The 42,280-nt window shown below is 69.7% G+C and carries 35 protein-coding genes; 20 read left to right on the forward strand and 15 right to left on the reverse strand.

Annotated features, from left to right (window positions below; translation table 11 throughout):
* Positions 1-3,975: 3,975 nt before the first annotated feature.
* The 7 genes from MMF94_RS06670 to MMF94_RS06700 form a co-directional block, all read right to left on the reverse strand.
* A complete protein-coding gene (locus MMF94_RS06670; protein WP_241035395.1) occupies positions 3,976-4,128 on the reverse strand; it encodes a hypothetical protein in 153 nt (50 codons plus the stop codon).
* Between the two features lie 770 nt (positions 4,129-4,898).
* The gene (locus tag MMF94_RS06675; protein WP_241035396.1) at positions 4,899-5,045 is read right to left on the reverse strand and encodes a hypothetical protein; all 147 of its coding nucleotides are present in this window, start codon (positions 5,043-5,045) and stop codon (positions 4,899-4,901) included.
* Between the two features lie 300 nt (positions 5,046-5,345).
* The gene (locus MMF94_RS06680; RefSeq protein WP_241035397.1) at positions 5,346-6,455 is read right to left on the reverse strand and encodes a malate/lactate/ureidoglycolate dehydrogenase; all 1,110 of its coding nucleotides are present in this window, start codon (positions 6,453-6,455) and stop codon (positions 5,346-5,348) included.
* A gap of 31 nt (positions 6,456-6,486) precedes the next feature.
* Entirely contained in the window at positions 6,487-7,122 is a 636-nt protein-coding gene (gene eda / locus MMF94_RS06685) for a bifunctional 4-hydroxy-2-oxoglutarate aldolase/2-dehydro-3-deoxy-phosphogluconate aldolase (RefSeq protein ID WP_241035398.1), read from the reverse strand.
* Between the two features lie 36 nt (positions 7,123-7,158).
* Complete coding sequence (locus MMF94_RS06690) at positions 7,159-8,085, reverse strand: PfkB family carbohydrate kinase (RefSeq protein WP_241035399.1); 927 nt, start codon at positions 8,083-8,085, stop codon at positions 7,159-7,161.
* Positions 8,082-9,296, reverse strand: coding sequence for a D-mannonate dehydratase ManD (manD, locus tag MMF94_RS06695; protein ID WP_241035400.1), 1,215 nt, complete (start codon positions 9,294-9,296; stop codon positions 8,082-8,084). Before manD ends, MMF94_RS06690 begins: the two co-directional genes overlap by 4 nt.
* Positions 9,293-10,618 (reverse strand): MFS transporter, encoded by a 1,326-nt coding sequence (locus tag MMF94_RS06700; protein WP_241035401.1) that lies wholly within the window; start codon positions 10,616-10,618, stop codon positions 9,293-9,295. The genes manD and MMF94_RS06700 overlap by 4 nt, the downstream gene beginning before the upstream one ends.
* 139 nt (positions 10,619-10,757) lie before the next feature.
* On the opposite strand from MMF94_RS06700, the gene MMF94_RS06705 reads away from it, so the two are divergent.
* Entirely contained in the window at positions 10,758-11,474 is a 717-nt protein-coding gene (locus MMF94_RS06705; RefSeq protein WP_241035402.1) for a GntR family transcriptional regulator, read from the forward strand.
* Positions 11,475-11,558: 84 nt separating this feature from the next.
* Here the strand turns inward: MMF94_RS06705 and MMF94_RS06710 are convergent, their stop codons facing one another.
* The gene (locus MMF94_RS06710; protein ID WP_241035403.1) at positions 11,559-12,563 is read right to left on the reverse strand and encodes a LacI family DNA-binding transcriptional regulator; all 1,005 of its coding nucleotides are present in this window, start codon (positions 12,561-12,563) and stop codon (positions 11,559-11,561) included.
* A 226-nt stretch (positions 12,564-12,789) separates the two neighbouring features.
* On the opposite strand from MMF94_RS06710, the gene MMF94_RS06715 reads away from it, so the two are divergent.
* From MMF94_RS06715 to MMF94_RS06735, 5 genes are read left to right on the forward strand one after another with little or no spacing between them, the layout of a single operon-like run.
* On the forward strand, positions 12,790-14,103 hold the full coding sequence (locus MMF94_RS06715; RefSeq protein WP_241035404.1) for an extracellular solute-binding protein: 1,314 nt from the start codon (positions 12,790-12,792) through the stop codon (positions 14,101-14,103).
* Positions 14,100-15,047: a carbohydrate ABC transporter permease gene (locus MMF94_RS06720; RefSeq protein ID WP_379660285.1), complete on the forward strand. Its 948-nt coding sequence runs from the start codon at positions 14,100-14,102 to the stop codon at positions 15,045-15,047. Before MMF94_RS06715 ends, MMF94_RS06720 begins: the two co-directional genes overlap by 4 nt.
* A gap of 12 nt (positions 15,048-15,059) precedes the next feature.
* Positions 15,060-15,926: a carbohydrate ABC transporter permease gene (locus MMF94_RS06725; protein WP_241035428.1), complete on the forward strand. Its 867-nt coding sequence runs from the start codon at positions 15,060-15,062 to the stop codon at positions 15,924-15,926.
* A gap of 35 nt (positions 15,927-15,961) precedes the next feature.
* Positions 15,962-17,347 (forward strand): glycoside hydrolase family 5 protein, encoded by a 1,386-nt coding sequence (locus MMF94_RS06730; RefSeq protein WP_241035406.1) that lies wholly within the window; start codon positions 15,962-15,964, stop codon positions 17,345-17,347.
* Positions 17,344-18,435, forward strand: coding sequence for a mandelate racemase/muconate lactonizing enzyme family protein (locus tag MMF94_RS06735; protein ID WP_241035407.1), 1,092 nt, complete (start codon positions 17,344-17,346; stop codon positions 18,433-18,435). Before MMF94_RS06730 ends, MMF94_RS06735 begins: the two co-directional genes overlap by 4 nt.
* Positions 18,436-18,512: 77 nt before the next feature.
* Here the strand turns inward: MMF94_RS06735 and MMF94_RS06740 are convergent, their stop codons facing one another.
* Positions 18,513-19,376: a sigma-70 family RNA polymerase sigma factor gene (locus tag MMF94_RS06740; protein WP_241035408.1), complete on the reverse strand. Its 864-nt coding sequence runs from the start codon at positions 19,374-19,376 to the stop codon at positions 18,513-18,515.
* Between the two features lie 77 nt (positions 19,377-19,453).
* Here MMF94_RS06740 and MMF94_RS06745 point away from each other — a divergent pair, with 77 nt between their 5' ends.
* Complete coding sequence (locus tag MMF94_RS06745) at positions 19,454-19,909, forward strand: carboxymuconolactone decarboxylase family protein (RefSeq protein ID WP_379660286.1); 456 nt, start codon at positions 19,454-19,456, stop codon at positions 19,907-19,909.
* A 55-nt stretch (positions 19,910-19,964) separates the two neighbouring features.
* Here the strand turns inward: MMF94_RS06745 and MMF94_RS06750 are convergent, their stop codons facing one another.
* Positions 19,965-20,846: an alpha/beta fold hydrolase gene (locus MMF94_RS06750; protein ID WP_241035410.1), complete on the reverse strand. Its 882-nt coding sequence runs from the start codon at positions 20,844-20,846 to the stop codon at positions 19,965-19,967.
* Positions 20,847-21,055: 209 nt separating this feature from the next.
* On the opposite strand from MMF94_RS06750, the gene MMF94_RS06755 reads away from it, so the two are divergent.
* The 3 genes from MMF94_RS06755 to MMF94_RS06765 are packed head-to-tail and all read left to right on the forward strand — an operon-like array spanning position 21,056 to position 25,654.
* Positions 21,056-21,775, forward strand: coding sequence for a TetR/AcrR family transcriptional regulator (locus MMF94_RS06755; RefSeq protein WP_241035411.1), 720 nt, complete (start codon positions 21,056-21,058; stop codon positions 21,773-21,775).
* A gap of 43 nt (positions 21,776-21,818) precedes the next feature.
* Positions 21,819-23,642, forward strand: a complete 1,824-nt coding sequence (locus MMF94_RS06760; protein ID WP_241035412.1) for an ABC transporter ATP-binding protein — start codon at positions 21,819-21,821, stop codon at positions 23,640-23,642.
* Complete coding sequence (locus MMF94_RS06765; protein WP_420852422.1) at positions 23,639-25,654, forward strand: ABC transporter ATP-binding protein; 2,016 nt, start codon at positions 23,639-23,641, stop codon at positions 25,652-25,654. The genes MMF94_RS06760 and MMF94_RS06765 overlap by 4 nt, the downstream gene beginning before the upstream one ends.
* Positions 25,655-25,667: 13 nt before the next feature.
* On the opposite strand, the gene MMF94_RS06770 is transcribed toward MMF94_RS06765, so the two are convergent.
* Positions 25,668-26,123 carry a winged helix-turn-helix transcriptional regulator gene (locus MMF94_RS06770; protein WP_241035413.1) on the reverse strand — a complete coding sequence of 152 codons (456 nt, stop codon included), beginning with the start codon at positions 26,121-26,123 and terminating at the stop codon, positions 25,668-25,670.
* Between the two features lie 90 nt (positions 26,124-26,213).
* On the opposite strand from MMF94_RS06770, the gene MMF94_RS06775 reads away from it, so the two are divergent.
* The 6 genes from MMF94_RS06775 to MMF94_RS06800 all read left to right on the forward strand — a co-directional run bounded on the left by MMF94_RS06775 (position 26,214) and on the right by MMF94_RS06800 (position 30,990).
* Positions 26,214-26,924: an SDR family oxidoreductase gene (locus MMF94_RS06775; RefSeq protein ID WP_241035414.1), complete on the forward strand. Its 711-nt coding sequence runs from the start codon at positions 26,214-26,216 to the stop codon at positions 26,922-26,924.
* 288 nt (positions 26,925-27,212) lie between these two features.
* Positions 27,213-27,698 carry an MEKHLA domain-containing protein gene (locus MMF94_RS06780; protein ID WP_241035415.1) on the forward strand — a complete coding sequence of 162 codons (486 nt, stop codon included), beginning with the start codon at positions 27,213-27,215 and terminating at the stop codon, positions 27,696-27,698.
* 16 nt (positions 27,699-27,714) lie between these two features.
* Positions 27,715-28,644, forward strand: coding sequence for a TIGR03619 family F420-dependent LLM class oxidoreductase (locus MMF94_RS06785; protein WP_241035416.1), 930 nt, complete (start codon positions 27,715-27,717; stop codon positions 28,642-28,644).
* A gap of 111 nt (positions 28,645-28,755) precedes the next feature.
* Positions 28,756-29,277, forward strand: coding sequence for a sigma-70 family RNA polymerase sigma factor (locus tag MMF94_RS06790; protein ID WP_241035417.1), 522 nt, complete (start codon positions 28,756-28,758; stop codon positions 29,275-29,277).
* Positions 29,274-29,915, forward strand: coding sequence for an anti-sigma factor family protein (locus MMF94_RS06795; protein ID WP_241035418.1), 642 nt, complete (start codon positions 29,274-29,276; stop codon positions 29,913-29,915). The genes MMF94_RS06790 and MMF94_RS06795 overlap by 4 nt, the downstream gene beginning before the upstream one ends.
* A gap of 67 nt (positions 29,916-29,982) precedes the next feature.
* A complete protein-coding gene (locus MMF94_RS06800) occupies positions 29,983-30,990 on the forward strand; it encodes a YihY/virulence factor BrkB family protein (RefSeq protein WP_241035420.1) in 1,008 nt (335 codons plus the stop codon).
* Positions 30,991-31,043: 53 nt separating this feature from the next.
* Here the strand turns inward: MMF94_RS06800 and MMF94_RS06805 are convergent, their stop codons facing one another.
* On the reverse strand, positions 31,044-32,003 hold the full coding sequence (locus MMF94_RS06805) for an extracellular catalytic domain type 1 short-chain-length polyhydroxyalkanoate depolymerase (protein WP_241035421.1): 960 nt from the start codon (positions 32,001-32,003) through the stop codon (positions 31,044-31,046).
* Between the two features lie 332 nt (positions 32,004-32,335).
* Here MMF94_RS06805 and MMF94_RS06810 point away from each other — a divergent pair, with 332 nt between their 5' ends.
* The 3 genes from MMF94_RS06810 to MMF94_RS06820 all read left to right on the forward strand — a co-directional run bounded on the left by MMF94_RS06810 (position 32,336) and on the right by MMF94_RS06820 (position 35,639).
* A complete protein-coding gene (locus MMF94_RS06810) occupies positions 32,336-33,124 on the forward strand; it encodes an IclR family transcriptional regulator (protein WP_241035422.1) in 789 nt (262 codons plus the stop codon).
* A 155-nt stretch (positions 33,125-33,279) separates the two neighbouring features.
* Positions 33,280-33,552 carry a hypothetical protein gene (locus MMF94_RS06815; RefSeq protein ID WP_241035423.1) on the forward strand — a complete coding sequence of 91 codons (273 nt, stop codon included), beginning with the start codon at positions 33,280-33,282 and terminating at the stop codon, positions 33,550-33,552.
* Between the two features lie 371 nt (positions 33,553-33,923).
* Positions 33,924-35,639: a PHA/PHB synthase family protein gene (locus MMF94_RS06820; protein WP_241035424.1), complete on the forward strand. Its 1,716-nt coding sequence runs from the start codon at positions 33,924-33,926 to the stop codon at positions 35,637-35,639.
* A 10-nt stretch (positions 35,640-35,649) separates the two neighbouring features.
* Here MMF94_RS06820 and MMF94_RS06825 read toward each other — a convergent pair whose 3' ends face one another.
* On the reverse strand, positions 35,650-37,821 hold the full coding sequence (locus MMF94_RS06825) for a putative bifunctional diguanylate cyclase/phosphodiesterase (RefSeq protein ID WP_241035425.1): 2,172 nt from the start codon (positions 37,819-37,821) through the stop codon (positions 35,650-35,652).
* A 351-nt stretch (positions 37,822-38,172) separates the two neighbouring features.
* On the opposite strand from MMF94_RS06825, the gene MMF94_RS06830 reads away from it, so the two are divergent.
* Positions 38,173-39,633, forward strand: a complete 1,461-nt coding sequence (locus tag MMF94_RS06830; RefSeq protein ID WP_277398665.1) for a peptide MFS transporter — start codon at positions 38,173-38,175, stop codon at positions 39,631-39,633.
* Between the two features lie 16 nt (positions 39,634-39,649).
* Here the strand turns inward: MMF94_RS06830 and MMF94_RS06835 are convergent, their stop codons facing one another.
* Together MMF94_RS06835 and MMF94_RS06840 are read right to left on the reverse strand one after the other, a co-directional pair.
* Complete coding sequence (locus tag MMF94_RS06835) at positions 39,650-40,981, reverse strand: right-handed parallel beta-helix repeat-containing protein (RefSeq protein WP_241035426.1); 1,332 nt, start codon at positions 40,979-40,981, stop codon at positions 39,650-39,652.
* 157 nt (positions 40,982-41,138) lie between these two features.
* A partial coding sequence (locus tag MMF94_RS06840) for a glycosyltransferase (RefSeq protein ID WP_241035427.1) occupies positions 41,139-42,280 on the reverse strand: 1,142 nt, incomplete at its 5' end.

Below are 42,280 nucleotides of genomic sequence, written 5' to 3' on the forward strand. Positions count from 1 at the left end.
GGTGGTAGCCGTGATCGCGGTGGCGGTAGATGCTCGAAACGAACCTGATCTTGCCGGCGCTCATGCAAGCGCTCCTTTCTGCGTCAGTTCAGAACGTCGTGTGGCGTTCTAACTGTAGAACCCAGGTGCAGCCCGAGTAGATCCCAGTCTCGGCCGATATTACCCGAATGGAGTAGCAGTTCTTTCGGTTTTAGCGGGTCGCATATCGTACGCGACCTTGATGGTTGTCGACGTCGTTGTCGTGTGAACTCGGTCATTAAAGGGATGGTCGAGAACTTGTTTTACCTGGCATTGGTCTCGGTGTGTTCGGGGCCACTGATCGTGCATTCTCTGTGGCGTCGATCAACCATCACCGACCGTACGTCAGGCGACCTGGCACCCGGCTCAGATTCCCGTACCGTGGCGGACTGTCGGGTGCTAGGGAATCCGAAATCACGGAAGAATCGGGCAGTGTGCATAAATGGAGGTACGGCCATCATCGAGACATGCCTCCGGCTCCGTGCGGGCGAGTGCTCGAGGCGGCTGGGAAGCTGCTGTCGGCCGGAGGGGTGCCCACCTTGTTACGGTTGAACGAACCGCGGCGTCCGGCAGGCCGCCGTTCTCTGTCTCCACCAGGAACGTCACCTCGGACCGGACAGGATCTGGCGGATCGTCGTAAATCCCCAGGTAGAGCCCATGTACTGGGCTGCGCGGCGTCACGGCGGCACCCCAGCGTGACCACCTGGTCGCCCGGTCGTCTTTTCCGTCGTCATCGGTCGCATGCCAGCAATCGTGGCCACAGTTGCAGAGGCCGTCGTGCTGGGAGTTCCTTCGGATTCTCCTGCCGACCGGGCCGGCGGCGCTGAACCTGGGTGCCGTCACCCTCCTGCTCCCTCCTGTTCGGCCCGTCAGATGCAGTGTGGCCCTCATGCATCTACACGTGCCCGGAGTCCGTGCAGGTCGGAATTTCGGCTGGAAACGCTCGAACGGAGCAATCCCGGTTCTCCGGCACTCTGTTCTACGGCAGTTGCCGCCTGTGCTCACGGCGTCAGGCCCGAAGTCGGGTCGGTCGCGTGCATGCTGTCGGCGTGGCGGCGGCGCCGGCGTCGTTAACGGGCGCTTCATCGGCTGGCCTTGAGCGGTTTTGCATCCGGCACTGCGGCATTCCGCGGCCCGGACGGGACGTCGACGTCTTCATGTCGGGCCGGAGGTCACCGATAAAGCGACTGGCAGCTGTGGGCTTCCACACCCGGGACGGGTTTCCAGTGGCGCTGCATCAAGGGGAGCGAACGTTTGGAACCCTGTGGCGGGTAGTCCCAGTCGAAGCGGATCGGCTTCCGGTGCTGCCCGAGCTATTAGTTGTCGTGCGGGTGTCGTCGACAACCTGTGTTCTGCAAACAAATCAGGCTGTGCCGTGGGCACGATGTGCCAGCACGATGTCGAGTGGCGGCCGACGAGCCGAGATCCCGGCATTGGGGACCGATCGGACCATCAATGCTGCGTCTCGCTGGCTGGCGGATTTATCCGGGTCGGCGGCAGCTGAGCGGCAAACCGCGGCGCCTGTTCGACCTGTAGAAGGACATCTGTGAGCGACCCGAGCCTCGTGGTCGTGAGCAGGAGTTGCGCAGCCTATTCCGGTAGTGCAAACCGCTGATGGGTGATGTGGCCCGATTCTCGCATTCCGGACGTTCCATGCGAACACCGACGATGGCCACGACGCGCACCGAACGTTCCTGGAGCAGATCAACGACTAACGGCGAATCTGCAGGTGGAGCACATGTGAGCGAGGCGGTGGCCCCGCCGGAAGCCGGCGGGGCCACAAGCCCAGTTGATCAGTTACCCCACCAGTAGTAGCCGTTGTGGCGGCGGTGGTACTTGTCGTACCACGGCGGGCGCCAGTGGCGGCGACGCTTGCTGGCGAGACTGATGAATGCCTTCATCGTTGTTCCCCCTTAGCTTTCCCTGTCGAACACCGTGTGGCGTTCTAACTATGGAACGTACCTGAAGCTCGACCTGTTTCGACTCCGGGCCAACGCTACCCAAACGGAGTAGTGGAGCTATAGGGCGCGTTTGGGCTGCTTACAATACGCGCGCTTCCGCTGGGCTTGGCTGTGGATCCCATATGAGCTGGCAATATTAAAAGAACCACCAAGCTTCTGTCTCCTTGCTGTCAAACGCAAATTGGCATCATGTTCGGGAAATAGTCTGGTACCGGCGAATCGGATGATCACCCCTCTTTGGTCGTGAGGCTCGGAGGAGCACGAACCGCACGCGCTCGGAGGGTGCGTCCGGCCCTGGCCCGTCGGTCCGTGCCCCCCGCTGTCGCACCGCCGATCGACCCGCTCGTCCCGGCCTGGGTCACGACGCACCAGCGCGGATAGGAGGGGCCACCCCGTTCGCCGGGGCACCTGTCTCCGACGCCAGGTCTGCCCGGCCACGTCGCCGGGTCACGCATCGCAACCATCTCCCCGCCGGACGCAGGCTGCGCACGCCGCCGAGTTCGACGGGCGTCGCGGCGATCGCCACGTGCCGCCGCGGTCCGAGGCCGCGGGCGACGGGTCGCTCGGTATGTCCGGGTAGGTGTGGTGGATCCGCCGGGGCCCATCCCGGCGCCGCAGGCCTGCGAGCGCCGTACTGAGGCACGCCACTGGCGCAGGGCTGCCGTAGCGGGCACCGGCCGAGCCCCGCGTCGCTCCCGGTGGCGGACGCGCGGTCCGAGCAGCTTCTGAGTGCCGGAGGGCCAGCTAGGGCGTCCCGTTGGCTCAGGCCGGGAGCAATCGATGCCGGCACCGCGCCGCGGGGTGGCCGCGATGCTGATCGGGGCAACTGTCGGTGGGGGAGAGGTCCCTGCCCCGGGATGCTGGAGTCTCGGATGCATCTGTCTCCGTGTCGGGATCGCCGGGTGTGGGTGTGTCCCTCGAAGCGGTTCGACCGTCCTCTGGCCGGGGGCTCACCTCGTCGGGCGGGCGCCAGGCTGAACAGACAACCCCTGTGCCCGCGAGTCGCGCGGTTCCGGTGGGTGGGTCGCGAAGATCGCCGTGAGATCGGGCTGTGCGCCCTCGGCGGGGCGGATAGGCGGATCTCGCGGCGATCTTGCTCCCGCGACCCGCGACCCGCGACCCGCGGGTTGCCCCGGCCCCCGGCCGTGGGTCGCGCGGTACCGGCGGGTGGGCCGTGAAGATCGCCGTGAGATCGGGCTGTGCGCCCTCGGCGGGGCGGATAGGCGGATCTCGCGGCGATCTTGCTCCCGCCAGCCGCGGAGCGCCTCGCTCCCGCCCGCGGGTCGCCGGGTTCCCGTGCGCGCGTTGCGAAGATCGCCGCGAGGTCGGGCTGTGTGCCCTCGGCGGGGCGAACAAGCGAATCTCGCGCCGATCTTGCTCCTGTGGTCGGTGACCCGCGGGTTGCCCCGGCTCCCGTCCGCGGGTCGCCGGGCTCCCGTGCGTGCGTTGCGAAGATCGTCGTGAGATCGGACTGCGCGCCCTCTGCGGGGCGGATCGGCGGATCTCGCGGCGATCTTGCTCCTCGCCAGCCGCCAGCCGCCAGCCGCGCTCCTGCCCGCGGGGCGCCTGGTTCCCGTGCGGCGATCTTGGTTCCGCGGTCGGTGACCCGCGGGTTGCCCCGGCTCCCGTCCGCGGGTCGCGCGGTTCCGGCGGGTGGGCCGTGAAGATCGTCGCGAGATCGGGCTGTGCGCCCTTCGCGGGGCGGGCAGGTGAATCTCGCGTGGATCTTGTCGGATTCGTGCCCGTGGGTACGGACTGCATGTCGCCTACCACGATCCGTTCCGGAAACGGGACGGTTGCGGGTGAATCGCCTGCGCTGCCGGGGCCGGCACAAATCGTGCCGGCGGTTGTGGGAGTGCTCGGCGAGAAACGGCGTCACCGCGAGACGGGTGTGTTCCGGATCGGCGAAATCTGTCGGGGGAGTTCTACCGCAGGATCATCTGTGTGGCGGCGCGGTGGCCCCAGGCATGTGGGACCACCGCGCACCGGCTACTGATCAGCGGCGGCCGAGGCGGCCCAGAATGTTGATGTTGGTGACCCGGTTGTGACTCCGGCTGGTGCTCTTGTCCCGATCTCCATGCTGGCTGACCCTCGTGTTGCCGTCGTTGCTGTCGTCGTTCTTGTGGTCCTGGGTCCGGTAGACGGCCATGGTGAAACCCCTTCCTTTCACTGAGAACCCCGTACGGCGGTTCCAGCGGGTAGATCGCGCCGGCACTTCTGCGTGTATCGCGATTCCGCCGATGCCACTCGAATGGAGTAGGAGTTTTTTATTCGGCGGTTTCGTGTGTTTCGCGGTCTTCGACGCCGGGCGCCCGCTGCCGTGCGAAATGGCGGGGAACCGGCCGATCGACGAATGCTGAGTGATCTATCGGGATATGTGAGGGCCTGGTTCGCCGGGAACCTTTGCGCGGTGTGCGAGGGAGGTCGTGGCCGGCCCGGTGCCCGTGGGTAGGCGGGCTGGACCTGGGCCGGCGGGGACCGAACGACCGCCGGGCTGCGGCCGAGTCGAGTCGGACCTGGTGGGCCGGGGGATGCCGAGCGTGCGCCGTCGGGGAGGCCGCGGGGGTGTCGTGACGGCGGCTGTACGTGGCGGCGATGGGGGCGGTCGCTCGGGGAGAGTGGTGTGCTGCAACTCGGGGAAAAGCGCTCACCGATGAATGGGCGGGTGGAAGACTGCATCCGCTCCGGTGGGCAAGGACGATCGTGCGAGAGGTCGGTTGCCTATTCCGCAATCCATGCCAAAACGTTCCCGTGTTGTGCTGTGGATGAGCATCGCAGGCATGGATATGCGCGGCAGTGCGGTACGCGCGCCTGTCTCTACTACGGAATTCTGGTGAGACGACCGGTCGCCGATCCGCATCTCGCGCGGCAGGCGCCGGCAGCGGCCCCGCCCGGAGGGGCGGGGCCGCCGTGCGCCGGTTACCAGGAGCGGCGGTGGCGGCTTCGCGGCGGGACGATCACGATCCTGTTGATGATCTTGTTCTTGTTGCTGGCTTTGCTGCGGGCGCTGCTGCGGCTCCGGTTGTGGTTGTGGATGTCGTCGTCGTGGTGCCGGTACTCAGCCATGGTAAATCCCCTTTACTTCGGTTGGAGCACCATGCGGTGATCCCACCCGAGGCACGTTCCCACGCTTCCGGTGGATCACGATTCCTGCCGTCGCCACTCGGATGGAGCACCATGTTCATCAGCCCGCTCATGCGTATCCAATGGCCTGACGATGCCGGTCGGCGGTAAGGATGATCCGGAGTACAGGAATGGTCGGTCGCTGTTTAACCCGGACGTCGGTCCGAGATATGCGGAGCATCCTTTTTCGGATGTTGCTGCCGATGATTGCCCGGACCGACCGGCTCTCGCGGACGGGAATGGTCAGGTCGCTACGCCGAGCTGTGTCGCCGTCCGCTGGAGCGCGTCCCACGTTGCGACGGGCAACGGCACGCCGTCGGCGAGGCGTGCCGCACGCGTCCGCGCCTCTGGCTCACCCGGAGCGAGAACAGGCGCTTCCTCGTCGATCGGCCGGGCCGCGAGCACCCAGTCCAGGTACTCCCGTCCGATCCGCTCGAACTCGGCCTGCGTGCCGAAGTGCGCGGGGGAGAGGTAGACGGAGAGCATGCCGTTGGCGATGCCGCGGCGTTCGCCCTCGAGCGGCCCGGCGCATCCGCCCCCGGTCAGGGCGCCCGCGAGGAGCTCGCACATGAGGGCGAGGCCGGATCCCTTGTGCTCGCCGAAGGCCCGGATCGCACCGGTGCCCCCGCTCGGCCTGCGCAGGTCGGTGCTCGCGTACTCGCCGTAGAGGACGTGCGGGTCTCCGGAGCGCCGGCCGTCGGGGCCGACGAGGGCGTCCGGGGGCAGCGGCCTGCCGCCGTAGGAGGCCACCTGGACCTTGCCCTCGGCCACGAGCGAGGTGGCGAAGTCCAGCACCACCGGACGTTCGGGGAGCGGTAGCCCGATCGCGAACGGAGCCGTGGAGAAGCGGCGCTCGACCGCTCCGAACGGAGCCACCAGCGGCGATCCGGCGACGTTGACGAAGTGGATCGAGATGAGTCCGGCGCCGATCGCGGTCTCCGCGTAGGCGCCGACGCGCCCGATGTGCCCGGCGCTCCGCAGCGCCACGATGCACGTTCCCTGTGCCTGTGCCCGCTCGATCCCCAGCGCCACGGCCTGTGTCGCGACGGTCTGCCCGAAGCCGAGCTGCCCGTCGAGCACCACGAACGCGCCGCCGTCGGTGACCATCTGCGCGTTGCGTCCGGGAAGGACGTATCCCGCGCGCATCCAGTCGATGTAGATCGGCACGCGCACCACGCCGTGGCTGTCGTGCCCGGTCAGGTTGGCGCCGACGAGCTCGTGGGCGATGTGTCCGCCCTCCTCGTCGTCGCAACCCGCCGCGACGAAGATGTCGCGCACCATCGTCTCCAGTGCGCCGGCCGTCACCAGCTGCACCTGAGCGTTCGTCATCGTGTCTGCCTCGTTGCTTGCCACGATCACAGGATGGCTGATCACCCGTGTGATCTCAGTCCTGCGCTTCCTCGGACCAGGTGCCGAAGCAGAGGCGCGAGATCTCGTCCCAGTACCCGCCCTTGACCAGGGTGGGCGGGGTCAACCAACTGCCCCCGACGCATGCGACGTTGGGCAGGGCGAGGTAGTCGGCGGCGTTGCCGTGGTTCACCCCGCCCGTGGGGCAGAAGGTGACGCCGGGCAGCGGCCCGGCGAGCGCCTCGAGATAGCTCGGACCGCCGGCGGGGCCGGCCGGGAAGAACTTCATCTCGGTGATGCCGTGGCGGAGCAGGGCCAGTGCCTCGGTCGCCGTGGCCACCCCGGGCAGCACCGGCACCCGCTCGGCGAGCATCGCGGTGACCAGGGGCTCCGGCGAACCGGGGGAGACCAGGAACCGGGCGCCTGCCGTGACGGCCATCGTGGCCTGCTCGGGTCTGGTGATCGTGCCTGCTCCCACGAGCATGTCGGGCACCTGCTCGGTCACGCGGGCGATCGCCTCGAGCGCCACGGGGGTGCGCAGGGTGAGCTCCATGATCGGGACGCCTCCCGCGAGGAGTGCGCGCGCGAGCGGCACGGCGTCGTCGGCGTCGTCGAGGACGACGACCGGGATCACCCGGCTCAACGCCATCAGGTCGGTAGCGGTTGTCGACATGCGCCTACCTCCTCCGGGTCGGCGGCCACGGGCGGCTCATGCCGCTCCGGCGTGGGTGCGTACCTCCTGCAGGCCCGCGATGAACCCGGTGCCACCCTGCCCGCCGACGGCGAGCGACGCAGCGGCGGCGCCCAGCCGCACCGCGTCGTCGAGCGAGTCGCCGAGGGCGAGGCGGGCGGTGACGGTGCCGGCGAACACGTCGCCGGCACCGGTCTGGTCGATCACCGCAGGAGCAGGCACGGCCGGCTGGAAGCGGTCCGGGCGGGTGCCGCACGAGACGTGGACACCGCGGTCGCCGCACGTCACCGCGACCGCTCCGGCGCCGAGCTCGCGCAGCCTGACGATCGCCTCGGTGGGGTCGCCCGTGCCGAGCAGGGCGCCGGTCTCGGCGGGCGCCGACGGCGTGAGCAGCGACGCGAGCGGGGCGACCTCGGTCAGAGCGGCCGCGGCGGCCGCGGAGGTGGTGAGCCGGGGGCGGAAGTTGGGGTCGTAGACGAACCGGGAGGTCAGTCTCGCCGCTGCGAGCACGGTGTCGTGGGCCGACGGCGAGAGGGCGGTGGTGATACCGCTCGCGAGCACGGCACCAGCCGCCGCGAGTGTGTCGGCGTCGAGATCGGCGGGGGAGAGGGTGGATCCGACCGAACCGGCGCGGGCGTAGCTGAACTGCCGCTGCCCGGACGGGTCGCTGTGTAGCAGGTAGACGCCTTGCTGGCCGCGCACCCTCTGCACCAGCGCGTCGTCGATGCCGAGCTCGCGGATGTGGGCGACGACGGCGTCGCCGAGCTCGCCGGTGGCGACCCGGGCGATGATCGCCACCCTGGCGCCGGCCGCTGCCGCCGCTGCGGCCGCGTTCACCACGTCACCGGAGACGCCGAGGGTCGCCGGGACGCCGTGCGCGAACGGCTCGCCGGTGGCGACCTCGATGAGCGGCTCACCCAGTGCGATCACGTCGTAGGCGTTCACCAGTCGTGCACCGATCCGTCGAGGCGCCGGTTCACCGGCAGCTGTCTGGGGTCATAGGGGAAATGCACGGCCGCATCCTCGTCCACGTCGACACCGAGGCCGGGCGCATCCCCGGGATGCATGTAGCCCTCGGCGAAGGTGTAGGTGGTGCGGAACACCTCGCCTGCCGGGTCGCGGTGGCCCATGTACTCCTGGATCCCGAAGTTCGGCACCGACATGTCGACGTGCAGTGCCGCGGCCATCGCCACCGGTGACAGGTCGCCCGGCCCGTGGGAACCGGTGCGCACCCCGTAGAGGTCGGCGAGGGAGAAGATCTGGCGCAGGTGTGTGATGCCGCCGGCATGGGTGACGGAGGTACGGATGTAGTCGATCAGCCGCTCGGTGATCAGCTGCTGGCAGTCCCAGATGGAGTTGAACACCTCGCCGACGGCCAGCGGGGTGGTGGTGTGCTGCCGGATCACGCGGAACGCCGACTGGTCCTCTGCCGGGGTGGGGTCCTCGAGCCAGAAGAGGCGGTGCGGCTCGAGGTCGTGGCCGAGCCGGCCCGCCTCGATCGGCGAGAGCCGGTGGTGCACGTCGTGCAGCAGGTGGAAGCCGAAGCCGAAGCGTTCCCGGACCGCGCCGAGCATCTCCGGAGCGAACCGCAGGTAGGGCCCGGTGTCCCAGAGGTGCTCCGCAGGCAGCGCCGCCGATGCGGGTTCGTAGAGCTTCCCGTCGGGGGCGGGGACGCCGTAGGTCCCCTCCAGCCCGGGCACCGCCGCCTGCGCCCGCACCGCGAGGTAGCCCTGGTCGAGGTGGCGCGCCACGTCGTCGAGCAGGGCGGCGACGTCCGAACCGCTGGCGTGGCAGTACACCAGCACGCCGTTGCGTGCTGCGCCACCGAGCAGTTGGTAGACCGGTAGCCCGGCCACCTTCCCCTTGATGTCCCACAGCGCCATGTCCACCGCGGCGATCGCCGTCATCGTCACGGGGCCGCGGCGCCAGTAGGCACCTCGGTAGAGCAGCTGCCAGGTGTCCTCGATGCGTGCGGGGTCGCGGCCGACGAGCAGCGGGCACACGTGGTCGGTCAGGTAGGCGGCCACGGCGAGCTCGCGGCCGTTGAGGGTGGCGTCGCCCCAGCCGACCACGCCGTCGGACGTGGTGATCTTGAGCGTGACGTAGTTGCGGCCCGGTGAGGTGACAATCACGCGGGCTTCGGTGATCGTGGTCATGTCCTCTCCTTGTGCAGGTACCTGACGTTCGTCCGGCCGGCGGTCCAGTCGGCGTACTCGCGGCCCTCGAGCCGTCCGGGTGCGGTCTCGGGCATTCGTAGAAGGGCGAGGATGCTGACGAGCACCAGCGCGGCGACGTAGACGGCGGGCCCGATGAAGGCGCCGTGCCCGGCCACCAGGAGTGCCGTCGCCACCACCGTGAACGGCCCGCTTGCGATCATCGCGCCGAACTGCCAGACGATCGAGACGCCGCTGTAGCGCGCGGAGGACGGGAACAGCTCCGGGAAGTAGGACGCCTGCGGTGCGTACGTGCCGCCGTGCCCGAGCGCGAGTCCCGCGATGAGAAGCAGTGTGATGAGGACGACGTCACCTGTGCGGACGGCGAGGAACGCGGGCACCACCAGCACGAGGTTGAGCGCGGCGGCGCCGAGGAAGACCGGGCGTCTGCCCACACGGTCGGTGAGCCTGCCGATGACCGGGATCAGGATCAGCTCGGCCAGGATCGCGATGATCACCGCGTCGAGCACGATCCCCGACCGGACGCCCTGGCTCGCGGCGTAGGTGACCAGGAAGATCGTGTAGAAGGGGAAGATCGCCGCCTCCACGAACTTCGCCAGGGTGCCGCCCACCACCTCGGCGCGGTTCTCGCTGACGAGCGTGGCGAGCGGGGATTTCGCGGGCCGCCGCTCCTTGACCGCGCGGAACGCCGCCGACTCCGGCACTCGCAGCCGGATGTAGAGCCCGATCACCACCACCACGGCGCTGAGCAGGAACGGAACGCGCCAGCCCCATGACAGGAACTGCTCCTCGGTGAGCTGGGCTTCGAGCACGGCGAACAGCGCCGTCGGGACGAGGTAGGCGGCGGGGGAGCCGAGCTGCACGAAGCTGGTGACGAATCCGCGGCGTTCCGGTGGCGAGGCCTCCGCGGTGAGAAGCACAGCTCCGCCCTGCTCGCCGCCGACGCCGAAGCCCTGCAGGAGCCGCACGACCACGAGGACGACCGCGGCCCAGATGCCGATGTCGTCGTACGTGGGCATCAGGCCCACCGCGAACGTGCCGATCCCGGTGAGCAGGAGCGTGAAGACCAGGGTGCGTTTGCGTCCGACGCGGTCGCCGAGCCATCCCCAGAAGATCGCGCCCAACGGGCGGGCGACGAACCCGACGGCGTAGGTGGAGAACGCCGCGAGCGTGCCGACCAGCGGGTCGACCTGGGGGAAGAAGACCGTGTTGAACACCAGCGCCGATGCGGTGCCGTAGATGAAGAAGTCGTAGTACTCGGCGATCGTGCCGATCACCGAGGCTGTGACGGTGCGTCTCAGCACTGCCGGGATCTCCCGGCAGTGGTTCCCGTTTCGGGGGCGGGAGCGAGCTCGGTCGGCATCGACACTCCTGGGAGCAGTGCTGGGGGCACTGCCATACAAGCACTGCCATACTTCGCGGGCAACCCGCTACGGTGTCGCCGTGAGACAGGGGGCAGGCGTGGGCCGGTCGGCGCGCGCGGTGGTGCACGAGCAGCTCCGGCGGCGGATCATCAGTGGCGAGCTGCCACCCGGCGCGCCGCTGTCGGAGAACGAGCTCGCCGCGGAGCTGTCGGTGTCGCGCACCCCGGTGCGGGAGAGCCTGATCCTGCTCGCCGACGAGGACCTCGTGCAGGTCTTCCCACAGCTCGGCTCGTTCGTCTCCCGCCTGGACATGCGGCTCGTCGCCGACGCGCAGTTCGTCCGGGAGGCGATCGAGGTCGCGTCGCTGCGTGATGCCGTCGACCGTCTCGACGACGAGGCACTCGCCGCGCTCCGGGAGGTGCTCGCCCGCCAGCGCGAGCTCGATGACGACGTGGAGGAGTTCTTCCGGCTCGACGAGGAGTTCCACCATCTGCTGCTCGCCGTCGGCGGGCACGCGGGGGCGTGGCGCGTGGTCGAGTCGGCCAAGGCCCACCTCGACCGGGCTCGCAGGCTCGGGCTCCGCACGGTCAGCCCCATTGCGGTTCTGGTCGCTCAGCACACTGCCGTGGTCGACGCGCTCGCCGCGGGTGACCTTGCGGCGGCCGAGGCGGCGCTGCGGGGGCACCTGCGGGCGGTCTTCGACGACATCGAGCGGGTCCGGGACCGCTCGCCCGAACTGTTCGTGAGCGACGAGGGCGCGCGCCCGGTGCGGCGCAGCGTCACGGTCTGGCGCTGACCGAACCCGCGTCCCGTCCCGCAAGATCGCCGTGAGATCCGGTTGATCGCCCTTCCGAGGGCAGAAAGCCGGATCTCACGGCGATCATGGAGTGGTGCAGGAGCCTCGGACCACCAGCCGGGTCGGTAGGCGCACGTGCGTCTCGGCCGGTTCGCTGCCGGCCAGAAGCTCCACGAGCATCTCGATCGACCGCTGGCCCATCAGCTGGAGCGGCTGCTCGATCGTCGTGAGCCCGGGCCGGGTCATCGCGCTCTCGGGAACGTTGTCGAACCCGATGACGGACAGGTCATCGGGCACCCGCAGGCCCATCGACAGGGCGACCTCCATCGTCATGATGGCGGAGACGTCGTTGGCGGCGAAGATCGCCGTGGGGCGGTCGGGCACCGTCAGCAGTTGCAGCGCGGCTTCCTTCAGATCCGAGTCGTCGTACCCGCCCGCCCGCACCAGGTCGGGGTCGGGCGTGATGCCTGCGGCCCGCAAGGCGCTGCGGTAGCCCTCTTCGCGCTGCGGGCCGGATTCCAGGTCGCGGGGCGGCCTGCTCAGCAGCCCGATGCGCCGGTGGCCGAGCTCCAGCAGGTGCTCGACGGCCAGTTGCGCGCCGCGGAAGTTGTCGGACGCCACGGTCGGCACGTCTTCCGCGCCCGTATGCGGGTCGACGGCGACCACGGGCCCGGCGAACGGGGCGGTCTGCACGGTGGGCGTGACCATGACCGCGCCGTCGATCAGCGTGCCGGAGAGCCGGGACAGATAACGGTGCTCCCAGCCCATGCGTTCGACGCCCTTGCCGCCTGCGGAGTACACCACCAGCTCGTAGCCGGTGCTCTTGATGGCTCGTGCCACCCCCTTGAGCACCTCGGCGCTGTAGGGCTCGATGTCCCACACCAGCACGCCGATGACGTTCGTGCGGTGGTTGCGCAGGCTGCGCGCCACCAGGCTCGACTCGTACCCGAGCTCCGAGATCACCGAACGGACGCGCTCGATGGTGCTCGTCGCGACGCCGTAGCGGTCGTTGAGGACCTTCGAGACGGTTGCCACGGACACACCTGCCATGGCAGCAACGTCCCGGATGGTCACGCGGCTGGTGCTCACGATCGGAGACTCTATCGTCTTCGAAAACGTTATCGATAACGATTGACACGCCCGCCGGAGGACTGCAAGATCCCTCCAGTTCCAGTCCTCAGGGCTGCGAGAGACCTTGAGATTCCGTGAAGCGGAAGCTCGACAGGGCACCGGTGCCAGTCGCCTGACGTCGGTGCCGCGCTCACCGACGTGCCCCGGGCCACCGCCATGACCAGGGCCAGAGAGGCGGACAGTTGTGAAGGCATCAGGCAGAGCGCGACGGGCGCTCGCGGCGCTGGGACTCGCCGCGGCACTCGTCGGCGCGGCAGCCTGTGGGACCGCCGGACCACAGGCCGGCGGCGAGGGCAGCGCATCGGCGTGGATCATCAGCGGTGTCACCGACAAGGCGTTCGACGACTCCTTCGACTCGTGGAACGTCGACCATCCCGACCAGACGTTCGCCATCCAGTCGTTCGCGAACGACCCGTACAAGCAGAAGATCCGCACGGCCGTCGGGGCCGCGGACGCGCCGACCCTGATCTACAACTGGGGCGGCGGAGTGCTGCGCTCCTACGTCGAGGCCAGGGCCGTCGACGATCTCTCGGACCTCGCCGCCGACCCCGCCATGAAGGACCGCTTCCTGCCGTCGGTGGCCGCGGTGGGCCAGATCGACGGCAAGACCTACGCCGTGCCCAACAACGGCGTGAAGCCCGTGATGATCTATTACAACAAGGATCTGTTCGCGAAGATCGGCGCACAGCCCCCGTCCACGTGGGGTGAGCTGATGGCACTGGTGCCGCGGTTCCAGGCCGCCGGCATCTCACCGTTCGCCGTAGCGGGCCAGCCGAAGTGGCCGCTCCTGCCGTGGTTCGCCTATCTCGTCGACCGCCTCGGCGGCCCCGGCGTGCTCGACGGGATCGTGGCGAACAAGCACGACGGCTGGTCCGACCACGCGGTGCTCGAGGCGAACCGGATGATCCAGGACCTCGTGAACAAGGGCGGGTTCATCAAGGGCTTCGCCTCGATCTCCACCGACAGCGGCGCCGACGTCGCACTGCTCTACACGGGCAAGGCGGCGATGACGCTCGGGCTGCCCGCCACCTACCAGACGATCAAGACGGGCGACCCGACGTTCGTCGCGGACCGCAAGCTCGGCTACTTCCCGTTCCCGGCCGTGGAGGGCGGGAAGGGCGACCCGGCCGACGTAGTGGGCAACCCGTCCAACTACTGGTCGATCTCCGCGGCAGCCACCCCGCAGGAGAAGCAGGTGGCCCGCGACTACATCAAGAACAACCTGCTGAACGACAAGTACGTGAGGGATCTGCTCACCGTCGGCAACGTGCCTCCGGTGGCCGGGATCGACGACGCCATCGCGACGTCGAGCGACCCCGACTACTTCCGGACCGTCTACGACGTCACGGCCAAGGCCCCGAACTTCCAGCTATCCCTGGACCAGGCGCTGAGCCCGGCGCAGGGTGACGCGCTGCTGACGAACCTGCAGCAGATCTTCCTCGGCCAGATCACTCCGGAGCAGTTCTCCGCCGCGATGAACGCGACCGTCGGGAGCTGACGGTCGTGACGGTCTCGACTGCGTCCGCTCCGGTCCCGGCCGCGGCGCGTGTCCCGGCGCCGGCTCCCCGGCCGCGCCGCACGGGTGCCAACGGGCTGCTGGCCCTGCCGGCACTCGTGTTCTTCGTCGTCTTCGCGCTCGTCCCGCTCGCCGGTGCCGTGGTGCTGAGCTTCGCCGACTGGGACGGGCTCGGCGAGCTGGGCTGGGCGGGCTGGAGCAACTGGGCAGGCGTGCTCACCGACCCCGTGACCGGCCAGGCCCTGCTGCTGACCGTGAAGATCATGGTGGTGTCCTGGCTGGTGCAGACGCCGATCAGCCTCCTGCTCGGCGTCTTCACCGCGGGTACCCAGCGCTACCGCGCGGTGCTGGCGGTGCTGTACTTCGTGCCGCTGCTGCTCTCCTCGGCCGCCGTGGCCATCGCGTTCAAGGCGATCCTCGACCCGAACTTCGGGATCGGTGGTGCCCCCGGTCTCGGGTTCCTCGCGCAGGACTGGCTCGGTGACCCCGACCTCGTGCTGTACGTGGTGATCTTCGTGATCGCCTGGCAGTTCGTGCCGTTCCACACGCTGCTGTACCAGGCCGGCGTGCGGCAGATCCCGACGTCGCTCTACGAGGCGGCCACGATCGACGGCGCGGGAATGCTGGCGCAGTTCCGCCACATCACGCTGCCGCAGTTGCGCTACACGATCGTCACGTCCTCGACGCTGATGCTGACCGGCTCGCTGACCTACTTCGACGTGGTGTTCGTGCTCACCGGCGGTGGTCCGGGCACCTCCACGCGGCTGCTGCCGCTCGACATGTACCTCACCGGGTTCTCGGCCAACGACATGGGCGGGGCCAGCGTGCTGGCCGTGATCCTCGTGGTGGCCGGGCTGGGGCTGGCCTTCGTGCTCACCAGGTTCTCCGGCTTCGCCCGCATGAGCAGCGAGCAGGAGGGCCTCTAGATGACGGTCACGATGACGGCGGGCGAGCAGCCGCTGCAGGTGCGCCCCACCCGCCGCGGCCCCCGGCGCCCGCCCAACGTGCTCGCCGGGCTCGGCGGGTTCATCTGGCTGGCAGTGATCATCCTGCCGATCTACTTCGTGGTGATCTCCAGCCTCCGCAGCCAGGCCGGATTCTTCTCCACCAACCCGCTGGCCCCGCCCACCGACTTCACCCTCGACAACTACCTGCTGGTGCTGCAGAGCGGCTTCGGCCTCTACTTCCTCAACAGCGTGATCATCACGGCGGCAGCGGTGGCCGTGACGGTGACGATCTCGCTCATGGCCGCATACGCGGTGGTGCGGGGCAACGGCCGGTTCGTCCGCTCGACGTTCTCGGTGTTCCTGCTGGGACTGGCGATCCCGACCCACGCGACGATCATCCCGCTGTACTACATGATCACGCGCGCGCATCTCTACGACAGCCTGCTGGCGCTGATCCTGCCGTCGATCGGGTTCGCGGTGCCGATCACCGTGCTGATCCTCGCCAACTTCATGCGCGACATTCCCTACGAGCTGTTCGAGTCGATGCGGCTCGACGGCGCGGGCGACTGGCGGATCCTCTGGAACCTGGTGCTGCCGCTCGCCCGGCCCGCGCTGGTGACCGTGGCGATCTACGACGGCCTGCACGTGTGGAACGGGTTCCTGTTCCCGCTGATCCTCACCCAGAGCGCCGACAAGCGCGTGCTGCCGATGGCGCTGTGGACGTTTCAGGGTGAGTTCACCGTGAACGTCCCGGCGGTGCTCGCGGCCGTCGTGCTCTCCACCCTGCCGATGCTCGTGGCCTACGTGCTGGGCCGCCGCCACCTGGTGCGCGGTCTCACGGCGGGCTTCGGCAAGTGATCCCTGTCCGGTCGACGAAGGAGAGTCCCGCCCCGATGTCCGACGAGTCCGTACTGATCCGCGTCGACGGCGACCACCTCGCAACCGCTGCGGGCGAGCCCGTGCGGCTGCGCGGGGTGGGGCTGGGCGGGTGGATGAACATGGAGAACTTCATCAGCGGCTACCCCTCCACGGAGGAGCTGCAGCGCAAGGCCATGCACACGGTGCTCGGCCCCGAGGTCGCAGCCGCTTTCTTCGACCGCTTCCTCGAGGTCTTCTTCACCGACGACGACGCCCGCTTCCTGGCCGAGCGCGGGATGAACTGCGTGCGGCTGCCGTTTCACTACCGCCACTTCGAGGACGACGACCGGCCGCTCCAGCTGAAGGAGGAGGGCTTCCGGCTGCTGGACCGGGCCATCGACGCCTGCGCCCGCAACGGTCTCTACACCGTGCTCGACCTGCACGCGGCCCCCGGCTTCCACAACCAGCGCTGGCACAGCGACAACCCGACGCACCGGTCGTTCTTCTGGACCCACCGTCACTTCCAGGACCGGGTGGTGCACCTGTGGGAGGCGCTCGCCGACCGCTACAAGGACAACCCCTGGGTCGCCGGATACAACCCGCTCAACGAGCCCGCCGACTCCGACGGCACCACGATCGGCCCCTTCTACGAGCGGCTGCACGCCGCCATCCGCGCGGTCGATGAGAAGCACGTGATCTTCCTGGACGGCAACCGGCACGCCACCGAGTTCGACGTGTTCGCCGAGCCGTGGGAGAACACCGTCTACACCGTGCACGACTACGCGCTCGCCGGGTTCGCCGACAGCGGCGCCTACCCGGGGGACTCGCGCGGCCAGTACGTCGACCGCGACTACATCGAGGCCCGGTTCCTGCACCGCTCGGAGTACATGCGCCGTACCGGCACACCGATCTGGGTGGGTGAGTTCGGCCCGGTGTACAGCGGCGACCCCGTCCGTGACGACGCCCGTTACCGCGTGCTGGAGGACCAGCTCGACATCTACGACGAGCACGCCGCCGGCTGGAGCCTGTGGACCTACAAGGACATCGGGCTGCAGGGCGTGGTGCACGCCGCGGCCGACTCCGCCTACCTGCAGCGGATCGAGCCCGTGCTGGAGAAGAAGGCCCGGCTCGGCGTGGACGTCTGGGGCGGTGTCGACACCGGGGTGCGGCACATCCTCGACCCCATCGAAGCCGTGGTGGCCGAGGAGTTCCCCGACTTCGACCCGCACCCGTTCGGCCGGCAGCAGTGGATTCACGTGCTGGTGCGCCACATCTTGCTGGCCGAGCCGATGGTGCACGACTTCGCGCGCTGCTTCGCCGGGATCGACGCCGAGGAGGCGCGGGCGCTGGCCGACTGCTTCGCGTTCGAGCGCTGCGTGGTGCGCCCGCGCCTGGTCGACGTCCTGGAGAAGCACCTGTGAAGATCACCCGCATCGAGACCCTCGTCCGTGGGCCGCTCGCCATCGTGCGGGTCGGCACCGACGACGGTGTCGTCGGCATCGGGCAGACGGCGCCCTACGAGGCCGCCACCAGCGCACACGTGCTGCACGCGATGGTGGCCCCGCTCTTCCTCGGCCGGGACCCCTGGGACGTCGAGGCGCTGGTGGACGAGTGCCTGCGCGTGCACTACAAGTTCCCCAGCAGCTTCCTGCACCGGGCGCTCGCCGGGGTCGACACGGCGCTGTGGGACGTGCTGGGCATCGTCACGGGGCAGCCGGTGGCGAAGCTCCTGGGCGGTCATGCACGGGCGTCCGTACCGATGTACGCGTCCAGCATGCTGCGGTCGATCACGCCGGAGCAGGAGGCCGATCGCCTCGCCGGGTTCGTCGCCGAGCAGGGTTTCCGTGCGGTGAAGATCCGTGTGGGCGAGGCGATGGGCCGTGACGTCGACGCGGCACCGGGCCGCACCGAGCGGATCGTCCCGCACGTGCGCGCTGTGCTGGGCGACGACGTGGACATCTCGGCCGACGCCAACGGCGGGTTCTCCGTGGGCCGTGCGATCCGCGTCGGCAGGCTCCTGGAGGAGCACGGGTACTTCCACTTCGAGGAGCCGTGCCCGTTCCCGGAGCTCGAGCAGACCGCGCAGGTGGCCGCCGCACTGGACGTCCCCGTCTCGGGCGGGGAGCAGGACATCTCGCTGCCGCAGTTCCACCGCATGATCAGCGGCCGCGCCGTTGACATCGTGCAACCCGACGTCGGTTACATCGGGGGGATCTCGCGAGCGCGCAAGGTGGCCGTGCTGGCCGAGGCGGCGGGCATCCCGTGCACGCCGCACTGCGCCAACGACTCGCTGCTGCAGGTGTTCTCGCTGCACCTCGCGGCCGCCATGCCCGCATGCACGCAGTACCAGGAGTGGAGCATCGAGACCACGCCGTGGACGCAGGGGGTGTACGAGCCCGCGCTCCGCGTCGTCGACGGCAGGGTCGACGCCCCCACCGCCCCGGGGTGGGGCGTGCAGCTGGACCCGGCGTTCGTCCGGGAGGCGGAGATCACCACCTCCGCTGTCTGAGCTCCCGGGCGGCGCCGACCAGGGGGACGCGGCGCCGCCCGGTGCCATCCGGGAGGGTGTGCAGTCGGGCCGGGTGTTCAGGCGAGGTCCAGGGCCGCCAGCCGTTGCGGGTCGGCCAGGATGTCGATCTCGACGATCAGCCCGTCGGCGACCGTGAACGCCAGGACCCCCGTCAGCCGCCCGTTGATCACCGAGATGATGCCGGGGCCGCCGTTGACCACCGCGAACTGCGCCCGGAGCCCGCCTGCCCGGTACATCGCCGCCTGCCCGGCCACCTCGGCCGCGCCCCGCACGAGCTTCGAGCCTGCCCCGCCAGTGTCGACGCGCAGCACGGCGTCCGGGTGCAGGAGCGTGACCAACCCCGCGAAGTCACCGCCGCGTGCCGCCGCGAGCCAGGCCTCGACGATCTCGCGCTGCCGGGCGCGGTCGGGCTGCCCGGTGGGCGCCACGCCCTGGATCCGCCGCCGGGCCCTGCTGGCGAGCTGCCGAGCCGTGGCAGGGGTCCGGCCCACGATGGGTGCGATCTCCTCGAACGGCACCGCGAACATGTCGTGCAGCACGAACGCGAGCCGCTCCGCAGGGTCGAGTGCCTCGAGCACGACCAGCAGAGCGAGGCCCACGGAGTCGGCGAGGGCACCCTGCTCGGCAGGGTCGACACCGTCGCCGGACTCCACGACCGGGTCGGGCACCCGCACGTCCAGCGGGTCCTCGCGGCGGGTCGCCCGCGAGCGCAGCATGTTGAGGCACTGCCGCGAGACGATCGTCGTGAGCCAGCCGCTGATGTTCTCCACGTCGTCGCCCGACGCGCGCGAGACGCGCAACCAGGACTCCTGGACCGCGTCCTCGGCCTCGGCGAACGAGCCGAGCATCCGGTAGGCGACTGCCCGCAGCCGGGGGCGGTGCTCCTCGAACTGCGCTGCCCAGAATTCTTCGTCCTGCACCTGTCACATCCTCTCGATCCGGCGGGTCACCCCTATGACCCGCCCGGACGGGGCGGATGTGACAGCAGGAGGACATGATGCAGGCTCGGATGACGCACCCCGTGAAGGTGCTGCCGGACGTGATGAAGGCGCTGCACGCGCTGAGCAAGGCGGCGCAGTCGAGCGCCGTTCCCGCGACGACCCACCACCTGATCCACCTGCGCGCGAGCCAGATCAACGGCTGCAGCGTGTGCGTCGACATGCACTCGCGGGAGCTCAAGGACGCCGGTGAGAAGGACGAGCGGATCTGGGGTGTCGGCGCGTGGCGGGAGTCGTCGTACTTCAGCGACGCCGAACGTGCTGCGCTCGCGCTCGCCGAGTGCGTCACCCGGCTCGCGGACCGGTCCGACGCCGTCCCTGACGACGTGTGGGCCGAGGCCGCCCGCCACTACGACGAGGAGGCGCTCTCGGCGTTGCTGGTGTCGATCTCGGCGATCAACGTCTGGAACCGGCTCAACGCCGCTGTCCAGCAGCCGGTCGGCGCTGCCTGGTGAGCCGGGGTGAGGCCGTGTCCCGTCGATCCGGATCCGCGGGACACGGCCTCACCGCTCAGCCGACGAGCGCGGGGCTCCGGCGGTGGACGCACGCCCACGCGAAGGCGAGCTGCTCCAGGTGCAGCGTGCGGCCGAGATGGTGGTGGTCGATGTTGTGCCCGGCGCCACGGAAGAGCGATGCCACGGTCCAGGGCGCCGATGTGAAGTAGCCGGCGAACTTCTCGACGCGCTCCTCGTCGACGAGCCACAGCCCGTCGAACTCGGCGAGTGCGTAGTGCACGGGCACCGTCACCCCGGCGGCGAGCTGTGCCGCCGACGCCGGCCACTCCCGGACGATCTCGAGCAGCTCGGCCAGCGGCGCAGGTGCGGCCGAGATCTCGGCCCTCGCCACCGCGTCGGCGTCCATCGTGCCGTCGGGGCCGTACATGAACATCCGCCGCTGCTCCTGCGTGAACGCGATGGGCTGCCCGGCCGGCATGGCGTTCCAGGCGTTCACGACCGGGTCGGGAGACCGGTCGTTGACGCCGTGCAGCGCGATGCCCAGCAGCGGCCACGCGGGCTTGCCCGCCGCCATGTGGACGGCGATGGCCGAGCCGATCGAGTGGGAGACGATCACGATGCCGGGGTGCTCGGCCGACCGGTCGGCCCACAGCCGGGCGATCGCGTCGTCGAGCACCGTCGCGCTCCCGGCGAAGAAGGGTGTGCCGTCGTCGAGCGGGTCGCTGCCTCCGTAGCCGGGGCGGTCGAGCGAGACGGCCGTGAAGCCGGTGGCCTCGGCCAGATCCAGGAAGGAGAAGCCCGGCACGTCGAAGTAGGCCGACGTGTAGGTGCCGCCGTGCAGGGCCACCAGGAGCGGAGCCTCCGCGCTGCCCGGGCGGGTGGTGACACCCGTGACCCGCCGGTCGCCCGCCGCGATCTCGATACGTTCCCGAGCCATCGTCTCTCCGTTGTGGTGGGGCAGGCGCTGTCGATCTTCAGGGGAGCGTAAAGGGCGGGTCCGAGGCCGGGAATGTCGGCCGTCGGCCGTGCGCGGCACCTGGCGGTGGCAGCGACCTGGGCCGCGATCCGCCTGGACCGCACTGGTGGGGGGTTTCCCTCCGAGGGAAACAACTTGTTAGTGAGTGGGCGCTCATTTACTGTCCCCGCGTGATCTCCGAGGGCAGGCGCGCTCCCCGTATGGCGCCGGAGGCGAGGCGAGCCGCGATCGTGGCGGCCACGCGGCCGCTCGTACAACAGCACGGCACCGCAGTGACCACCCGCCAGATCGCGGCGGCGGCCGGGATCGCCGAGGGCACGATCTTCCGCGTCTTCCCCGACAAGGAGTCGGTGGTGGAGGCGGTGGTCGCCGACGCGTTCGATCCCGCGCCCGCACTCCGCGAGTTGGCGGCCGTGGACCGTTCTCTCCCGCTCCGCGAGCGCCTCGTCGCGGGCGTCACGGTGCTGCAGCGCCGGATGGCCGAGGTGTTCGGCCTGCTCAACGCCCTGGGCTGGGCACGGACGCCGCCGCGCGAGGGGCGCCCGTCGCCGGCTCGCCCGGCCGGGGGCCAGAACCCCGGCGAGATCAACGAGGCCTTCCGCGCCGCCGTGATCGACCTGGTGGGCCCGGACGCGTGCCGGTTGCGCGTGCCGCCTGCCGAGTTCGCGCACGTGCTGCGCCTGCTCGTCTTCTCCGGCACCCACCCGCTCATCGCCGACGGCCGCGAACTGGACGCCGAGCAGATCGTCTCCATCCTGCTGGACGGCCTGGCGTTGCCCGGTCACGTGACGGATTCGGCGGATTCCGTCCGGCTCCTAGCGTCCGCACCACGACAAGGGACAAGGGGGAGCAGCCCGTCATGTCCGACGGACAGATCCGACCGACGCTGATCGCCGGCCCCTGCGCCCCACTCATCACAACCGAGGACCGTTCATGTTGATCCGGCTGCTACGCGAGCGGCTGCGTCCCTACACCCGCCCGTTGTTGCTGGTGGTGGTGCTGCAGCTGATCGGGACGATGGCTTCGCTGTACCTGCCGAGCCTCAACGCGGACATCATCGACCAGGGCATCGCCCGCGGCGACACGTCCTACATCCTCGGCACCGGCGGCTGGATGCTGGTGGTCACGCTCGTGCAGATCGCGTGCTCGGTCGCCGCCGTGTACGTGGGCGCGCAAACGGCCATGGGCTTCGGCCGGGACGTGCGTGCGGCGCTGTTCCACCGGGTGGGGGAGTTCTCGGCGCGCGAGGTCAACCGGTTCGGCGCCCCGTCGCTGATCACCCGCGGCACCAACGACGTGCAGCAGGTGCAGATGCTGGTGCTGCTGTCCTGCACGATGCTGGTGACGGCGCCGATCATGTGCTTCGGCGGGGTGGTCATGGCCCTGCAGGAGGACACACAGCTGTCCTGGCTGATGCTGGTCTGCGTCCCGGTGCTGGTGGCGTCGATCGGCGTGGTGATCGTGCGGATGGTGCCGGGCTTCCGGAGCATGCAGACGCGCATCGACGACGTGAACCGGATCCTGCGGGAGCAGATCACCGGCATCCGGGTGGTGCGGGCGTTCGTCCGGGAGCCGGAGGAGACGGCGCGGTTCGAGCGGGCCAACGCCGAGCTGACGGACGTCGCCCTGCGGGTCGGGCGCCTGCAGGCGCGGATCTTCCCGATCGTCATGCTCGTGCTGAACGTCTCGAGCGTGGCCGTGCTGTGGTTCGGTGCGGGGCGGATCGACGCCGGGCAGATGCAGGTCGGTGCACTCACCGCGTTCCTGACCTATCTGACCCAGATCCTCATGGCCGTCATGATGGCCACGTTCATGACGATGATGATCCCGCGCGCGGCGGTCTGCGCGGAACGCATCGTCGAGGTGCTCGACACCGCATCGTCGGTGGCGCCGCCGCGGGAAGCGGTCGTTCCGTCGGGCGCCACCGGTGTTCTCGAGCTGCGCGGGGCCGGCTTCGCCTACCCGGGCGCGGCCGAGCCCGTGCTGCGCAACGTCACCTTCACGGCGCGTCCCGGCACCACCACGGCGATCGTCGGGAGCACCGGCGCGGGCAAGACCACACTCCTCGGGCTCGTCCCGCGCCTGTTCGACGTGACGGGTGGCGCGGTGCTCGTCGACGGCGTCGACGTGCGCGACCTCGAACCGGAGTACCTCTGGGGCCGGGTGGGGATCGTGCCGCAGCGGCCGTACCTCTTCTCCGGCACCGTCGCGAGCAACCTCCGCTACGGCAACCCCGACGCCACCGACGAGCAGTTGTGGACGGCGCTGGAGGTGGCCCAGGCCGCAGAGTTCGTCCGGGCCATGCCCGCGGGCCTCGACGCCCCGATCGCGCAGGGCGGCACGAACGTGTCCGGCGGCCAGCGTCAGCGGCTCGCCATCGCCCGGCTGCTCGTGCGGGCACCACAGATCTACCTGTTCGACGACTCGTTCTCCGCACTCGACCTCGCCACCGACGCCCGGCTCCGCGCGGCACTGCGACCCGTCACCGAGACGGCGACGGTGCTGGTGGTGGCGCAACGCGTGGCGAGCATCCGGGACGCCGACCAGATCGTCGTCCTCGACGACGGCGCGGTGGTCGGCATCGGCACCCACGACGAGCTGCTCGGCACCAGCCCGACGTACGCCGAGATCGTGGCGTCCCAGTTCAGTGCAGATGAGATCGGCCCGGAAGAGATCAGCCCGGAAGAGATCAGCCCGGAAAAGATCAGCGCAGAAGCGATCAGCGCGGAAAAGATCAGCGCGGAGGAAGTGGTATGACCAGGCCGAGCCCGACTCCGGCGCCTGCACCGGCGGGCGGGGGCGGTGACGACACCGGCCGTGCGGCACGGGAGATGTCCGCGGCGCGCCGGGGCGGCGGCCCGCCGTGGGCGTCCGCGGGGATGCCGGCCGAGAAGTCGATGGACTTCGGCCCGTCGGCACGCCGGCTGGTGGGCATGCTCGCTCCGGAGCGGGCGCTGGTGGTGCTCGTGGTGGCCCTCGGCGTCATCAGTGTGGCGCTCTCGGTGATCGGGCCGAAGATCCTCGGCCACGCCACCGACGTCATCTTCGCGGGGGTGATCGGGCAGCAGCTCACCCCCGGCACCACCACCGCGGAGGCGGCCGCCGCGGCGCGCGCCGCGGGCAACGAGACGTTCGCCAACGTCATCGAGGGCTCGTCGGTGGTGCCGGGGCAGGGCATCGACTTCGGGTTGCTCGGGCAGGTGCTCCTCGGCGTCATCGCGATCTACGTGGCCGCCTCGCTGTTCGGCTGGATGCAGAGCTACCTGCTGAACGGGATCGTGCAGCGCACGATCTTCTCGTTGCGCCGGGAGGTGGAGGACAAGCTCAACCGCCTGCCGCTGCGCTATTTCGACCGCCAGCAGCGGGGCGAGGTGCTCAGCCGTGTCACCAACGACATCGACAACATCTCCCAGACCCTGCAGCAGACGATGAGCCAGCTGCTGACCTCGGTGCTCACGGTGGTCGGCGTACTGGTGATGATGCTGGTGATCTCACCGCTGCTGGCGCTCGTCGCGCTGGTCACGATCCCGGTCTCGATGTTCGTCACCAAGGCGATCGCGAAGCGGTCGCAGAAGCAGTTCGTGGCGCAGTGGCGCTACACCGGCGCGCTGAACGCGCACATCGAGGAGGCTTTCACCGGCCACGAACTGGTGCGGGTGTTCGGACGGCGCCAGGAGGTGGAGGCGGACTTCACGCAGCGGAACGAGCGGCTGTTCGACGCAAGTTTCCGGGCGCAGTTCATCTCCGGGATCATCATGCCGTCGATGATGTTCATCGGGAACCTGAACTACGTGCTGGTGGCCGTCGTCGGCGGTCTGCGCGTGGCTTCGGGCTCGATGAGCCTCGGTGACGTCCAGGCCTTCATCCAGTACTCCCGGCAGTTCACCCAGCCGCTCACCCAGCTCGCGTCCATGGCCAACCTCCTGCAGTCGGGCGTGGCCTCGGCCGAGCGCGTGTTCGAGCTGCTCGACGCCGAGGAGCAGGTGCCCGACCCGACCTCGCCCGCCGTGCCGGTGACGCGGCGGGGACGGGTGGTCTTCGAGCATGTCTCGTTCCGCTACGAGCCGGACAAGCCCCTGATCGACGACCTGTCGCTCACGGCGGAGCCGGGGCAGACCGTTGCGATCGTCGGGCCCACGGGAGCGGGCAAGACCACGCTGGTGAACCTGATCATGCGGTTCTACAAGCTCGACTCCGGCCGGATCACCCTCGACGGCGTGGACACCGCCACGATGGACCGCGCCACGCTGCGCTCCGGGGTCGGCATGGTGCTGCAGGACACGTGGCTCTTCGGCGGCACGATCCGCGACAACATCGCTTACGGCAATCCGGCCGCGAGTGAGGAGCAGGTGCTCGCGGCGGCGCGCGCCACGTACGTCGACCGCTTCGTCCGTAGCCTGCCCGACGGTTACGACACCGTGATCGACGACGAGGGCAGCAACGTCAGTGCCGGTGAGAAGCAGCTGATCACGATCGCGCGGGCGTTCCTCGCCGACCCCACGCTGCTCATCCTCGACGAGGCCACGAGCTCGGTGGACACCCGCACGGAGGTGCTGGTGCAGCGGGCGATGGCGGCGTTGCGGTCCGACCGCACCAGTTTCGTGATCGCCCACCGGCTCTCCACGATCCGCGACGCCGACCTGATACTCGTGATGGAGTCGGGGCGGATCGTCGAGCAGGGCACTCACGACGAGCTGCTCGCCGCGCGGGGGGCCTACCACGACCTGTACTCCGCCCAGTTCTCCGCCGCCGCGGCCGACGTGGAGTGAGCGAGGGAGTCGATCAGGCCGGGTAGAGGGCGGTCCGGACGAACGCCACGTTCTCGAGCGGCACCTCGCGACCGGTGTCGTCGATGAACCCCACGTGCACGGGGCGGTCGCCGTCCACGGTGCGGCGCACGACGGTGGGGCCGAGCTCGTAGGGCCGGTGCTCGTCGCCCCACTGTTGCAGGGCGCCGAGCAGCAGCTGGAGGTCGCGCCCGGCGGGTGTCAGGTGGTAGCTGTCGCGCACGCGTGCACCCGGCTCCCGATAGGGCTGTTTCTCCAGCACCCCGGCATCGACCAGCGACGCCAGCCGGTTGCTGAGCACGTCCGGGGCCACGCCGAGCTCGGAGCGGAAGTCGGCGAACCGCGTCGTGCCTGAGAGCGCCTCGCGCAGGATCAGGAATGTCCAGCGCTCGCCCAGGACCTCGAGCGAACGCGCGATCGAACACATCCTGTCCTTCTCCGTCGCCGCCATGTGTTCAGTCTAACCCTGAGTTGCCTCGGCATACTTAGATAGCTAGATTTGGTTTTCCTACACAGCAGGACCTCAGGCGGGAGAGACAGCATGGACATCCAGAACTCGGTCGCGGTCGTCACCGGTGCGAACAGGGGGCTGGGCCGGCACTTCGCCGCAGAGCTCGTGAAGCGAGGCGCGAAGGTCTACGCGGGAGCGCGCAACCCCAGCTCGATCGACCTGCCCGACGTGGTGCCGCTCCAGATCGACATCACCGACCCGGAGTCGGTCGCGGCAGCAGCGGCCACGGCGAGCGACGCGACGCTTCTGATCAACAACGTCGGCATCGACACACACACCGAACTGCTCGACGGTGACCTCGACGACATCCGGCAGGAGTTGGAGACGCACCTCTTCGGCACGCTGCGAGCCACGCGCGCCTTCGTGCCGGTCATCGAGGCCAACGGGGGCGGCGGCGTGCTCAACGTGCTGTCCGTGTTGTCCTGGGTGCACATCCCGCAGAGCGAGGCGTACTCCGTCGGCAAGGCCGCGAGCTGGGCGATGACCAACTCCGTGCGCACGCGGCTCGCGCCGAAGGGCATCCGGGTCACCGCGCTGCATGCCGGCTACCTGGACACCGACATGGCCGCGCACATCGACGGCCCGAAGAACGACCCGGCGGTGGTGGCAGCCCTCGCGCTCGACGGCGTGCAGGAGGGTGCCTACGAGGTGCTCGCGGACGAGATCAGCAAGAACGTGCGTGCCGGGCTCTCGGCGGACCTGACCGCCCTGTACCCGCAGCTCACCGCGCCGCAGGCCTGATTCGCCCACGCGGCCCGCAGGTGGTCACGCCCGCGGGCCGCGTGTCCCCAGCGATCCGCCCCGGCCGGCACCCGGCCGGGGCGGTCGGCCCGGCTTCTCGCTGATCGCACGGGGAACTGCCGACGCGGGCCGGCCGTTGCGTGGGCACAGGGGCAACGACGCCAGGACCGGTCCCGGCACTGCCGGGCTACGGTCGACCAGGGGGCCGGCGAGGGACACCTGACCGTCGTGAGCACTCCGCTCTCTCCGAGATCAGGCGTCTCACTGACCACGTGAGGAGCTGAAACGGTGCTCGATCTTGCGTCACCCACGGATCCCGGCTTCGTCCGGCTGTTGCTCCACTCGTACGAGCGGTTCGTCGGCACGCCTCTCGTCGACCGGGAGAACGCCGCCGCCTGGCTCTACGAGGACGCACCTTTCGGCCTCCTGGCGCACGACGCGGATCCGGACCCCCGGTTCGTCTACGCGAACAGGACTGCGCAGGGCTGTTTCGAGTACGGCTGGACGGAGTTCACCGGGCTGCGTTCCCGGCTCTCCGCCGAACCGGACCGCCAGGCCGACCGCAACCGGCTGCTCGCCGACGTCGAGTCGAACGGCTTCTCCACCGGGTACCGGGGGCTGCGGATCGCGAAGTCGCGGCGCCGGTTCTGGATCGAGGACGTGACGATGTGGAACCTCGTGGACGACGCGGGGTCACGGGTCGGGCAGGCGGCTGTCTTCCCCCGCTGGACGGACGCCGCGGGCTGGGCCGAGGCAGAGCGGACGTGTTCGTAGGAAAGCGGCAGCGGCCGTGAGGTTCGGGCTGGGCCTTCCGCAGCGCAGCGATCGCTACGACATGCGCAACGATGTCGTGCACATCGCGCGTGGAGGGGAGCGTGCCGGCTATTCGAGCCTCTGGGTCTACGAGCACGTGCTGTTCCCGCTCACGCCTGCCGAGGGGCCCGGTGGCGGCGCGCCGCGCCCGTGGCCCGATGGCTACCGCAGTTGCGCCGACCCGCTCACCGTCCTCGCGATCGCGTCGGCGGTGACGGAGACGGTGCGGCTGGGCACCGGCGTTCTGATCGCCCCGTTGCACTCCTCGCTCGACCTCGCCCGAGCGCTCGCCACCCTGGACGTCACCAGCGGCGGCAGGTTGATCGCCGGTCTGGGTGCGGGCTGGTCGAGCGACGAGTTCCGTGCTGCGGGCGCCGACTTCGCGCACCGGGGGCAGGCGCTCGACGAGACGATCGACGCCTGCCGCGCGCTCTGGGGGCCTGACCCGGTGAACCACCGCGACTCGCGCATGAACGTGCAGAACGCCCTCGTGGCGCCGAAGCCGCCGGTGCCGGTGCCGGTCCTGCTGGGCGGCAGGTACACGGAACGGGCGGCCGAGCGGATCGCCCGCAAGGCCGACGGCTGGCTGCCCGCCGGCACGCCCCCCGCGGTGATGGCGGAGGGTTGGAAGCGGATCCGGGATCGCGCGGCAGAGCACGGTCGCGACCCCGAACGGCTCGAGCTGATCCCGCGGGCGAACGTGATGCTCCACCCCGCCGAGCGTGGCGCGGGCCGCCAACCGTTTCACGGATCGCTGTCGCAGGTGGTGGACGACATCGCCGGGCTCGCCGAGGCGGGCGCCACCGAGATCCTCATCGACCTCACGTGGACCGCCCGAGGCGGTGAGGAACTCCTCGACCTCGCGCTGCAGGCCCTGGGCGAGCTCCGGGCTGCGGGAATGGAGTGAGCGGCACTTACATGGTCGGTGCATGCACATGGTGGCTGCATCCACATGGTCGGTGTCACATGCGCCGCGCTGAACTACCCCGATCGGCAACCCGTTCTCAGGTGTGTGGCCGTGTCGCAGAGCACCGCTCATGCGGAGTCGTTCGTCCGTGCGTTGTACGAGGACGTCGCCGGCCCGCTCTACGGGTATGTCGTGCGACTCACCGGTGACAGAGCCCGAGCCGAGGAAGTAGTGCAGGAGACCTTCGTCCGTGCCTGGCGTCGGGCCCACCAGCTCAACCGCGGGCCCGATGAGCTGCGCGGCTGGCTCTTCACCACGGCTCGCAACCTCGTCACCGACCTCTGGCGCTCGGATGCCGCACGCCCCACCACCGTCTCCGACGACCGGGCCCTCGGCGCGGCCCCGGCTGCCGACGACCTGGAGAACGCGGTGCAGCGGTGGACGGTGGCCGACGCGCTCGATCGGCTGTCGCTCGACCACCGAGCGGTGCTCGTCGAGACGTATTACGAAGGTCGCTCGGTGGCGGAGGCCGCGCAGCGGCTCGGCATCCCTCCCGGCACGGTCAAATCGCGCACGTACTATGCCCTGCGCGCTTTGCGGCTCGTGCTGGAGGAGATGGGGGTGCTGTCGTGACGGACGGGTGCCGGAGAACCGATCTCGGCGCCTTTCTCGTCGGCAGCCTCGATCCCACCGAGCGTGCCGAGGTCGAGCAGCACCTCGCCACCTGCGCCGGCTGTCGGTCCGAGATGGCCGAGCTGGCACCGCTGCCCGGAATGCTGGGGCGCATCGACGCCGCCGAGGCCCGCGAGCGCCTGCTGACGCCGAGCCCCGATCTGCTCTCGCGGGCCCTCGCCGCCGTCGACGAGCACGAGCAGCAGGAGCGACACCGGTTGCTCCGCTGGAAGATGGCGGCCGCGGCCGCTGCCGTCGTGGCGGTACTCGCCGGAGTGCTGCCCCAGCTGATCACGAACGGCGCGGACGGCACCCGGATGGCCGTCATGACCGGCGTCACCGCGGCGGGTGTGGGGAGCATGCACCAGCGCGCCTGGGGCACCGCGGTCCACCTCGAGCTGACGGGGCTGCCGCCCGCGTCGGGCTACCGCGCCTACGCCACCGCCCGCGACGGGCGCACGGAGGTGGCGGCCAACTGGGGTGCCAGCCCCGATGGCCGGGCCACCGTCGTCGGCACCACGGCCATTCCGCGCAACGAGCTCGCCTCCATCGACATCCGCACCGCCGACGGGCGGCCGTTGCTGACGCTGCCCTGCTGAGCGTTTTGCCGATCACCTGATCGGCCTCACTCGGCGAGGCCGTGGCCGGGTACCTCCCCTTGTGGGTGTGATCAGGAGGATCGACGGCTATCAGCGACGACACCGCTGGCTCGGGGTGCCGCTCGCCGTCGTCTACAAGTTCGTCGACGACCAGGGCTCCTACCTTGCGGCCCTGATCACCTACTACGGGTTCCTGTCGCTGTTCCCGCTGCTGCTGGTGATGTCGACGGTGCTCGGGTTCGTGCTGCCGGGTAACCCCGGCCTGCAGCAGCAGCTGATCCACAGTGCGCTGTCCCAGTTCCCGATCATCGGCGACCAGCTCACCAGCACCGCCCAGCCCCTGCGAGGGTCGGGCTTCGGGCTGGCGATCGGGATCGTGGTGTCGCTATACGGCGGCCTCGGCGTGGCGGTGGCCGTGCAGAACGCGCTCAACCACGTGTGGGGTGTGCCGATCAACAAGCGGCCCGACCCGTTCCACGCGCGCCTGCGCAGCCTGCTGATGCTCGTGTTGCTCGGCCTCGGGGTGCTGGTCACCACCGTGCTGTCGGCGCTGGCGGCCGGGGCGGGTGCCGTGGGGGAGGAGCTGGGGGTCGGGCTGCGCCTGCTGGCGATCGTGGTGTCCGTCGCGGCGATGTGCGGGCTGTTCGTACTCGGCTTCCGCGCAATGACGGTGCGAGACGTCAGTGCGCGCGAGGTGCTGCCAGGGGCGTTGCTGTCGGCGCTCGCCTGGCAGGTCCTGCAGTCGACGGGCGCCTTCTTCGTCAGCCACGGGCTGATGGGCTCCACGCAGGTCTACGGGCTCTTCGGCATCGTGCTCGGGCTGCTCGCCTGGATCTACATCGAGGCGGTGATCATCGTGCTGGCCGCCGAGCTCAACGCGGTGCTGGGCAGGCGGCTCTACCCGCGTTCGCTCCTCACTCCCTTCGTCGAGGATGTCGAGCTGACCCGTGCCGACCGCCGCAGCTACACCTCCTACGCCAGCACGCAGCAGTTCAAGGAGCAGCAGACGATCAACGTGCAGTTCGAGCCCCGCCGGGAGACCGCGCAGCCCCCGATCACCGAGTCGGAGGGATAGGGGACCGGCGCCCCCGTTCCACCAGCGACGCTCTCCGGCGCCGGCCTGACGTGCTAGTTCTCGTCCCGGGTGTGCTCGAGGAAGAAGCGGACCATCTCGGCGGAGGCGTCCGGTCCGTCGCGGTCGGCGTACGAGCCTGCCGGGTCGCCACCGGACCAGGCATGGCCCAGGCCGTGCACGAGCCACGATTCCGCGAGGACCCTGTCGTCCTCGTCGCACACCAGGGTCCGGGTGCTCGAACGGCCTCCCGCCTCGACCTGCTGGGCCGTCGGGGTGGCGGCGGGCCGCGAGGTGGCGGCGAGGCGGGCCGCGACCAGCTGCTCGGCGTTGGCCGGGTCGACGACGTTGTCGGCGTCGCCGTGGAAGACGATCAGTGGCAGATCGGCACCCGGATGAAGGGTGCCACCGTGTTGCATCGCGGTGAATGCGGAGCTCATGTCGTCGGCTGCGCGATACGCCACACCCGAGTGCACGCCGACGGCCGCGTAGAGGCCGGGATATGTCGCAGCCATCACGGCGGACATGGCACCGCCTGCCGACATCCCGGCGACGTACACGCGGCGCGGGTCGGCGCCGTACTCGTCGATGATCCGTTGGGTGATCCCGGCCAGGATCGACGGCTCGCCCGCACCGGCATGCTGGTCGGCAGCGGAGAACCAGTTCCAGAACCCGCCCTGGTTGGCCGCGCGGGACTGCTCCGGGTACGCGACGAGCATCTCGTGCCCTTCGGCGAGCCGGCTCATCCTCGTGCCGAGCGCGAAGTCGGCGGCGTTCTGCGTCCCGCCGTGCAACATCACCAGGAGCGGCGGAGGCCCACCGGGGTGGCGCGGAGGGACGTAGAGATCGAAACGGCGGGTGCCGGCCTCCTCGCTGTGCGACAGCTGCAGGGCCTGGACACCGTCCGGCGGGCCGACCGTCGTCAGGATGCGCCGGATGGCAGCCGCCGCCTCCGCCGGTCTTCCCTGCATGGTCAGCTGTAGTGCCGAGGTGGGTCCGGCGTCGAGATCGTCCACGAAGTCCTCCTGGCCCGCACGGGGTCTGTGGTGGTCGGGAAACTGATCGCACTGATCAGCATGCCGAATTTCCTAGGTCGACGCCGCGCACCGGCCCTGTGACCGGCCGGGCCGTCCGTGTTCTTGAGCACGTGCGATGCCAGAGGCTTCCCGGCGTCGTCCGGGGCTCCGCCGAACGGTGTAGCGCGGGTGGAGCCGCCCGTCGCGTCCCCACGGAGGTTTCCGGTGTGATCCCGGTGGCTATCCGTATGCGCGGCGATCACAGCGGGTCTCCGCGAGACAGAGCGAGGAGGTGTCGCGTGGCGGGTGGATCAAGGGATCCGGGGAGGTCCGTGATCAGCAAGATCAGCGCGATCCTGCTCGCCATCTCCGAGGGCGGCTGGCCGACGCTGACGGAGATCGCCGCCCGGTCGGACCTGCCGCTGTCGACGGTGCACCGGCTGGTCACGGAGCTCACGGCGTGGCGTGTGCTGGAGCGCGACGAGGAGGGGCGCTACCGCGCCGGGTCGCCGCTGCGAACGTTCGGGGCCGGCTGCTCCCGCCAGGAACCCGACGACCCCGCGGCCGCCACCGCCGTGCGCGTCCGGGACCGGGCGGGGCCGGTCATCGAGGACCTGTTCCGCGCGACCGGTTCGCCGGTGCGGGTCGGCTTCCTCGACGGTCCCGCGGTGGCCTACGTGGAGAAGGTGGCAGGGCACCTGCCGGTCTCGTCGCCCTCACCGGCCGCACGGCTGCCGGTGCATGCGACGGCACTCGGCAAGGTGCTGCTCGCGTTCTCCTCGCCGCGCGTCGCCGACGCGCTCCTCGCGCAGGACCTGGTGCGCTACACGACCGCCACGGTGACGCGACCGGAACGGCTGCGGTGGAGCTTCCGCACGATCCGGGCCACTCGCATCGCGGTGTGCGACCGGGAGCTCGACCAGGACTGGTGCGCCGTCGCCACCCCGGCGTTCGAAGCGGGCGGCGACGTCGTGGTCGCCGTCGAGCTGCGGGTGCGCGACCTCGCCCGTGACCTGCCGACGCTGCGGGCCCCGCTCGTCATGTCGGCGGGATGGCTCTCGCGCGAACTGGCGCGGTGCATCCCCCCGCGACCGGAGCCGGTGGAGCGAGGATCGGCCTGATCGCAGCGCGGCGGTTCTCGCTGCGACATGGCCACATCACGCTCATCGATCCGCCGACGAACAGCGACATGCGTCCATGTCGCGAGCGGCCTGCGCCTGTGCGAGTCTGCGAGCGGAAGGGGACGAAGCGGGCACCGAGCAGAGGAGGCACGAGCATGACCACACCCGACGGTGGCGACGATCTCGAGGCCGCCACGCAGCGCGTTCGGGAGCTCGGCGAGCATGTGGCTCTGCAGGCGAAGCAGAACGGGCTCGCCTGGGTGGAGGCATACGAGCAGATGCTCGAGAACTTCCTCGACCTGGAAGAGCAGGCGGCCAGGTCCAGCGGTGCGGAGTGGGCGACCACGTTGGCCACGGCTCACGCGAACTTCGTGCGAGACACCTCCGAGGCGTTCCTCAAGACCGTCCGGCAGCAGCTCGGGTCCTGACGCCGAGGCAGAAGCGACGGCCGAGCGCACCGTCACGGAGATCACTGCCGTCGTCGCGCAGCGGCGCGTGCAGTCGACGGTCGGCTCGGCGCGCCCGTCCCGGTCGAGGTCAGGGGCTGTGTGGGAGAGCGCCGGGCCGCTTCCCGGTGCACGCGTGAGTCAGCGAGATCACTGCGAGCCGCGATCCGGGGGGCGCGCCACCGGGGCCGATAGTGCGAGGTCAGAAGCTCGCCGGGGGTACTCGCGGGGTCGGCGACGTCGCTCTGCGCGGGCTCTGGCGGGCGCGCCGGGCGCCGCTGCGAGGGCTGGCCCGGGTTCCCGGCCAGCGGGAGGATGTCCCGCAGGGGAAATGCGGACACGAGGATGGGCACATGGCCGAAGAACTGCCCGACACCGTTGCCGAGTACGCCGCGAGCGTCCTGGGGCCGGAGTCCGAACTGTTCGAGGACCTGGACGCCGCAGGCTTGGGAGAGGCGCTGACCCACGCGGTCCGCGCGAGCCTCTACAAGCCGGGAGACACCGCGCTGGCCGCGATCCGGCTAGCCACGGACCTGGCGCGTATCCCGTTGATCGCCGCCACCCGCTGGGTCGGCGGCGAGGCGGAGCCACCGCTGCCGATCGACCCGAAGGACCGGCGATTCGCCGACCCGGCCTGGGACACCAACCCGGTGTTCTACGGGCTCCGGCAGGCCTATCTCGCGTCGTGCCGCTTCGCGCGGGACGTGGTGGGCTCGGCGGAGCTGGAGGCAGAGGCGACACACAAGGCCGAGCTGGCTCTGGACCTGTTGCTCGACGCGATCGCCCCGACGAACTTCCTCGTGACGAACCCGGCCGCCCTCAAGCGCGCCTTCGACACGGCGGGCGGGAGCGTCGCCAAGGGCGTGCACAACTTCCTCGACGACCTGGTGCACAACGCCGGAAGGCCGCGTCAGGTGGACACCAGCGGGTTCGAGCTGGGCCGCAACCTGGCCTGCACACCGGCGAAGGTCGTCTACCGCAACGAGCTCATGGAGCTTCTGCAGTACGAGCCGCGCACCGAGCAGGTGCACGCCACGCCGATGCTGTGCAGCCCGCCGTGGATCAACAAGTACTACGTGATGGACCTGTCCCCCGACCGCAGCTTCGTGCAGTGGGCGGTGGACCACGGGCGCACGGTCTTCGTGATCAGCTACAAGAACCCGTCCAAGGACATGTCCGGCACCACCATGGACGACTACCTGGTCAACGGCCCGCAGAAGGCCGTCGACGTCATCCAGGAGATCACCGGTTCCGAGACCGTGGACATCGTCGGGCTCTGCCTCGGCGGCGCCCTGACGGGGATCACAGCGGCCTACCTGCAGCAGTCGGGCGACACCCGGATCGGCACGCTGACCCTGCTCAACACGATGCTCGACTACGCCGAGCCGGGCGCGCTGGGCAACTTCACCGACGAGCACACCGTGGACAAGCTCGAGAAGAAGATGCGCCGCGAGGGCACCCTGGAAGGCAAGTCGATGGCCGGCACGTTCGACGTGCTGCGCGCCAACGACCTGATCTTCAACTACGTGGTGTCCAACTGGTTGCTGGGCCAGAATCCGCCCGCGTTCGACATCCTCGCCTGGAACGCCGACAGCACGCGCATGCCGGCCGCGATGCACGCGTTCTACCTGCGCAACTTCTACATCGAGAACAAGCTTGCCGCCGGGAAGCTCCAGATCGCCGGAAAGACCATCGACTTGAACGTGATCAAGTCACCGACCTACGTCGTCAGCGCGGTCAACGACCACATCGTGCCGTGGAAGTCGGCGTACAAGACCGTGGGCCTCGTGAGCGGCCCGGTGCGGTTCGTGCTCAGCAGCGGCGGACACATCGCCGGGGTCGTGAGCCCGCCGGGGCCCAAGGTCTGGCACATGGTCTCGGAGTCCGAGCAGTTGCCCGTCACCGCGGAGGGGTGGCACGACGCCGCCGAGCGTCACAACGGCTCCTGGTGGGAGGACTGGACCCGCTGGTCGGAGGAAACCTCCGGGCCGCTGCAGGATCCGCCGAGGACGGGCAGCACGGTCCACCCGGTGCTGGGGGACGGGCCGGGGGAGTACGTCCGGACCTGAACCCGGCGGCTCAGGATCCGGGCTGCGGTCTCCCGGGAGTGAGGACGGCCGGCCGGCTCTCCGGTGGGAGCGGCGTGTCGAGCAGATGCGCGGTCTCGTGCCAGGGCGCGGGCCGGCCGTAGAGCCACCCCTGTGCCGTGTCGCAAGCGCTCGCCCGAAGCCGGTCGGCCTGGGCGGGGGTCTCCACGCCTTCCGCGGTGACGGAGAGCCCGAGGGCGTGGGCGAGGGCGATGAGGCTGCCGACGATGGGACTGGCGTCCGCCGGCGGGGTGTGCAGGCCGTCGATGAACATGCGCGCGAGCTTCAAGGTGTGTAAGGGGAGCCGCGGGAGATATCCCAGGTTGGAGTAGCCGGTGCCGAAGTCGTCCACGGCGATCCGCACTCCCATGCCGGCCAGTGCCATGATCGCCTCGACGGGGCGGCCGGCGGGGCCGAGCAGGGCGCTCTCGGTGAGTTCGAGCTGCAGCAGGTGGGGCGGGAGCCCGGTGGTCTCCAGAGCGCGCATGACGTCGTCGACGAGATCGGGGTCGTGCGCCTGGCGGACAGCGAGGTTGACGCTGACGAAGAGCTCGGCGCCGGGATGCGCGCTGTTCCACTCGGCACCGCGCTCGCAGGCGGACGTCAGCACGTGGCGTCCGAGTTGGACGATCGAGCCCGTCTCCTCGGCGAGGTCGATGAACTCGTCGGGGCGCAGTGGCCCGAACGTGGGGTGCGCCCACCGGACGAGCGCCTCCACGCCGACCGCCCGGTCGTCGGAGAGCCCGACGATCGGCTGGTACTCCACCTGGAACTCGTCGCGTTCGAGTCCGGGGAGCAGGGTGGCCGACAGGGTGTAGCGGGTCATGTCGCGGGCATGGCGCTCCGGGTCGAAGCGGACCCACCGGTTGCGTCCGTCGGACTTGGCCCAGTACAGCGTGACGTCCGCAGCCTTCAGGATCTCCGCGGGCGTGGTCTCCTCCACCGGGTACTCGACCACTCCGATGCTGGCCGAGACGACGAGACGGTGCTCGTCGATGACGATCGGTTCGGTGAGCACAGCGAGCACGGTGTCGGCGAGCATCGCCAACTCGCCCTCGGGCGGATCGTCGACGAGGATCGCGAACTCGTCGCCGCCCATCCTGGCGACGAGGTGGCCCCGGGTGGCCACCCACTTGTCCAGCAGGCGGGCCACCACGATCAGGAGCGCGTCGCCGACGTCGTGCCCGTGCCGGTCGTTGACGGCCTTGAACCGGTCGAGGTCGAGATGGCAGATCCCGACCCGGCGACCGGGCTGCGCGAACGCGGCGCTGAGCCGGTCCTGGAAGAGGGCGCGGTTGGGCAGCAGGGTCAGGGGGTCGTGCAGCGCCTGCCGGCGCAGCCGTTCCCGCAGCTCACGAAGGGCGGTGACGTCCTCGACCAGCGCGACGATGAACACGGGCACACCGTCCGCGTCGCGGATGGGCGAGGCCGTGAGGTCGGTCCACACCACGTGTCCCTCGCGGTGCCGGTAGCGCTTCTCCACCCGCGCGCTGTCGCGTCTGCCCTCGGTGATGTCGCGGTAGAGCTCCCACATCTGGGCTGCGTCGTCGGCATAGACGAAGTCGCCCACCGTGAGTAGGCGGAACTCCTCCACGGTGTAGCCGAGCATCGAGGCGAACGCCGTGTTGACGTCGACGATCCGGCCTTCCATGTCGACGATGCCGATCCCGATGCCCGCGTTGGCGAAGATGGCGCGGAAGCGGGCCTCGCTCGAGCGCAGCGCGCCCTCCATCTGGCGGCGCGCCGCGACCTCCGTGCGGTGCATCGACTCCTGCTCGTCGAGGATCCGTGCCCGCAGCCGTGCGACGTAGCCGTCGGCGACCGCGGCCTCCACGGTGGGCGCGGTCTCGTGCGGCCGGTCGGCCCCCGCCGACCGCGCGGCAGTGGGCAGGTTGCGGGCCAGGGCGCTCACCGTGATCGGCAGGACGTCCGGGGCGAGCAACCCCGCGTCCACCATGGACGCACCCACCTGACGTGCGGTGTCGACGTCCACCGGGTCGACGGCAGCGGCGTTTGCCACCTGTGACGCGGCGTGGACGAGGAAATGGTGCAGTTCCTCGCCGGCCAGCGGGAGGGCCGCCAGCCGTGCGAGATCGCCGGCCCAGGACGCCACCAGAGCGGTGACATCCGGCGCGGATCGGGAAAGCTCGTGACCGCCGGTCATCGATCAGAGGATACGGGCCAAATGCTGCATACCGGGCCGTCCGATATGAACATGCTGTTTCCGTCGCAGGGTCGTACGCCATCGTGTTCACCCTGTTGGGTGGCGCACTCGAGTCGATTGGGAAAAGTGATCCGAAATTGCTTGGCCGGCAACGGCTCCGGCGCCCGTCGATGGGGCCGGGACACCGTGATCGAGAGTGTTGCACGCGCGTCCGCAGGGCCGCTGTTCTCAGCCGGTCGTGACCTTTTACCGAACCGTCCCACGGAATAGGGTGATCGGAACCCAGGGGTCGGCAAGCCGTGGATTTTCCCGTTCCGACCGCCGTGCGCGTCTCGGAGTGGATGGTGCGTCGTGACTGATGTTGCCGATGCAACTCGTGACGAGAAGACGTTCTTCGGCCAGCCGCGGGTTCTCGCGAACCTGTTCGGCGTCGAGATGTGGGAGCGCTTCTCCTTCTACGGGATGCAGGGAATCCTGCTCATCTACCTCTACTACTCCACGGCCGAGGGTGGCCTGGGGATCAGCCAGACGACGGCCACGAGCATCGTCGGCGCCTACGGCGGTCTGGTGTACCTGTCCACCATCCTCGGCGCCTGGCTCGCCGACCGGGTCCTGAGCGCCGAACGGACGCTCTTCTACAGCGCGATCGTGGTGATGGCCGGGCACATCGCGCTGGCACTGCTGCCCGGGCTGCTGGGCGTGGGGGTCGGCCTGGTGCTGGTCGCGGTCGGCAGCGGAGGGGTGAAGGCCACGGCCACCTCCCTGGTCGGCACGCTGTACGCGCCGGGCGACCCGCGCCGGGACGCCGGCTTCTCCCTCTACTACCTCGGGATCAACCTGGGCGCGCTGGTCGGGCCCATCCTCACCGGGCTGTTGCAGACGAGCCTCGGCTTCCACTGGGGGTTCGGGCTCGCGGCCGTCGGCATGGGGATCGGCCTCGTCCAGTACACGATCGGCCGCAAGCTCCTGGTCGGAGCGGCCCGGATCGTGCCGAACCCGCTGCCCCATTCCCGGCGGCCGCTGATGGTGGCGGTGGCCGTCACCGGCGTCGTCGTGATCGCCGCGCTGGCTTTCGGGGGAGTGCTCACCGCCGACCGGCTCGCCAACGTCGTGGTGGCGCTGAGCGCGGTGGCGACGGTCGTCTACTTCGTGGTGATCCTGCGCAGCAGCCGGATCACCGGCGTCGAGCGGCGGCGGGTGCTCGCCTTCATCCCGATGTTCATCGCCAGCGCGGCGTTCTGGTCGCTCTACCAGCAGCAGTTCACCGTGGTCACGATCTACTCGGACCAGCAGCTCAACCGGAACATCTTCGGCTGGGAGATGCCGGTCTCCTTCGTGCAGTCCATCAACCCCATCTTCATCATCCTGCTGTCCGGCACGTTCGCCGCGCTGTGGACGAAGCTCGGCACCCGGCAGCCGTCGAGCCCGATCAAGTTCGCCCTCGGCACGGCCATCATGGGCGTGGCGTTCCTGCTGTTCCTGCCGATGGCGGGCGACGCCCCGGGCACCGCCCCGTTGCTGGGGCTGATCGGCATCCTGTTCGTGTTCACGATCGCCGAACTGCTGCTGTCGCCGGTGGGTCTGTCGCTGTCCACCAAGCTCGCCCCGGCGGCGTTCCGCACGCAGATGGTGGCCCTGTTCTTCCTGTCGATCGCGCTCGGCACCGCCACGTCCGGGGTGCTGGCCGAGTTCTACAGCCCCACCCACGAGGCCGTGTACTTCGGCGTCCTCGGGATCCTCGGGATCGCGCTGGGTGCCGTGCTCGCGGCGATCAGCCCGTTCCTGCGCCGCCTGATGGGCGGGGTGACTTAGTGGTCGCCCGGGACGATCAGCTCTCGCGGACCTCGGCCTCGATGTTGCCGAAGACCCGGTTGTCGGCCACGTACTCGGCGGGGGCGGTCCTCGACATCACGCCTGTGCGGTTGCCGAAAATGGTGTTCCCGGCGAGGTCGAAGATGCCGTTGCCGTCGATGTAGACGCCGTGGCGGGCATTCTCACCGATGACGTTCCCGCGCACGGTGGTGTGCGTGGCCTCGCTGACCAGCCGAACCCCGTCCTGCTGGTTGCTGCGGATCTGGTTGTTCTCGACGAGGGTGGCCTCGGCGGTCTGGCCGACTCCGATACCTGATTCCCTGTTGTCGTAGACGTGGTTGCCACGAACGACGTTCTCGACCGACGCGTTGATGTTGATGCCTTGGGCGGCGTTGGCGAACGAGTGGTTCCCTTCGACCAGGTTCCGGTCGGAGCGCAGGTAGAGCACGATTCCGTGGTGTTCATTGCTGTAGACGATGTTGTCCCGGATGACGCTCTCGGTGCAGTCCTCGGCCAGGATGATTCCGTGCTTGCCGTTGTGGTGCACCACGTTGCGCTCGATGAGCAGGCGATGTGAATCGGTGTGCGGGTCGATGCCGTAGAGCACGTTGTCGTGGAACTCGTTGTCCTGTACCACCAGGCCGTTCACCTCGTAGGTGTAGAGCCCGTAGAACAGGTGGGAGACGAGGCTGGACGTGATCGCGCCGGTGGTGCTCTCGGTGCGCCAGGACAGGCCGTAGGACTCCACGTCCCCGTACCCGAGGTAGCGCAGTTCCGCGTGCTGGATCGTCATCCGCGCGCCGCTGCGGGCGAGGAGGAAGCTGCGCCCGTCGACGTGGTCGCTGTCGGCCTGCCCTCGCGCCTCGTCCCAGGACGTGATGCAGGAGCCGTCGACGTCCAGGCTCCCGCCGAGCGCCGTGACGCTGACGAAGCCGGCGGGGCTGCTGCTGACCTTCAGCCAGCGGACGTGCGGTGCGGCGATCCGCAGTGATGCACCGGCGAGCACCTGGAGGTTGGCCGTGAGGAGCCACTCACCGGGTGCCACCTCCCGGAGCGCAGCAGGCGTGCCGATGGCGCGGCTGAGCGCCGGGAGGGTGATCCCCTCGCCTGCGGAGAGCACGATCGTGTTGGACGTGGAGTCGTAGCTCGCGCGCACGACTGCTCCGGCCGCCGGGTCGCTCGCGGTTCCCGGTGGGGCCTCTCGGATGCAGGGCCGGGCGGGATCGACAACCGGCCTCGGCGGCGCACCGTGACGCACCAGGGGTTCGGGTGGAGCGGCGCAGGCGCTGCCCAGCAGCAGGAACACGGCTACGAGGAACAGGGCCCGGATCTGCGCCGCCGAGATCATGGTTTCACTCCACATTCGGTGTCGTCGGTCGGTCGGGTGTCGGTGGCCGGTGTGTCACGCCCGCCTCGGGCGGCTCGGGGCACCCGCGGCGGCTCCAGTGGCCGGGCGCCGAGCACGATCGCAACGCGACGTCGGGTGCTGCGGAGACGGAGCCGGGTCATGCCGAGACGTCCTCCGGCTGGGCCTTGTCCCGAGTTGTGGTGCCGGCGGTAGTGGTTTCCGCGGTGTTGGTGTCCGCCGTTTTGGTCGTGCGGACGACGGTGCCGTTTTCGACGGCGACTTGGCGGGTGAGCCAGCGTTGTTGGCGGATGGTGGCCAGGGCGTGGATCTTGATGATGGCCATGAGCCAGGAGATGGCGATGTAGCCGGGGATGTAGAAGAAGGAGGTGGGGCGGCGGCGGAGGTGGGGGAGGAGTTTGGCGGAGCGGCTGATTTGCCACCAGGCGGCGAGGATGATGACGAAGATCCATTGTTGCTCGATGATGGAGGCGATCATGAACGCCAGTCCGAGGAGCAGGGTGAAGCTGGAGACTGCTTTGTCGATCATGGTGTAGGCCAGGAACGGGTGTCGCCATACCCAGCGGCGTGACAGGGCTCGCAGGTCGGAGCGCCAGGTGTTGCGGGCCCAGCGCAGGCGTTGGCGGATGAAGATTCGCCAGTGGTCGGGGAAGGTCGACCACACCTCGGCCGAGCGTTGCATGTAGGTTTTGTGGCCGCGTTCGAGGATCAGGGTGGTCAGGCGTTTGTCGTCTCCGGACAGGCAGGGCACCCCGAGGAAGGTTTCGTGCATGAACTCGTGCTCGACCTGTAGCAGTAGCTCGCGTCGGTAGACCGCGGTGCGTCCGGACAGGCAGGACACGGCTTGGCCGAGCAGGCTTTGTGAGGCGTTCTCGTCGAAGTAGCGGTGGTCGAGGAACATGTCGGTGATCCGGGCCAGGAACCCGGTGGAGCCGTAGACGCTCTGGCGGGTCCCGACCCCTCCCATGCGTGGGTCGGCGAAGGGTTTACACACCTGCTCGGCCACGTCCGGCGCCCAGATCGTGTCGGAGTCCACCAGCGCGACCAGTTCCCCGGTCGCGGCGTTCCACCCCCGCCGCAACGCATCCCGCTTCCCGGGTACCTCGGTGACCAGCACCGTGACCGGGTAGCGGGCGGCGATCTGCTGGCAGGTGGTGTCCGAGGCGTCGATGACCAGGATGACCTCGTGTACGTCGTTGTCCAGCCACGACTCGATCGCCGCGGTGAACACCGCCGGATCCTCCTGGTACACCGGCACCACCACACTCACGCTGGCCCGAT

The sequence above is a fragment of the Pseudonocardia alaniniphila genome, assembly GCF_022524485.1.
GTDB lineage: Bacteria > Actinomycetota > Actinomycetes > Mycobacteriales > Pseudonocardiaceae > Pseudonocardia > Pseudonocardia alaniniphila.

Coding starts and splice junctions, on each gene's coding strand:
- MMF94_RS06835 (WP_241035426.1), bottom strand. CDS start 40,981: ATGATCTCGGCGGCGCAGATCCGGGCCCTGTTCCTCGTAGCCGTGTTC.
- MMF94_RS06765 (WP_420852422.1), top strand. CDS start 23,639: ATGACCAGGCCGAGCCCGACTCCGGCGCCTGCACCGGCGGGCGGGGGC.
- MMF94_RS06745 (WP_379660286.1), top strand. CDS start 19,454: ATGCAGGCTCGGATGACGCACCCCGTGAAGGTGCTGCCGGACGTGATG.
- MMF94_RS06725 (WP_241035428.1), top strand. CDS start 15,060: ATGACGGCGGGCGAGCAGCCGCTGCAGGTGCGCCCCACCCGCCGCGGC.
- MMF94_RS06820 (WP_241035424.1), top strand. CDS start 33,924: ATGGCCGAAGAACTGCCCGACACCGTTGCCGAGTACGCCGCGAGCGTC.
- manD (WP_241035400.1), bottom strand. CDS start 9,296: ATGACCACGATCACCGAAGCCCGCGTGATTGTCACCTCACCGGGCCGC.
- MMF94_RS06825 (WP_241035425.1), bottom strand. CDS start 37,821: ATGACCGGCGGTCACGAGCTTTCCCGATCCGCGCCGGATGTCACCGCT.
- MMF94_RS06750 (WP_241035410.1), bottom strand. CDS start 20,846: ATGGCTCGGGAACGTATCGAGATCGCGGCGGGCGACCGGCGGGTCACG.
- MMF94_RS06770 (WP_241035413.1), bottom strand. CDS start 26,123: ATGGCGGCGACGGAGAAGGACAGGATGTGTTCGATCGCGCGTTCGCTC.
- MMF94_RS06670 (WP_241035395.1), bottom strand. CDS start 4,128: ATGGCCGTCTACCGGACCCAGGACCACAAGAACGACGACAGCAACGAC.
- MMF94_RS06775 (WP_241035414.1), top strand. CDS start 26,214: ATGGACATCCAGAACTCGGTCGCGGTCGTCACCGGTGCGAACAGGGGG.
- MMF94_RS06730 (WP_241035406.1), top strand. CDS start 15,962: ATGTCCGACGAGTCCGTACTGATCCGCGTCGACGGCGACCACCTCGCA.
- eda (WP_241035398.1), bottom strand. CDS start 7,122: ATGTCGACAACCGCTACCGACCTGATGGCGTTGAGCCGGGTGATCCCG.
- MMF94_RS06815 (WP_241035423.1), top strand. CDS start 33,280: ATGACCACACCCGACGGTGGCGACGATCTCGAGGCCGCCACGCAGCGC.
- MMF94_RS06675 (WP_241035396.1), bottom strand. CDS start 5,045: ATGGCTGAGTACCGGCACCACGACGACGACATCCACAACCACAACCGG.
- MMF94_RS06760 (WP_241035412.1), top strand. CDS start 21,819: ATGTTGATCCGGCTGCTACGCGAGCGGCTGCGTCCCTACACCCGCCCG.